Annotated in this window: 50 protein-coding genes, 1 rRNA gene and 1 pseudogene (1 of these 52 running past the window's edge); 19 read left to right on the forward strand and 33 right to left on the reverse strand. The window is 66.7% G+C overall.

Annotated elements, in window-relative coordinates:
* A 5S ribosomal RNA gene (gene rrf, locus C7401_RS46310) occupies window positions 1–88 on the forward strand; the annotation flags it as partial.
* A 158-nt stretch (window positions 89–246) separates the two neighbouring features.
* Here rrf and C7401_RS40830 read toward each other — a convergent pair.
* Window positions 247–1260 carry a LysR family transcriptional regulator gene (locus tag C7401_RS40830; RefSeq protein WP_112177739.1) on the reverse strand — a complete coding sequence of 338 codons (1014 nt, stop codon included), beginning with the start codon at window positions 1258–1260 and terminating at the stop codon, window positions 247–249.
* 279 nt (window positions 1261–1539) lie between these two features.
* Between C7401_RS40830 and C7401_RS40835 the strand changes: the two genes are divergently transcribed.
* The 3 genes from C7401_RS40835 to scpC all read left to right on the forward strand — a co-directional run bounded on the left by C7401_RS40835 (window position 1540) and on the right by scpC (window position 5832).
* On the forward strand, window positions 1540–3753 hold the full coding sequence (locus C7401_RS40835) for an FUSC family protein (RefSeq protein ID WP_112177740.1): 2214 nt from the start codon (window positions 1540–1542) through the stop codon (window positions 3751–3753).
* Window positions 3754–3882: 129 nt separating this feature from the next.
* Entirely contained in the window at window positions 3883–4104 is a 222-nt protein-coding gene (locus C7401_RS40840; protein ID WP_112177741.1) for a hypothetical protein, read from the forward strand.
* A gap of 195 nt (window positions 4105–4299) precedes the next feature.
* Window positions 4300–5832: a succinyl-CoA:acetate CoA-transferase ScpC gene (scpC, locus tag C7401_RS40845; RefSeq protein ID WP_112177742.1), complete on the forward strand. Its 1533-nt coding sequence runs from the start codon at window positions 4300–4302 to the stop codon at window positions 5830–5832.
* A 90-nt stretch (window positions 5833–5922) separates the two neighbouring features.
* Here scpC and C7401_RS40850 read toward each other — a convergent pair whose 3' ends face one another.
* Together C7401_RS40850 and C7401_RS40855 are read right to left on the reverse strand one after the other, a co-directional pair.
* On the reverse strand, window positions 5923–6174 hold the full coding sequence (locus tag C7401_RS40850) for a GlsB/YeaQ/YmgE family stress response membrane protein (protein WP_112177743.1): 252 nt from the start codon (window positions 6172–6174) through the stop codon (window positions 5923–5925).
* Window positions 6175–6360: 186 nt separating this feature from the next.
* Complete coding sequence (locus tag C7401_RS40855; RefSeq protein WP_112177744.1) at window positions 6361–7068, reverse strand: MgtC/SapB family protein; 708 nt, start codon at window positions 7066–7068, stop codon at window positions 6361–6363.
* A gap of 217 nt (window positions 7069–7285) precedes the next feature.
* Here C7401_RS40855 and C7401_RS40860 point away from each other — a divergent pair, with 217 nt between their 5' ends.
* The 6 genes from C7401_RS40860 to C7401_RS40885 all read left to right on the forward strand — a co-directional run bounded on the left by C7401_RS40860 (window position 7286) and on the right by C7401_RS40885 (window position 16878).
* Window positions 7286–8320, forward strand: coding sequence for a LysR family transcriptional regulator (locus tag C7401_RS40860; protein WP_112177745.1), 1035 nt, complete (start codon window positions 7286–7288; stop codon window positions 8318–8320).
* Between the two features lie 252 nt (window positions 8321–8572).
* Window positions 8573–11782: an efflux RND transporter permease subunit gene (locus C7401_RS40865; protein WP_112177746.1), complete on the forward strand. Its 3210-nt coding sequence runs from the start codon at window positions 8573–8575 to the stop codon at window positions 11780–11782.
* 19 nt (window positions 11783–11801) lie between these two features.
* On the forward strand, window positions 11802–13049 hold the full coding sequence (locus tag C7401_RS40870) for an efflux RND transporter periplasmic adaptor subunit (protein WP_112177791.1): 1248 nt from the start codon (window positions 11802–11804) through the stop codon (window positions 13047–13049).
* A 2-nt stretch (window positions 13050–13051) separates the two neighbouring features.
* Window positions 13052–14578 (forward strand): efflux transporter outer membrane subunit, encoded by a 1527-nt coding sequence (locus tag C7401_RS40875; protein ID WP_112177747.1) that lies wholly within the window; start codon window positions 13052–13054, stop codon window positions 14576–14578.
* Between the two features lie 174 nt (window positions 14579–14752).
* Window positions 14753–15442 carry a heavy metal response regulator transcription factor gene (locus C7401_RS40880; RefSeq protein ID WP_112177748.1) on the forward strand — a complete coding sequence of 230 codons (690 nt, stop codon included), beginning with the start codon at window positions 14753–14755 and terminating at the stop codon, window positions 15440–15442.
* Window positions 15439–16878, forward strand: coding sequence for a heavy metal sensor histidine kinase (locus tag C7401_RS40885; RefSeq protein WP_112177749.1), 1440 nt, complete (start codon window positions 15439–15441; stop codon window positions 16876–16878). The genes C7401_RS40880 and C7401_RS40885 overlap by 4 nt, the downstream gene beginning before the upstream one ends.
* A 30-nt stretch (window positions 16879–16908) precedes the next feature.
* Here C7401_RS40885 and C7401_RS40890 read toward each other — a convergent pair whose 3' ends face one another.
* Window positions 16909–18000: an AI-2E family transporter gene (locus C7401_RS40890; protein WP_112177750.1), complete on the reverse strand. Its 1092-nt coding sequence runs from the start codon at window positions 17998–18000 to the stop codon at window positions 16909–16911.
* 117 nt (window positions 18001–18117) lie between these two features.
* The gene (locus C7401_RS40895; RefSeq protein WP_112177751.1) at window positions 18118–19275 is read right to left on the reverse strand and encodes a metallophosphoesterase; all 1158 of its coding nucleotides are present in this window, start codon (window positions 19273–19275) and stop codon (window positions 18118–18120) included.
* 421 nt (window positions 19276–19696) lie between these two features.
* Between C7401_RS40895 and C7401_RS40900 the strand changes: the two genes are divergently transcribed.
* On the forward strand, window positions 19697–20020 hold the full coding sequence (locus C7401_RS40900; RefSeq protein WP_112177752.1) for a hypothetical protein: 324 nt from the start codon (window positions 19697–19699) through the stop codon (window positions 20018–20020).
* Between the two features lie 94 nt (window positions 20021–20114).
* A complete protein-coding gene (locus C7401_RS40905; protein ID WP_112177753.1) occupies window positions 20115–20711 on the forward strand; it encodes an alpha-ketoglutarate-dependent dioxygenase AlkB family protein in 597 nt (198 codons plus the stop codon).
* 129 nt (window positions 20712–20840) lie between these two features.
* Here C7401_RS40905 and mdcH read toward each other — a convergent pair whose 3' ends face one another.
* Genes mdcH through C7401_RS40945 form a run of 8 tightly spaced genes read right to left on the reverse strand, consistent with a single transcriptional unit; the run spans window position 20841 to window position 27855 of the window.
* Complete coding sequence (gene mdcH, locus C7401_RS40910) at window positions 20841–21782, reverse strand: malonate decarboxylase subunit epsilon (protein WP_112177792.1); 942 nt, start codon at window positions 21780–21782, stop codon at window positions 20841–20843.
* Window positions 21779–22456, reverse strand: a complete 678-nt coding sequence (locus C7401_RS40915; protein WP_112177793.1) for a malonate decarboxylase holo-ACP synthase — start codon at window positions 22454–22456, stop codon at window positions 21779–21781. The genes mdcH and C7401_RS40915 overlap by 4 nt, the downstream gene beginning before the upstream one ends.
* On the reverse strand, window positions 22456–23271 hold the full coding sequence (gene mdcE / locus C7401_RS40920; protein ID WP_112177754.1) for a biotin-independent malonate decarboxylase subunit gamma: 816 nt from the start codon (window positions 23269–23271) through the stop codon (window positions 22456–22458). Before mdcE ends, C7401_RS40915 begins: the two co-directional genes overlap by 1 nt.
* A complete protein-coding gene (locus C7401_RS40925) occupies window positions 23268–24149 on the reverse strand; it encodes a biotin-independent malonate decarboxylase subunit beta (RefSeq protein ID WP_373864491.1) in 882 nt (293 codons plus the stop codon). The genes mdcE and C7401_RS40925 overlap by 4 nt, the downstream gene beginning before the upstream one ends.
* Window positions 24146–24448, reverse strand: coding sequence for a malonate decarboxylase subunit delta (locus C7401_RS40930; RefSeq protein WP_112177756.1), 303 nt, complete (start codon window positions 24446–24448; stop codon window positions 24146–24148). Before C7401_RS40930 ends, C7401_RS40925 begins: the two co-directional genes overlap by 4 nt.
* A complete protein-coding gene (locus C7401_RS40935; protein ID WP_112177757.1) occupies window positions 24436–25404 on the reverse strand; it encodes a triphosphoribosyl-dephospho-CoA synthase in 969 nt (322 codons plus the stop codon). The genes C7401_RS40930 and C7401_RS40935 overlap by 13 nt, the downstream gene beginning before the upstream one ends.
* A 5-nt stretch (window positions 25405–25409) precedes the next feature.
* On the reverse strand, window positions 25410–27083 hold the full coding sequence (gene mdcA, locus C7401_RS40940; protein ID WP_112177758.1) for a malonate decarboxylase subunit alpha: 1674 nt from the start codon (window positions 27081–27083) through the stop codon (window positions 25410–25412).
* On the reverse strand, window positions 27067–27855 hold the full coding sequence (locus C7401_RS40945) for a GntR family transcriptional regulator (protein WP_112177759.1): 789 nt from the start codon (window positions 27853–27855) through the stop codon (window positions 27067–27069). The genes mdcA and C7401_RS40945 overlap by 17 nt, the downstream gene beginning before the upstream one ends.
* A gap of 216 nt (window positions 27856–28071) precedes the next feature.
* Here C7401_RS40945 and C7401_RS40950 point away from each other — a divergent pair, with 216 nt between their 5' ends.
* Window positions 28072–29373 (forward strand): MFS transporter, encoded by a 1302-nt coding sequence (locus tag C7401_RS40950; RefSeq protein ID WP_112177760.1) that lies wholly within the window; start codon window positions 28072–28074, stop codon window positions 29371–29373.
* Between the two features lie 68 nt (window positions 29374–29441).
* Here the strand turns inward: C7401_RS40950 and C7401_RS40955 are convergent, their stop codons facing one another.
* On the reverse strand, window positions 29442–30368 hold the full coding sequence (locus C7401_RS40955) for a DMT family transporter (RefSeq protein WP_112177761.1): 927 nt from the start codon (window positions 30366–30368) through the stop codon (window positions 29442–29444).
* Between the two features lie 123 nt (window positions 30369–30491).
* On the opposite strand from C7401_RS40955, the gene C7401_RS40960 reads away from it, so the two are divergent.
* On the forward strand, window positions 30492–31361 hold the full coding sequence (locus C7401_RS40960) for a LysR family transcriptional regulator (protein WP_112177762.1): 870 nt from the start codon (window positions 30492–30494) through the stop codon (window positions 31359–31361).
* On the opposite strand, the gene C7401_RS40965 is transcribed toward C7401_RS40960, so the two are convergent.
* The 6 genes and pseudogenes from C7401_RS40965 to C7401_RS40990 form a co-directional block, all read right to left on the reverse strand.
* Window positions 31349–32398 carry an ABC transporter ATP-binding protein gene (locus C7401_RS40965; RefSeq protein WP_112177763.1) on the reverse strand — a complete coding sequence of 350 codons (1050 nt, stop codon included), beginning with the start codon at window positions 32396–32398 and terminating at the stop codon, window positions 31349–31351. The two genes, C7401_RS40960 and C7401_RS40965, sit on opposite strands and share 13 nt — an antisense overlap.
* Before the next feature lie 18 nt (window positions 32399–32416).
* Window positions 32417–34069, reverse strand: a pseudogene (locus C7401_RS40970) (ABC transporter permease).
* Window positions 34070–34094: 25 nt separating this feature from the next.
* Window positions 34095–35114, reverse strand: coding sequence for an iron ABC transporter substrate-binding protein (locus tag C7401_RS40975; RefSeq protein WP_112177764.1), 1020 nt, complete (start codon window positions 35112–35114; stop codon window positions 34095–34097).
* A gap of 31 nt (window positions 35115–35145) precedes the next feature.
* Window positions 35146–36453: an iron uptake transporter deferrochelatase/peroxidase subunit gene (gene efeB / locus C7401_RS40980; RefSeq protein ID WP_112177765.1), complete on the reverse strand. Its 1308-nt coding sequence runs from the start codon at window positions 36451–36453 to the stop codon at window positions 35146–35148.
* Between the two features lie 2 nt (window positions 36454–36455).
* Window positions 36456–37616: an NHL repeat-containing protein gene (locus C7401_RS40985; RefSeq protein ID WP_258397428.1), complete on the reverse strand. Its 1161-nt coding sequence runs from the start codon at window positions 37614–37616 to the stop codon at window positions 36456–36458.
* A 122-nt stretch (window positions 37617–37738) separates the two neighbouring features.
* Complete coding sequence (locus C7401_RS40990; protein ID WP_112177766.1) at window positions 37739–39253, reverse strand: carbohydrate porin; 1515 nt, start codon at window positions 39251–39253, stop codon at window positions 37739–37741.
* A gap of 308 nt (window positions 39254–39561) precedes the next feature.
* Between C7401_RS40990 and C7401_RS40995 the strand changes: the two genes are divergently transcribed.
* Together C7401_RS40995 and C7401_RS41000 are read left to right on the forward strand one after the other, a co-directional pair.
* Window positions 39562–40422 (forward strand): arylamine N-acetyltransferase family protein, encoded by an 861-nt coding sequence (locus tag C7401_RS40995; protein ID WP_112177795.1) that lies wholly within the window; start codon window positions 39562–39564, stop codon window positions 40420–40422.
* A 45-nt stretch (window positions 40423–40467) separates the two neighbouring features.
* Window positions 40468–41157 carry a methyltransferase family protein gene (locus C7401_RS41000; RefSeq protein WP_112177767.1) on the forward strand — a complete coding sequence of 230 codons (690 nt, stop codon included), beginning with the start codon at window positions 40468–40470 and terminating at the stop codon, window positions 41155–41157.
* A 22-nt stretch (window positions 41158–41179) separates the two neighbouring features.
* Here C7401_RS41000 and C7401_RS41005 read toward each other — a convergent pair whose 3' ends face one another.
* The 7 genes from C7401_RS41005 to C7401_RS41030 form a co-directional block, all read right to left on the reverse strand.
* On the reverse strand, window positions 41180–41959 hold the full coding sequence (locus tag C7401_RS41005; protein WP_112177768.1) for a hypothetical protein: 780 nt from the start codon (window positions 41957–41959) through the stop codon (window positions 41180–41182).
* Between the two features lie 72 nt (window positions 41960–42031).
* Window positions 42032–42181, reverse strand: coding sequence for a hypothetical protein (locus tag C7401_RS45255; RefSeq protein WP_165841867.1), 150 nt, complete (start codon window positions 42179–42181; stop codon window positions 42032–42034).
* Window positions 42156–43160 carry a cytochrome d ubiquinol oxidase subunit II gene (cydB, locus tag C7401_RS41010; protein WP_112177769.1) on the reverse strand — a complete coding sequence of 335 codons (1005 nt, stop codon included), beginning with the start codon at window positions 43158–43160 and terminating at the stop codon, window positions 42156–42158. Before cydB ends, C7401_RS45255 begins: the two co-directional genes overlap by 26 nt.
* A gap of 37 nt (window positions 43161–43197) precedes the next feature.
* Window positions 43198–44664: a cytochrome ubiquinol oxidase subunit I gene (locus tag C7401_RS41015; RefSeq protein ID WP_112177770.1), complete on the reverse strand. Its 1467-nt coding sequence runs from the start codon at window positions 44662–44664 to the stop codon at window positions 43198–43200.
* Between the two features lie 413 nt (window positions 44665–45077).
* On the reverse strand, window positions 45078–45314 hold the full coding sequence (locus C7401_RS41020; RefSeq protein WP_258397429.1) for a 4-oxalocrotonate tautomerase: 237 nt from the start codon (window positions 45312–45314) through the stop codon (window positions 45078–45080).
* The gene (locus C7401_RS41025; protein ID WP_112177772.1) at window positions 45311–46087 is read right to left on the reverse strand and encodes a class II aldolase/adducin family protein; all 777 of its coding nucleotides are present in this window, start codon (window positions 46085–46087) and stop codon (window positions 45311–45313) included. The genes C7401_RS41020 and C7401_RS41025 overlap by 4 nt, the downstream gene beginning before the upstream one ends.
* 40 nt (window positions 46088–46127) lie before the next feature.
* The gene (locus tag C7401_RS41030; protein ID WP_112177773.1) at window positions 46128–47102 is read right to left on the reverse strand and encodes an urea transporter; all 975 of its coding nucleotides are present in this window, start codon (window positions 47100–47102) and stop codon (window positions 46128–46130) included.
* Window positions 47103–47302: 200 nt separating this feature from the next.
* Between C7401_RS41030 and C7401_RS41035 the strand changes: the two genes are divergently transcribed.
* A complete protein-coding gene (locus tag C7401_RS41035; RefSeq protein ID WP_112177774.1) occupies window positions 47303–47872 on the forward strand; it encodes a putative glycolipid-binding domain-containing protein in 570 nt (189 codons plus the stop codon).
* 14 nt (window positions 47873–47886) lie between these two features.
* On the opposite strand, the gene kch is transcribed toward C7401_RS41035, so the two are convergent.
* From kch to tam, 3 genes are all read right to left on the reverse strand, one after another.
* Window positions 47887–49068: a voltage-gated potassium channel protein gene (gene kch, locus C7401_RS41040; protein ID WP_112177775.1), complete on the reverse strand. Its 1182-nt coding sequence runs from the start codon at window positions 49066–49068 to the stop codon at window positions 47887–47889.
* Entirely contained in the window at window positions 49065–49937 is an 873-nt protein-coding gene (locus tag C7401_RS41045) for a mechanosensitive ion channel family protein (protein ID WP_112177776.1), read from the reverse strand. Before C7401_RS41045 ends, kch begins: the two co-directional genes overlap by 4 nt.
* Before the next feature lie 82 nt (window positions 49938–50019).
* Window positions 50020–50832, reverse strand: a complete 813-nt coding sequence (gene tam / locus C7401_RS41050; protein ID WP_112177777.1) for a trans-aconitate 2-methyltransferase — start codon at window positions 50830–50832, stop codon at window positions 50020–50022.
* Window positions 50833–50970: 138 nt separating this feature from the next.
* On the opposite strand from tam, the gene C7401_RS41055 reads away from it, so the two are divergent.
* The gene (locus tag C7401_RS41055) at window positions 50971–51861 is read left to right on the forward strand and encodes a LysR family transcriptional regulator (RefSeq protein ID WP_112177778.1); all 891 of its coding nucleotides are present in this window, start codon (window positions 50971–50973) and stop codon (window positions 51859–51861) included.
* A 52-nt stretch (window positions 51862–51913) separates the two neighbouring features.
* Here C7401_RS41055 and C7401_RS41060 read toward each other — a convergent pair whose 3' ends face one another.
* Together C7401_RS41060 and C7401_RS41065 are read right to left on the reverse strand one after the other, a co-directional pair.
* Window positions 51914–52456: a GNAT family N-acetyltransferase gene (locus tag C7401_RS41060; protein ID WP_112177796.1), complete on the reverse strand. Its 543-nt coding sequence runs from the start codon at window positions 52454–52456 to the stop codon at window positions 51914–51916.
* A gap of 109 nt (window positions 52457–52565) precedes the next feature.
* Entirely contained in the window at window positions 52566–53489 is a 924-nt protein-coding gene (locus C7401_RS41065) for a DMT family transporter (protein WP_112177779.1), read from the reverse strand.
* Window positions 53490–53620: 131 nt separating this feature from the next.
* On the opposite strand from C7401_RS41065, the gene C7401_RS41070 reads away from it, so the two are divergent.
* Window positions 53621–55039 (forward strand): aminotransferase-like domain-containing protein, encoded by a 1419-nt coding sequence (locus tag C7401_RS41070; protein ID WP_112177780.1) that lies wholly within the window; start codon window positions 53621–53623, stop codon window positions 55037–55039.
* A 24-nt stretch (window positions 55040–55063) separates the two neighbouring features.
* Here the strand turns inward: C7401_RS41070 and C7401_RS41075 are convergent, their stop codons facing one another.
* Window positions 55064–56291, reverse strand: partial view of an MFS family transporter gene (locus C7401_RS41075; RefSeq protein WP_112177781.1) — the 3' portion only. The gene runs 77 nt beyond the window's last position; the window shows 1228 of its 1305 coding nt (coding positions 78–1305); its start codon lies off the right edge, out of view; the stop codon is at window positions 55064–55066.

The following is a 56291-nucleotide window of genomic DNA, read 5'->3' on the forward strand; positions in this document are numbered from 1 at the left end:
ACCCCTTCCCATCCCGAACAGGACCGTGAAACAACTCCACGCCGATGATAGTGCGGATTGCCCGTGTGAAAGTAGGTAATCGTCAGGCTCCTTATGCAGCAAGTCCAGAACCCCGGTGTCTCCGAAAGAGAGCCGGGGTTCTGGCGTTTACGGGTCTGAAATGCGTGTGCGAGCAAGGCACCGCGCGATATAAAAAAGCCGTCCTATGGACGGCTTTCTTGCTTTATCAGCATCGGGATTCGCGCATCAAAGCGCCGTTTTCTGAGCCGGGGCGGCAACTGAAGCGTCCTTTCCCAAAGCCCCATTCTCGGTCTCTTCCGCGAGTTGTTCCTGCGTCAGTTCTTCGAGCAGCGCCAGGTCGCGTTCGATCACTTGCGGAAGATGCGCCCGCATAAACTCCACCCACGTCTTGGTCTTGGCATCGACGAACTTGCGCGATGGATAAAGCGCGTACACGTTCGTCTTCTGGAGTTTGTGCTGGGGCAACACGCGTACGAGCGTGCCGTTGCGCAGGCCTTCGATCGCCGAGTAGACCGGCAGCATGCCGATCCCCATGCCTTCACGAATCGCCACCGCGAGCGATTCCGCGATATTCACCTGCACCGGTCCGTCCACGTGCATCTCGACGCTGCCCTCGGGCCCCTCGAGCGTCCATTCGTGTGCCGGAACCGCGGGCGACTTGAGGATCAGGCAGTCGTGATGCGAGAGATCGGAGGGCGTGCGCGGCGCGCCGTGCGTATGCACATAACCCGGCGACGCGCACAGGATGCTGTAAGTCGAGCCAAGCTGGTGCGAAACGAGGTCCGAGTTCGGCAGCGAAGACGCCGTGACGACGGAAACATCGCTGCTGCCTTCGAAGAGATCCGGCATGCGCTGTGAGAGCGTCAGCTCGACAGTCACTTCGGGATGCAGCGCGCGATAGCGCGAAATCGCCGGCAGCACATACTGCTGACCAATGCTCGCGAAGCTGTGCATACGCAGCGCGCCCGCCGGGCGTTCGTGTGCGCAGCTCGCTTCTTCTTCCGCGCTGTCGACGTCCGCAAGAATCTGCGAGCAGCGCTTCAGATACCGCTCGCCCGCGGGCGTGAGCGCGAGCCGGCGCGTCGAGCGGTTGAGCAGGCGGGTGCGCAAATGCGCTTCGAGTTCCGACACCGCGCGCGACATCGCCCCCGTAGTCGAGTCCAGCGACTGAGCCGCGGCCGTGAAACTGCCCGCTTCCACGACGCGAACGAACACCCGCATGTTTTGTAACGTATCCATCAGACCTTCTTCTTAGGCACAGAAACGATATTGTCCGCCTCGGCGGGCGCGTCATTGTTGAGTGATCTGGAACGGAGGTTCCCCGCCCGTCCCGTTAATTCGCTCCAGTGACGCTCCTACAATCGGCAGCAGTCGACCTCAGTTGGTGTGTCGATCCGGCTCAGCGCTTGACGCCGAATCGGGTCCACGGCACCGGCTTTGGCCCCATGCAACAGAGTTGCGCAATCCCTGCGAAAGCAGGCGACATTCTTCGTAACAGCCCGAGCGTAGTCGTTTTCCATGAGCCGCCAGCCAGCCATACATCGAGCGATCGACTCGCGTCGACGCGCCGAAGTCATCTGGCGCGCCGCAAGGCGGGCGTTGCACGACTGGCAGGGCAGCGACGGTGCGATCTGGCTGCATCTGCTGAAAACGGTCACGGCCGGCTTGCTTGCAATGGGCATTGCGATGCTGCTGGACCTGCCGCAGCCGCGCATTGCGATGACGACTGTGTTCGTGCTGATGCAGCCGCTCTCCGGCATGGTGTTCGCAAAGAGCTTCTATCGCATCGTTGGCACCGCCGTCGGCATGATCGCGGCGGTGGTGCTGGGAGCCGTGTTCATCCAGCAACCCGAACTCTACATACTCGGAATGACGGTATGGGTGGCCGCATGTACGGCCGCTGCCATGAGGAATCGGCATTTTCGCTGGTACGGTTACGTGTTGGCCGGCTACACGGCAGCGCTGATCGGTATTCCGCTCGTCATGCAGCCCAACGGCCTCTTTCTCGCTGCGCTGGGGCGCGGCGCCGAAGTGGCGGTGGGCATCCTCTGCTCGGGCATGGTCAGCGCGGTGATCGTGCCCCGGCAGTCGGGCTCGGTGCTGGACCGCACCTTGCGCACACGTTATCTTAATTTTACTTCGTTCGCGTCTGCTGTGTTGGCCGGAAGGCTTGAAAGAGGCGCATTCGAAGGCCGATTTGCGGGCCTCGTCGACGACGTGGTCGGTTTCGAGGCAACCCGCGCTTTCTCGTTTTTCGAAGATCCGACCATGCGCTCGCGCAGCGGCGTGCTTTCGCGTCTGAACTCCGAGTTCATGGACGCGTGTGCCCGTCTGCACGCGCTGCGCCAACTGCTCAAACGACTGCACTGGAGCGACGCGGCGATCGCCCCGCTCGCGCCATATTTCAGCGAGCTTGCAACGCTGCTTGCGCAGCAGCCGCGCCAGAACGAAAGCGATCGAACCTACGCGTTGCGGCTTGCCGGCGGCCTCGAAGCGTTCCAGCACACCTTGCCGCGCCACGTGCGCGAGACGCGTCGGCCGCTCGAAAGCGCGCTGCCGGAGGCGCTGCCGGACTTCGATACGTCCGCCGAACTCATCTACCGCTTCACGACCGAGATCGTGCGCTACAGCCGCACCTGGGCTTCGTTGACGGAGCCGAGGCTCACGCAGGAGCCGCGCGTCGCGCGCTACGTGCCGCGTACGAGCTGGTATGTGGTGGCGTTCACCTTCCTGCGCACGGCCGTGGTGATCGCCGCGATCGGCTGGTTCTGGGTCGAGACCGACTGGCCGAGCGGCGGCCTCGCCATGATCGCCGCGGCGCTCACGTGCGCGCTCACGTCGTCGGCGCCGAGCGCGTCGCGCATGGCCGTGCAGATGGCCGTCGGCGCGGCGTTTGCCGCCGTCACGGGCTACCTCTTCACCTGCTACGTCTATCCGAACGTCGATGGCTTCCCGCTGCTTTGCGCGGCGCTCGCTCCGGTGCTCGCCATGGGTGCCTTTCTCGCCACGCGCCCGCGCATAGGGGGCTACGGGGTCGGATTCTCGGTGTTCTTCTGTCTGCTGGCCGGCCCTGACAACGTGATCGCCTACACGCCGGACCTGCTGATCAACAACGGCATCGCCGTCGTCACCGCGATGGTGGTCGCCTCGCTGGCCTTCGCGGTCGTGTTTCCGCCGCATATGAACTGGCTCGTCGAGCGCATGTGCGTTTCGCTGCGCGGGCAGGTCGTGCTGGCCTGCCATGGCGAACTCGAGGGCCTCGGGCAGCGCTTCCAGTCCGGCACGCACGACCTGATGCACCAGTTGCGGCTGTTGCTCAACGGCCGCCGCCATGCGCACCGCCGGGCGCTGCGCTGGATGCTCGTCACGCTCGAAGTGGGGCACGCCGTCGTCGACCTGCGCAACGAGGCGCAAGCGGCGGCCTGGCTGGGCGCTCGCGACGCGCGCTGGCCGTCGGCCCTCGAACGCGTGCAAGAGGACATTGCAGGCCTTTTCGAGCACCCGGATGGGGCATTGCTCGATCGTGCGCTGGTGTCCGTGCGCGCCGCGACCTGGATCGCCCAGGAAGCGCTCGCAGCGGTGCATCACGAGCGCGAAAGGCGCCACGACGTGCAACGGCTCCTGAGCCATCTGCACTTTATTCGCAGCGCGCTGCTCGATCGCGACGCCCCGCTCGGCCCGCTGGCTCGCCGCGGCCGCCGCGCGACCGAAAGATCGTTGAAAACTCAATGAAAAAGCGGGGCTGCGCGATCTTGCCGCAGTCTGGAAATATGCCTTCCACCCCGCCTTCTTAATCATTTCGACCCCGAGTCATATAGTCACATCACTGCTTCGCAGTACCCGTTAGCACTGGAGAGTAAAATGAAGTCCGTGAAGATCGCTGTTGTTGCCTGTTCGCTGTTTGCCGCCGCCGCTGCTTATGCACAGAACGAAGCACCGGCAGCGAGCGTTCCTCAGCAGGTCGCGCAATCGGCTGCCACGCAAGCCGCACAAGCGCCCGCCCATCGCGAAATCGTCAAGCCGGCAAAGAAGGATGAATGCGTCGGCCCGGCCAGCTTCTGCAATATTTATTTCGGTAGCTGAGATCCAGAGCAGCCAGCCATGTGCAGGCCCTCGCTGAAATCATGTGCCGCGACGCCTTCACCAGGGCGCCGCGGTTTTGCGCATTGTGGCTTCTAAAAACGTTGCAACAGTGTTTTGTGAAACTCGCAGTGCACGGCCGCCGATGCAAGACCTGAAAATGGGCACCAGGCGATCAGAGAGTTTGTGGAGACTTTGATGTACGAAGACCGTATCCGTTGTGCCGCCTTGCGCGGGAAAATTACTTCGGCTGCCGAGGCGGCCCAACTCGTGCGCAATGGCATGCGTGTCGGCGCGAGCGGTTTCACCCGCGCCGGCGACACGAAGGCTGTGCCGATCGAACTCGCACGCCGTGCGCGTGAAGAGAAGGAGCCGCTGCGTATCACGCTGATGACGGGCGCTTCGCTCGGTCACGACGTCGACCGCGTGCTGACCGAAGCGGGCGTGCTCGAACGCCGTCTGCCGTTCCAGGTGGACTCGACGCTGCGCAAGGCCATTAACCGTGGCGAAGTGATGTTCGTCGACCAGCACCTCTCCGAGACCGTGGAGATGCTGCGCGCGAACCTGCTCGGCAAGCTCGACCTCGCGATCATCGAGGCCGCGGCGATTACCGAAACCGGCGCGATCGTGCCCACGACTTCGGTCGGCAATTCGGCAAGCTTCGCGATTCTCGCGGAAAAGGTGATCGTCGAGATCAACCTCGCGCAGCCGCTCGCGCTCGAAGGCCTGCACGACGTGTGGATTCCGGGCCGCCGCCCGCATCGCGATCCGCTGCCGATCGTGCGCCCGCAAGACCGCGTGGGCACGACCGCGATCGAAATCCCGCCCGAGAAGATTGCCGCGATCGTCATCACGAACGAAGCGGACAGCCCCTCGACCGTACTGCCCGCCGACGAGGAAACCGCGCGCATTGCCGGCCACCTCATCGACTTCCTGCGCCATGAAGTGAAGCACGGCCGCATGAGCGCGCAACTGCCGCCGCTTCAGGCCGGCATCGGCACGATCGCGAACGCGGTGCTTTCGGGCTTCGTAGATTCGCCGTTCGAAGCGCTTACGATGTACTCCGAAGTGTTGCAGGACTCGACCTTCGACCTCATCGATTCGGGCAAGATGGTGTTCGCCTCGGGCGCGTCGATGACGCTCTCCGCGCCGCGCCAGGCCCAGGTGCTCGCCGAACTCGACCGCTATCGCGACAAGCTCGTGCTGCGTCCGCAGGAAGTGAGCAACCATCCGGAAGTGATCCGCCGTCTCGGTCTGATCGCGCTGAACACGGCGCTCGAAGTCGACATCTACGGCAACGTGAACTCCACGCACGTGGGCGGCACGCACATGATGAACGGCATTGGCGGCTCGGGCGACTTCGCGCGCAATGCATCGTGCGCGATCTTCGCGACCAAGGCCATCGCCAAGGACGGCCGTATTTCGAGCATCGTGCCGATGGTGCCGCACGTCGATCACAACGAGCACGACGTGGACGTGATCGTGACCGAGCAGGGTCTTGCCGACCTGCGCGGCCTGGCGCCGCGCGAGCGCGCCACGCTGATCGTCGAGAACTGCGCGCATCCGCTCTATCGCGACCTGCTGCGCGACTATTACCGCGACGCGCTGAAGATCGGCGGCCAGACGCCGCACAATCTCGCTCGCGCGTACGAAATGCATCTGCGCTACAACGAAACGGGCTCGATGCTGCTCGACGCAACCGGCGAAGGCGGCCTTGCCGTCAACGCATAAGACGTGAAGCCCAGGCAACTGGGCCGTGTCCAAAAGAAAACGGGAGCACCCGCAAAGGTGCTCCCGTTTTTTATTACCGCTGCGAATTCGCTAAGCTCTTTTGAACAGCCGGATGATAAAGAGCAGAATGACCGCGCCGATGATCGCGGTAATGATCGAACTGATCATGCCCGCGCCAATATGAATGCCGAGCAGACCGGCCAGCCAGCCGCCGATGAACGCGCCGACAATGCCGACGATGATATCGACGAACAAACCGAAGCCGCCGCCCTTGACGAGGACGCCGGCGAGCCAGCCTGCGATTGCGCCGATGATGAGCCAGGCAATGATGCCGTGTTCCATATGAATAGACTCCCCTTGTTGGCGTGAACGAATCACGGTGAATGGAGCTTAGTCCAAGGGCGAAAGGGCGTCCACGAAACGCGGCCAGAATTGACAGTTCTTCAAAACTGGCGGGAATAGTTTTAAAAAACGCAATACATTAGAAATGCATTCGTAAGGAATGCGGGCCGATGCAAGACCGAAGTCTTATTCAGGCGCGATTTCGGGTTCGGCGGCCGTCCAGCTCACGCTGGAAACGCCTTTTTCCATGCTCAGGCGGCTCGCCATGAGTTCGAGCTTCGACTGGTATTTCGGATGCAGCCGCATCGTCGCCGTCACGCGCAGGCGCTGTGCATCGCCGGGCATGTCCTCGCTCGTCAGGCTCTGAAATGAAAGCGGCGTGGAGTACATTGAATTCGAAAGCACGGTGCGGATATGCACTTCGTCTTCTTCGCGGCAGACGACCGTGAGGACATAGGCACGCACGAGATCCGCATTCGAAACGGGCGTCGCGTTGATGATGCGGCTCACCTCGCGCAACACCGTGTTCGTGAGCAGCACGACGACGGTGCCGGCCAGCGCCGGGCCGTAATGGCCTGCGCCGCACAGCACGCCCACGGCTGCGGAGCACCAAAGCGTCGCGGCGGTATTGATGCCCTGAATCGAGCCCTTGTCGCGCATGATGACGCCGCCGCCCAGAAAGCCCACGCCGGAAACCACATAAGCCGCGATTTGCGTGACGCCGCTCGACCCGTTGCCGGTCAATGCGCCGAGCGTGACGAACAGGCACGCGCCGCTCGCCACGAGCGTGATGGTGCGCAGACCCGCCGTGCGCTGGCGCATCTGGCGTTCGAGTCCAATGGCGACGCCGCAGGCGAACGCCGCGAGAAGGCGCAGGGCGAATTCGAGAGTCATCGTTTTGTCATGAAAGCACGTGCCGGCGGGGCTACGTGCTCGCGCGCAAGGCGTAGCGGATGCGCCGGGGGCGCCGTGGATCATACGCGGGACGCGGCGGCTCGCCAAGCTGTCGGCGCTGCCATGTTCAGGTCAGCATCAGGCCACGGCTCGTGCGCGAAACTGGTTCCATTCGTGTGGAGATGGGAAAGGCAGGGCGAATGAACAGGAGTTTCTGATGGATACGCTGCGCAATATGCGGGTCTTCGTGCGGGTGGTGGAGTCCGGCAGCTTCACGCGCGCCGCGACGAGCGAAACGATGACGACCGCGCAGGTCTCGCGCGCGGTCACCGACCTGGAGTCGCGGCTGCGCACGCGGCTCCTGAACCGGACCACGCGGCGCATGTCGCTGACCGAGGCCGGCGAGCGTTACTTTCAAAGCTGCAAGCGTATCCTCGCCGACATCGAGCAGGCGGAGGCCGAAGCCGCCGCCGCGCACGCCAACCCGTCGGGCAAGCTGCGCGTGTATGGCGGCACGAGCTTCGGACAGCACTATGTGATGCCGCTGATCGCGCGTTATCAGCAGCATTTGCCGGAGGTCTCGGTCGACCTCACCATCGCCCAGCAGATGCCGGACATCATCGAGGAGGGCTTCGACGTGGCGGTGGTGGTGGCCGCCGATCTTGAGGACTCCGCGCTAATTTCTCAGCACCTGGGCAGCACCGCCGCCATTCTTTGCGCGTCGCCCGATTACCTGCGCGCGCGTGGCGTGCCGCAGGCCTTCGACGATCTGGAGTCGCATACCTGCCTGCACCTGACCGACGCGAGCCTGCCCGCCGGCCAGTGGGTTTCCGAAGGCCCGCTCGGCGAGACCTTCCGGCATACGGGCGTGACGCCCTTCCAGGTGAACAACCCCGAAGCGCTCGCGCTCGCCATACGCGAAGGCATGGGCATCGGCCCGCTGCCGGTGCCGGTGGCGCTGCCCGGCCTCGCCGACGGCACCCTCGTGCGCGTGCTGCCCACGCATCGCTTGCAGAAGCTCAATATCTACGCGCTATACGCTTCGCGCCGCTATCTGGACGCGAAGATTCGCACCTTCGTCGAGTTCCTGCGCGAGAAAGTGCCGCTCGTGCTCGCCGAGCAGGAAACCGCGCTCGCCACGTGCGATGCGCCGCTACACCCGCATGCGGACGCACACGGGGCACGCGTTTATGAGGGACGCGGCAACGGCCGCGACTTGCGCGATCAGGAGCGTTTGCGGCTTGTGAATTGAAGCAGTTAAAGAGGTAACTGCGAGGCACACGCACGGCAAGCGGCAGGCGCAATCGCATATCCGCCACTTCCCGGGCGCCGCTTCGCGCCGCTGCAACAGCGATCCCTCCGCGCTTTTGCGCGCCTCGCACGTTGCCTGTCAATTTCGCCATATTGGCGCCAGCGACCTGCCACCGCCATTGCCTATGATGCGGCACTCGCTGGATGAAAGCGCCCCGTTCCAACCCTCGCCTGAGCTGCCCGAAACGCTGACATGTGGATTGTCAATCTCGCGCTGAAACGGCCATACACGTTCATCGTGATGGCCATCATGATCGTGCTGGCCACGCCCTTCGTGCTCATGTCGATGGCCACCGACGTGCTGCCGAACATCAATATTCCGGTCATCAGCATCATCTGGTCGTACACGGGCTTTTCCGCGAAAGACATGGCCGACCGCATCACCTCGGTCAACGAGCGCAGCCTCACCACCACGGTCAGCAATATCGAGCACATCGAGTCGCAGTCACTGCCCGGCATCGCCATCATCAAGCTGTTCCTGCAACCGGGTGCGAGCCTGCAAACGGCCATTGCCCAGGCGGTTGCATCGGAACAGGCGCAACTCAAGCAGATGCCGCCCGGCGCTACGCCGCCGCTCGTGATCAGCTATTCGGCGTCGAGCATTCCGGTGATCCAGCTCGGCCTCTCCAGCAAGTCGATGAGCGAGCAGGCGCTCGCCGACGTCGCGATGAACTTCCTGCGCCCGCAGCTCATCACGATTCCTGGCGCCCAGGTGCCTTACCCATACGGCGGCAAGACGCGCGTGATCTCCGTGGATCTCGACACGCGCGCGCTCATTTCCAGGGGCCTCACGCCCGCCGACATCGTCAGCGCTGTCAACGCGCAAAACCTCATCCTGCCCACGGGCACGGCCAAGCTCGGCCAGACCGAATACCGCGTGGACACCAACGCGTCGCCCGACACGCTCGCGGGCCTGAACCGCATTCCCGTGCAAACGGTGAACGGCGCGACCACTTATCTCGGCGACGTCGCGCACGTGCGTGACGGCTTCACGCCGCAAACCAATGTGGTGCGCCAGGACGGGCAGCGCGGCGTGCTGATGTCGATTCTCAAGAGCGGCGACGCCTCCACGCTGCAAGTGGTGGGCGCGCTCAAGTCGCTGTTGCCGAAGGCGCGCGACACGCTGCCCGCCGACCTCGTCATCAAGCCGCTGTTCGACCAGTCGGTGTTCGTCTCGGCCGCGGTGCAGGGCGTGGTGCGCGAAGCGCTCATTGCCGCCGCGCTCACGGCGGCGATGATCCTGCTCTTTCTCGGCAACTGGCGCAGCACGCTCATCATCGCCGTGTCGATTCCGCTGTCGATTCTCGCCTCGATCATCGCGCTCTACGCGCTCGGGGAGACCATCAACATCATGACGCTCGGCGGCCTCGCGCTCGCGGTCGGCATACTCGTTGACGACGCAACGGTCACGATCGAGAACATCGAGCGGCACCTCCACCTGGGCGCGGGGTTGCACGAGGGCATCCTCGAAGGCGCGGGCGAGATCGCGGTGCCCGCGCTCGTCTCGACGCTGTGCATCTGCATTGTGTTCGTGCCGATGTTCTTCCTCACGGGCGTGGCGCGCTTCCTGTTCGTGCCGCTTGCGGAAGCGGTGGTCTTCGCGATGATCGCGTCGTACATCCTCTCGCGCACGCTGGTGCCCACGCTCGCGATGCTGCTGTTCGAGGGCCACGATCCTTCGGCGCATGCGCAGCGCAGCGAGGGCTCGCTGTTCGCGCGCATCCATTGGCGCTTCAATCATGCATTCGAGCGCGTGCGCGCCAACTACATCGCACTGCTGAGCCTGCTGCTCTCGCGCCGCAGGTTGTTCGGCGGTTCGTTTCTCGCCTTCTGCCTGCTTTCGCTCGGCCTCGTGTTCTTCCTTGGCCGCGACTTTTTCCCGTCCGTCGACGCGGGCAATATCCGGCTGCATATGCGAGGCCCAACGGGCTTTCGCATCGAGGAAACCGCGCGCCTCGCCGACCAGGTCGAACAGGTGATTCGCGAGGTCGTGCCGCCCGACCAGCTCGAAACGATCGTCGATAACCTTGGGTTGCCGTATAGCGGCATTAATCTCTCGTACAGCAACGCGGGCACGATAGGCACGCTGGACGGCGAGATCCAGATTGCACTGAAGCCCGACCATGACCCCTCGCGCGTCTATATAGAGAAGTTGCGCGCGCTGCTGCCGCAGCGCTTTCCGGGTGTGGAGTTCTTCTTCCAGCCCGCCGACATCATCACGCAGATCCTCAACTTCGGTCAGCCCGCGGCGATCGACGTGCAGGTGGTGGGCGCCAACCTTGGCCAGGACATGGCGCTCGCGAGCACGCTGCTCAAGCAGGTGCGGCAACTGCCGGGCGCCGTCGACGCCCATATCGAGCAGCGCAACGACGAACCCGCGCTGATGCTCGCCATGGACCGCACGCGCATGCAGCAGTTGAACCTGAGCCCGCAGAACGTCGCGCAGGACGTGCTGATCGCGCTTTCGGGCAGCACGCAGACTTCGCCCGCGTTCTGGGTGAGCCCGCAAAACGGCGTGGAGTATCCGCTCGCCGTGCAAACGCCGCAGTACCGCGAAGCCTCCATGAACGAGCTGATGGGCACGCCCGTTTCGGCGCGCAGCGCGAACCCGAACGCGCCGCTGCAACTCGTGAGCAACCTCGTGCAGCTCAAGCCGCACGGCGGCCCGGCCATCGTCACGCACTACAACATCCGCCCCGTGATCGATCTGCTCGTGAGCGTGGAAGGCAGCGATCTCGGCTCCGTGGGCGTGAACATCAACGACATCATCCGGCACGTGCAGGCGCACGCGCCGCGCGGCACGACCATTACCATGCGCGGGCAGATCGGCACGATGCGCTCGTCGTATGTGGGTCTCGGCGTGGGCATTGCGATGGCGGTGGTGCTCGTGTATTTGCTGATCGTCGTGAACTTCCAGTCGTGGGCCGATCCGCTCATCATCATCAGCGCGTTGCCGGCGGCGCTCGCGGGCATTGCGTGGATGCTGTTCATCACCGGCACGCACCTGAGCGTGCCCGCGCTCACGGGCGCGATCATGACCGTGGGTGTCGCGACCGCGAACAGTATTCTGGTGGTGTCGTTCGCACGCCAGCGGCTCTCCGATGGCGCGACGCCGCTCGCCGCCGCGCTCGAAGCGGGCGCCACGCGCATCCGTCCCGTGCTGATGACGGCGTTCGCCATGATGATCGGCATGGTGCCGATGGCGCTGGGCCTCGGCGAAGGGGCCGAGCAGAACGCGCCGCTTGGGCGCGCGGTGATCGGCGGGCTGCTGTTTGCGACCGTCTCCACGCTATTGTTCGTACCCCTGATGTTCGCGACCGTGCATACGCGGCTCGCCCACCGCGCCGCCGCGAAGCGAGAACGTGCGGCGCGGCGGCGCGGCGCCTCGCGCGACACCCGTTAAGTCAAAAATGGCCGAAGACATGAACGAACCTCACCACCATTCGTCGCTCGACATCGCCGTGGGCGGCGAGCAGGGCATGGACCTGCCGGCGCGCGGCCAGGCGGGCAAGCGCGCGCGCCTCGCCGTGATCGTGGTTGCGCTGCTGCTGGCGGCCGGCGCCACGCGCACGATCGTGTCGAACCTCATGAACGCCCACCATCTCGCCGACGTCACGAAGCAGAACGCGCAGCAGTACGTGAGCGTCGTGCAACCGGTGGCGGCGGGCGCGGACGGCCGCATCGTCCTGCCGGGCACGCTGCGCGGCTATGTCCAGGCGCCGATCTACTCGCGCGCGAACGGCTACGTGCGGCGCTGGTACGCCGATATCGGCGCGCACGTGCAGCAGGGCCAACTGCTCGCGGAGATTGATACGCCCGAGATCGACCAGGAACTCGCGCAGGCGCAGGCGCAGCGCGATCAGGCCGCTTCGACGCTCTCGCTCGCGAAGACCTCGTTCGATCGCGCGCAGCAGTTGCGCCAGCGCGACGCGGTCTCGCAGCAGGAACTCGACGACCGCCAGGGCGCGTTCAATACGGACCAGGCGAACCTCGCGGCGGCCGAGGCGAACGTGCGCCGTCTCACGGAGACGAAGTCGTTCCAGCGCATCGTCGCGCCGATCACGGGCATCATCACGCAGCGCAACGTCGATATCGGCGACCTCGTGAACGCGGGCAACGGTGGCGCGGGCCGGGCGCTCTTTTCGATCGCACAGTCGGACCCGCTGCGCCTTTATATCGACGTGCCGCAAACCTACGCGCAACAGGTGGCGGTGGGCCAGCACGTGAGCGTGACCGAGCAGGAGTTGCCTGGCGTGACCTTCGACGGCACCGTCACGCGCACGGCGCAGGCCATCGACGTGGCCACGCGCACGCTACAAGTTGAAATCTCGCTGCCCAATCATGACGGCAAGCTGCTGCCGGGCGCCTACGTGCAAGCGGCGTTGCAGACCGATTCGAAGGGCCTCTTGACGGTGCCGGGCAACACCTTGCTGTTTCGCGCGGAAGGCCCGCGCCTCGCCGTCGTGGACGCGGACGGCAAGATCCAGCTCAAGCCTGTTGAGATCGCGCAGGACCTCGGGCAGACGCTCGAAATCAGCCGCGGGCTGGAGCCGGGCGATCGCGTCGTGCTGAACCCGAGCGATTCGATCGCCGATGGCGACAGCGTCGTGGTGGTCGCGCCGAACAAGACCGAAGCGGCGCGCGAGGCCGCGAAGCGGAGCGCGACGTGAGCATGCGAAGAACCCGGCAAGGGCGGCCGCTCGCGTATTTCACGGCGCTCGGTGCGCTTGGCCTGGCCGCGTGCACGGTCGGCCCCGATTACCGGGCGCCGCAAACCGAAAGCCCGGCCGCGTGGCGCGTCGATCCCGCCGATTCATACTGGCATGCGGCGCAGCCCTCGCATGCGCCGCTCGATCCGCAATGGTGGCAGGCGTTCGACGACGCGCAACTCAGCAGCCTGGAGAGCGCGGCGCTCGCCGGCAACCAGACATTGCGCGTGGCAGCGGCGCATTACGCGCAGGCGCGCGCGACGCTGGCTTCGGTGTCCTCGCAGCAGAGCCCGCAGGTCGGGCTCGACGCAGGCGTCGCGCGCGAGCGCATTTCCGCGAACCGTCCGCTCACGAACTACGCGACGCCCAACGTCTCGACCGTGCAGAACGAGGTCAATGTCGGCGCAACCATCAGCTACGAGCTGGACCTGTTCGGGCGCATCCGGCGCATGGTGGAATCGGCGCAGGCCTCAACGGAACAGGCGGGTGACGACCTCGCCAACGCGCGCCTCGTGCTCACGGCCGAACTCGCGACCGACTACTTCGCCTTGCGCGAACTCGACGACGAGATCGACGTGGTGAACCGCTCGGCGGGCTTGCAGCAAAAGGCGCTCGATTTCGTGAGCGCACAGCACGATCTCGGCGCGGTCTCCGGGCTCGAACTGCTTCAGCAAAAGGCGCAACTCGCCGCGACGAAAACGCAGGTGCATCTGCTGGAGAATCAGCGCCAGCAGGAGCAGAACGCCATTGCCGTGCTGATCGGCAAGCCCGCGCCCGAGTTCGCGATCGAGCCGAAAGTCACGTCGCTGCCGGTGCCCGCGCTGCCGGCGGGTCTGCCTAGCGAGTTGCTACAGCGGCGGCCCGATGTGGCTTCAGCCGAGCGCGCCATGGCCGCCGCCAACGCGCAGATCGGCGTGGCGCGCTCCGCGTACTTCCCGGACATCACGCTTTCGCCCACGCTCGGCTGGGAATCGACGCGCTTCGGCGGCCTTTTTTCAGTGCCGAGCCTGATGTGGTCGGTGGGCGCGACGGCCGGCGAAGTGCTGTTCGACGGCGGCAAGCGCGCGGCGGGGGTGGACTTTGCGCAGGCCGGCTACGAGTCGGCCCAGGCCTCGTATCGTCAAACCGTGCTCACGGCGTTCCAGGAGGTGCAAAATGCGGTAACGGGCCTGTCGGTGCTGGACCGTGCATCGACCGAGGGGCAGTCCGCCGTGGACGACGCACGCAAGTCCTTCGATCTCGCCAACGACCGCTATCAGGGCGGCCTCGTGGCGTTCATCGATGTGCTCAACGCGGAACAGCAACTGCTTGCCAGCGAGCGCCAGGAAGTGCAGATTCACGGGCAGCAGGTCGCCACCGTGGTGTATCTCGCGAAGGCGCTGGGCGGCGGCTGGAGCACGCAAGAGCGCGAGCTTGCCTGTAGCGCGGGCACGTGCCGCGAAGTGCCGAACGCGGGTGCGGACACAAGCGTGGCGGCAGGCCGGAGCTAGCCGGCAGGGCGGGGAATGGAGCAGGGACACATAAAAGGGCTTGAGCGAGCCCGTTACCAGGGCGTATAAAAGCGCGCACATGCGGTCACGAGCCGCGGCGGGCGGCCGGTGCAAGGTGCGGGGTTCAACGCGCCGGGCGGACCCGCAAGGCATCGCGCGAAGAGGAGGGCGGGTATGAAAGTATTGGTTATCGAAGACGAACGCAAAGTCGTGGACTACCTGCGCAGCGGGCTCACGGAACAAGGGTGGATCGTGGATGTCGCCATGGATGGCGAGGAAGGCGCGTGGATGGCCACCGAGTACGATTTCGACGTGATCGTGCTCGACGTGATGCTGCCCAAGCTCGACGGCTTCGGCGTATTGCGCGCATTGCGCGCGAAGAAGGAAACGCCGGTCATCATGCTCACGGCGCGCGACCGCGTGGACGACCGCGTGCATGGCTTGCGCGACGGCGCGGACGACTATCTGACCAAACCGTTCTCGTTTCTCGAACTCGTCGAGCGCTTGCGCGCGCTCACGCGCCGCGCCCGCACGCAGGAATCCACCTTGATCTCGGTGGGCGATTTGCAGGTGGATCTCATCAGCCGCCGCGCGACGCGCGACGGCGTGCGCCTCGACCTCACGGCGAAGGAGTTTCAACTGCTCTCCGTGCTCGCGCGGCGGCGCGGCGAGATTCTCTCGAAGACGCTCATCACCGAGCTCGTGTGGGACGTGAATTTCGAAAGCAACGCGAACGTGGTGGAAACGGCCATCAAACGGCTACGCGCGAAGCTTGACGGTCCGCACGCGGCGAAGCTGCTGCACACCATTCGCGGCATGGGCTACGTGCTCGAAGTGCGCGAGGAAGGGGGCCAGCTGTCATGAAGCGCTCGATCTCGCTGCGGCTTTCGGCGATGTTCGCAGCGGTGTCGCTCGTCGTGTTCACGCTCACGGGCGCGGGCCTTTTCTTCCTGATGCAGCGCCAGCTTTTCAACGAGTTGCGCGAAACGCTCGACACGCGTGCGCGCATTGCGAGCCTGATCGTTGCGCACGCACCCGATGTGCAGAAGTGGGCCTTCGTGCAGGAAAAGCTGCGCGACCTCTCGCCTGCGGACAGCCGCATGCACTATTACGTCGAAGGTCCGGACCCGCGCTTTCGCTTCGGCACGCCCATCGTCGGCAAAGTGACCGGCAATGTGGGCCCGAACCATCTGCTCGTGCGCCCGCCCGACTGTAGCTACGACATCATCACCACGACGTTCATCGTTCCCGCGAGCGGCGACCGGCCCCAGGTGAAGCTGGTGGTCGGCAGCGACTGCGTGCGCACCGAAGGCATGCTAAGGCGCTTCGGCATCGCGCTCGGCGTGCTGATTGCGCTTTCCACCGTTGCGGTCGCACTGCTGAGCCGCGCGGTCACGCGCTTCGGCCTGGCGCCGCTCACGCGCCTGTCGCGCGAGGCCGCGCAACTGAGCCCGTCGAACCGGCGGCAGCGTCTGCATACCGACGAACTGCCCGAGGAACTGCACGAGCTTGCGACGTCGTTCAACGGCGCGCTGGAGCGCCTCGACAAGGCCTACGAGCGCCTCGAATCGTTCAATGCCGACGTGGCCCACGAGTTGCGCACGCCGGTGAGCATCCTGATCGGCCAGACCCAGGTGGCGCTCACGCGCGACCGCGCGGTGGAGCAGTTGCAGCAAACCCTGCAATCGAATCTTGAGGAATTCGAACGATTGCGCGTGATCGTGAACGACATGCTGTTCCTCTCGCGCAGCGATCGCGGCGAGCGCGCTTCGGAGCTCACGGAAGTCTCGTTGCGCGCCGAGATCGAGCGCATGCTCGATTTCCTCGAAATGCCGCTGGAAGAAGCGCAGTTGCATGTGCAGGTGCAGGGCGATGCGCGCGCGTGGGTGAACACCTCGCTGATCGGCCGCGCCGTGAGCAACCTGTTCGTCAACGCGATCCAGCATTCGCCGCCGGGCGCGACGCTTTGCGCCACTGTCGCGCCGCAGGACGGTCACGTGGAGATCGCCGTGTCGAACCCCGGCGAACCGCTCGACCCGGTGGTGCGCGAGCATATCTTCGACCGCTTCTACCGCATTCAGGAGGCGCGCTCGAACAGCCACGAGAATCACGGGCTCGGGCTTTCGATCGTCAAGGCCGTGGCGGAGATGCACGGCGGCACGGTGTTCGTGCGCAGCGCGAACGGCGTCAACACGTTTGGGTTTTCGGTGGCCGTGGACGGCGGCGAAACGCAGGCGGCCCCTGTTCCCGGCATCGTGCGGCAGGGCCGCGCCGGCTTGCCGCTGCATGTCTCGCCTTGATTGAGGGCCGCGCTTGCGCGGCCTCTTCTATTAGACGGGCTCGTCCTCGGCGGGCGTGCTCTCGTTCTCGACCATGTGCTGGTCGCGCCGCAGCAGGTCCCAGCAGCTGATGAAGAGCGCCGCGACGAGCGGCCCGATCACGAAGCCGTTGATGCCGAGGAGCGAGATGCCGCCGAGCGTGGAGATGAGCACGACCCAGTCGGGCAGGCGCGTGTCCTTGCCCACGAGCACGGGGCGCAGCACGTTGTCCACCGTGCCGATCACCACCGAGCCGAAAATCGCGAGACCGATGCCCTTGGCGAGCGCGCCCGTCGAGAGGAAATACACGGCGATCGGCGCCCACACGAGCGCCGCGCCCACGGCGGGCAGCAGCGAAAGCAGCATCATCACGAAGCCCCACAGCAGCGCGCCCTGAATGCCGAGCACCCACAGCGCGATACCGCCCAGCCCGCCCTGTACGACCGCCACGGCCACATTGCCCTTCACGGTGGCCCGAATGACCGTCGTGAACTTGCGCATGAGGAGCAGCTTGTGCTGCTCGTCGAGCGGAATGGCGTCGCGCACGAGCCGCGAAATCTCCCGGCCGTCGCGCACGAGAAAGAAGAACAGATAGAGCATCACGCCAAAGCTCACGAAGAACTGCAACGTGTTCTGCCCGAGGCTCAGCGCTCGCGTGGCGACGAACTGGCTGATCTGCGCGGCACCGGCCGAAAGACGCTGCTGGAGGCCGCCGAGATCCATGAGGTCGTAGCGCGCGAGCAGGTTTTGAATCGACTGCGGCAGGGCATGCACGATCTGGCTGAAGTACGTGCCGATGTCGAGACTGCCGCCGCGCACCTGCTGGTAGGCCGAGGCGACCTGCTGGACCAGCGTGCCCGCCACGAGCGTGAGCGGGAAGATCACGATCACCACGCAGATCGTGAGCGTGATGAGCGCGGCGAGATTGCGCCGCCGCCCGAGGCGGGCGACGAGCCGGCGCTGCACGGGCTGAAAGATCAAGGCGAGAATCGCGCCCCAGAGCACCGTGCTGAAAAACGGCGCGAGGATGAAGCAGAGCGCGACCGACACCCCGAGCAGCAGCAGATAGAACGCAGTCTGATGAAGGTGCTTGTTGCCTTCCATGAGCGATGGATTCCTGGTGACGCCGGCTGGCGGATCGTTGCAGGCCGAACGCGCGACGACAAACGGCGGCCTTGCCGCATCATACCGGCAAGGCCGCGCGGTCCGTCGCACAACGCTTCAGTGTGCGCGTACGAGCCGCAGGCGCGTGATTTCCGAGGGCGCGCCAAGGCGCTTGGGCGGGCCCCAGTAACCCGTGCCGCGGCTCGTATAGACCCACAGGCTGCCGAGCTTTTCGAGGCCGGCCGTGAACGGCTGCTGTAGCCGCACGAGGAAATTCCACGGAAAGATCTGGCCGCCGTGCGTGTGGCCCGAAAGCTGAAGCGTGAAGCCCGCGTCGGCCGCCGCGTGGGCCGTGCGCGGCTGGTGCGCGAGCAGCACGCGCGTACCGACGTCGTCGGGCGCGCCGCGCAGCGCCTGAACCGGGTCGCTGCGGTGCGCGGGATCGAAGTGGCCGCCGGTGTAGTCGGTCACGCCGGCCAGCACGAGCCGCCCGTCGCCATGCTCGATCACGACGTGCTGGTTCATCAGCACCGTCAGGCCGATGCGGCGGAACTCGGCGACCCAGGCGTCCGCGCCCGAGTAGTACTCGTGGTTGCCGGTCACGAGGTATACACCGTGATGCGCGGCGAGCCTGCCGAGCGGCGCGGTATGGTCGGCGAGATGCGCGACGCTGCCGTCCACGACGTCGCCCGTAATGGCGACCACGTCGGCGTCGAGCTGGTTCACGGCGCGCACGATCGCGTCCACGTAGCCGTGCTTGATCGTCGGCCCCACGTGGATATCGCTCAACTGCACGATGGTGAAGCCTTCGAGCGCGGCGGGCAGCCCGCGTACCGGCACTTCGACATTGAGTACGCGCGCGCGCCGCCGCGCGTTGAAGAAGCCGAATGCGGAGGAGAGGAACGCGAGCGCGATCACCACGGCGGCGCTAACGGTGCGCCAGCGCGCGAGATCGACGGCGCCATGCCATAGCGCCTCGACGGTCATGGCCGAGGCGAGCACGATGTCGCGCGCGATCGTCAGCATGAGCAGCGACGAGAAGAAGCCCATGGCGAGCATGCCGATCCAGGCGAGGCGGTCGCCGAGCGAGTGGCGCTCGAAGCGGCGCGCGAGCATGCCGGGCGGAATGAACAGCACGGAGAGCACGAGCCACAGCACGGCGAGCCACTTGCCGGCCGCAGGCACCGGCAGGTCGGGAATCAGGCGGAAACCGACATAGGCATGCAGCAGCACGCCGATGGCGATGAAGCGAACCAGAAACGAGAGTCGGGGCATGGCGGCGCAAACGGATGGGAGTGGGCTCTCACGCGGGCACGATGCGCTGCGGTGAAGCCCGATGTCGCAACGCAGCAGGCAGGACAGCGAGGACAGGCTGCGATGCATTCTACCGGCAGCGCAGACTTCGTGCCGGATCGAAGCAGCGGGGCTGACGAGCGCATGGTGCGCCGCCGCATGTCATGCCTTTTGCAAGTCGCGTCAACATACATGCATGCGTGTATGCATGGGCTTCAGTGAAGCGCGGCGCGAAGTTGTGGCACTGCGGCATTTCCCTGGATTGCCAGTGCGACATGACCCGTCGCACTATGTCCACACAGGCCGCGAATACTCTATTAAACGTCCATTGAATCGGCCTTGGTGATGGACTATGCTGAAAAGGACGCCCGTGCGGTTTCGGGTGCACTGGGGGAGACAAATCATGAAAATTATCCGGCCGGTCTCGCAAGGTTTGCATGGTCGTCACGTCGGGCACGAGGGCAGCCACGTCATGCTGCCGATGGTCGGACTTTCGGTCATGGCCGTGGCGCTGTACTTCGCGGTCAAGCACATCGATATTCTCGACATCGGCCGCAGCGCGTTATTCGACGTCGTGATGGTGTTCGTCGCGCTCGGTATTGCGGGCATGTTCGGCGCAGTGGGCGCGTGGTTGCGCTCGCGCACCACCGACGAACCCGCCGAGGGCTTTTGCTTTGTCGGCGCGCTGATCGGCGCGGTGGTGTTCTATATCGCGCTGCTAACCTGATTCCTCCAATCTTGCGCTGATATCGGCAAGGCGCGGCGGCCCGGTCCGCGCCATGCGAAGATGGTTGCTTTCCCGCTCGATTGAAGCATTCGCGATGTTCGATCTCTTCGACGACACGCCGCAACCCGACGTGGCGTGGCATCCGTCATGGCTTGGGCCCGCGGCGGCGGACGAGGCGCTCGCGCGCATCGTCGCCGAGACCGGCTGGCGGCAGGAGCGTATCCGCACGCCCGGCGGCTGGGTGGACCAGCCGCGCCTCACGGCCTGGCAGGGCGATCCCGGCGCGGTCTATATCTACTCGGGCATCCGCAACGTGCCGCAACCGTGGACGCCCGCCGTGGCCGAACTGCGCGACGCCGTCTCGACGCTATGCGGCGTGCGCTTCAACAGCGTGCTGCTCAACCGCTACCGCAGCGGCACGGACAGCATGGGCTGGCATGCGGACCATGAACCCGAACTGGGCCCCGAACCGGTGATCGCCTCGCTGAGCCTCGGCGCGACGCGGCGCTTCGACCTGCGCCATAACGCGACGGGCGTGGTGCGCTCGTTCCGGCTGACGAGCGGCAGTCTGCTCGTGATGCAAGGCAAGACCCAGGCGCAATGGCGGCACCGCGTGCCTAAAGAGGCTGCCGTGGGTGGCGAGCGCGTGAATCTCACGTTTCGCGTGGTGATGCCGGAATTGCGGAAATAGAGTGAATTTTCGCCGGAGATGGGCGGGTGATCGTCGATTTTCCGCGGATTGATGGCGCTGCGGGATTGGCTTTGAGCGTAAAAATCAAATATCACTTTATGCGCATAAACGCCGAAGTCAGGCGCGAAGTCAGGTGCTCTCTTCCCCAAGCCGCCGCCGCACGATCGCGGCGAGTCGTTCCAGCGGCAAGTTCGACGCCGCGAGCGCCGCTGTGTCGGGATACTGCTCGCGCGCGATGTCGGTGAGCACCTGGCCGGGTGGCGCTTCGACCAGGACGCTCGCGCCCGATTCGATCATGACCGTGAGCGCGTCGTACCAACGCACCGTGTAGCGCATGTTGGTGGCGAGATCGGCGCGGATCGCTTCGGCGCTGTGCAGCGGGCGGCCGCCACGGTTGTCGACGTACACGCCGCGTGGCGTGCGAAACGGGATGTCACGCGCCCATGCGCTGAGCCGGTCGGCGGCGTCGGTCAATAGTTCGCAATGCGAAGGAACGGAAACGGCCAGGCGTTGCGCCTTGCGTGCACCGGCGGCTAGCGCACGCGCCGCGAAGGCTTCGAGCGCCGTGTCCGCGCCTGCCACGACGATCTGGCGCGGCGCGTTGACGTTTGCCACGTAGACGCGCTCGCCGCCGTCGCGCGCGTGCGCATCCGCGAGTGTTTCCACCTGCGTTTCGCTCAACCCCGCAATCGCCGAGAGGCCGTAGCCCGAAGGCCATGCGCTCTCCATCAGCTCGGCGCGCTTGCGCACCATATGCAGCGCGTCGGCGAAGGAAAGCGCTTCGCAACTCACGGCCGCCGCGTAGGCGCCCACCGAGAGTCCGGCGCTGAACTGCGGCACGAGACCGTCATGTGCGAGCGCGCGAGAGAGGGCCACGCCCGCGACCGTGAGCCCGATCTGCACGGCGACCGTGGAGCACAACGCCTCGGCGTCGTCGAGCGAGAGGACGTCGAGCCCGAGCGCGGCCGACGCTTCGTTGAGCGTCGCCTGCACTGCATCGTGCTGGGGCAGCTTGTGAAGAAAGCCGGGGCTTTGCGCGCCCTGGCCGGGAAAGAGCAGGGCGAGCGTCATGGCGGGCACCACGGGTCGGCGACGCGTTGCGCGCCACTGCTCGCTCGCGCCAGCACGCGCGGCTTGTGTGCCGCGAGTTCGGCAAGCGCGACGCCGCCTGCGGGGGTTTCGAGTTGCGCGTCGATGCGCGTGCCGGCGCGGCCGGCGGCTTCGGCGAGCACGTGTGCGAGCGTGTCGATGGCGGCGCGCTCGATGCGTTGCGGCAAGCGGATCAGAATGTCGAGATCGCTCGATGCCGTGAGCGTGGCCGCGCCTGAGGCCAGTTCGAAACCGGCGCTGCCGGTTGGGCCCCAGACGTAGTCGTGCAGCGGCGAGGCGGCTTCGCGCAGGGCCGCGAGCGCGACGAAGGCGGGCAGCGCGCGGCGGGTATCGGGCGTCGCAACGTCAAGGAGCGCTTCCGGACTCATTGATATTTCGATATCCTCAATATTGAGCCACGTTGCGTGCCGCTCGGCGCGCGTGCCGCCCCGCACGCCCACGGCGACAAAGGCCGCCGCCGCGCGCGCACGCCGCACGACGACCCAGGGCGCACGCGCGAGCGCGTTGCGCACCCATGCCGGTTCGTCAGCCGATGGCGCGAGACGCGCCACGCGCAGCAGGTCGTGCGCGCGCCAGCGCGCATCGTCCACGCGCGGCGCGTCCTGGGCGAACGGCGGCGCGGCGCAGGCGTGCATCAGTTGGCGTCCCACTGAAGCGCAAGGCGCTTGCGCACTTCGATCGAGGCCGCGCGCGTGCGCTGCGCCGACTCGCCTTGCAAGCGATGCGCGAGCCCGCTCTTGTCGTCACGCGCTTCGCGCACCTTCCGTGCGAGCACGTCGCGCACTCGCGCGATCTGCGCTTCGCTCGGCGCATCTGCATCGACGTCGCCGATCAATTCGTCGAGCAGCCCGAGCTTGGCGAACGAGGCCATCGAATACGACATCGGCACGATCTTTTCGCCGAGCGCGTCGAGGTCTTCCACGCTGCGCCGCGTGACGCGCGCCGCCGCTTCCTTGCCCATGGCGTGCACCATCGTGCCGGGCGCATCGAGCGCGACGATGCGGTTGGCCTGGTAGCCGTGCGCGAGGAACGCGCCCGACATGGCGGGCCCGACGATCAGCGCCACCACGGGATGCCCCGCGAGCCGCGCGCTTGCATACGCATCCACGGCCGAGGCGCAGGCAAGGTGAATGCCGAGCATCTCTTCGCGATAGCCATAGGCCTGGCTCTTCACGTCGACGATCGCGACGATCGGGCGGCGCGTGCGGTTCGCGGCATCTTCGGCGATGGCTTCGCGCACGGCCTGTGCCAGACGCCAGCCTTGTTCCAGGCCCACCACATTGTCGCGGGCGCGAGGAAAGCGATTCACGGGATCGGGCGCGACCGTGATGAAGCGTGCGGTCTCGCCGTCGAGCGGTGCATCGGCGTACTGAACGCAACTGCCCTGCGTTTTATCACCCGCGAGGGCGCGTAGCCAGCGTGCGCCGCGGCTCGTCGTCGTATCGTTCATGCCTTTTCTCCGCGCAGGTTCAGGGGCGACGCGGCGAATACCGCGCGCATCGATTCGGGGGTGACGGTGGCGGGATCGATCTGCGCGAGCTTCGCGAGCGTGGCATCCACGGCTTCGGAGCGATGCACGGGCGGCACACCTTGCGCGAACGCCGCACGCACGGCGGCGTGCACATCGTCCACGGTGTCTTCCACGAGCGCATCGGCGAATCCGGTGCGCGCGCGCTGTTCGCCGCCGATCAGTCGCCACACCTGGCGGCGGTCGCTCGAATCGAGCTCTTCAATGCCGGCTTCCTGTTCGATCACCTCGGGGCCGTTCATGCCCAGGCGCCCTTGCTTCGTCATCACGAGCGTCGTGCAAAGTGCCGCCGCGAGCGACATGCCGCCGAAACAACCCACCATGCCCGCGATCACGCCGACCACGGGCACATGACGCCGCAGCGCGACGATGGCCGACTGGATTTCCGCGATCACGGCGAGACCGAGATTCGCTTCCTGGAGGCGTACGCCGCCGGTTTCGAACAGGATGACGGGCCGCACGATCTTGCCGCGTTCGCAGTCGGCGAGCGCGAGTTCGAGCGCGGCGGCGATCTTGCTGCCCGACACCTCGCCGATGCTGCCGCCCTGGAACGCCGATTCGATCGCGGCCACGACGGCGGGCTGGCCGTCGATCGTGCCGCGCGCGATCACCGCGCCGTCGTCGGCCTGGCAGACGATGCCCTGCAACGGCAGCCAGGGCGACTCGATGCGATCGAACGGACCGAGCAACTCGCGGAACGTGCCCGCGTCGAGCACGGCGGCCGCGCGTTCACGCGCGCTCAGCTCGATGAAGCTTTCGCGCAGCAGCGCGCCCGGAGTCATTTGATTAGCCATGCTCATGACTGTGCTCCCTGCGCCGCTTCCACGGCTTCGGCGAGCCGCAGCGCCACGACGCCCGGCGTCGCACCGAAGTCGTTGATCTCGATGAGCGCCGCGCCGTCGTAACGCGTGAAGAAGCGATCGAGCACGCTCTTCCAGATGTGGCCATAGCCGTCCACGCTGGTGTGCACGACCACGCGCGCCTGCATGGCGTCGGCGGGCTGTAGCAGCACTTCGAGGTCGCCCGAGCCCACCACGCCCACGTGGGCGCGCGTCGTCACGGCGCGTTGCGCCGGATAGTCGAATGTCAGTTGTTCCATGAAACCGTCCTCCCGCCAGTGCGGTGCTGAAGCAGTCTGTCGATGAAGAGCGTCGCGGCGAGCAGATCGGCCGCGCCGCCAGGCGATGCGTTGAGCGCGAGCAGCGCGAGTTCGAGCGCGTCGAAGGCGGCGCGGCCCGCCTGCGTGGCGATGCCGCCCGCTTCGCGCACGCGCTGCGCGCCGGCTTGCGCGGCCTCGCGTCCCGCCAGTCCCGCGCGATGCAGCAGGCAGGTGTCGTCGAGCGAGGCCATGATCGCGAGCAGCGCGTCCACGCGCGCGTGCGCTTCGTCGATCCCGTGCGCGCGCGCCGCGTGCAGCGCGGGCAGGCCCACGCGCACGACGTGCGGAAAACCGTCCTGCGCCTCGCTGCGCGCGCCGCCCACGTTGTAGCGCTGGCGCACGCGCTCGCCATTGCTGTGCGAGGGTTGTGCGAGCAGATCGTCGAAGCGCGCGATTTGCGCGGCCGTCTCGCCGATGCGCGCCGCGTATGCGTACGCGCTTTCGCTGCTCTGCGGCGTATGCGCGATCGTCGCGCCCGCCACGAGCAGGCCCACGATCCAGATCGCGCCGCGATGGGCGTTGCTGCCTTGCGTCGCGCGCATCATCGCGGCCTCGCCGGCGCGGCCGATGCGTGCGAGATCGGTGCGCAACGCCGTGCCCGGCGTCGCGCCGAGCGAGGCGCGCGCGAGCGCTTCGAACGTGGGTTCGAGCGCGTGCGCCGAACGCAGCATCGTCGCGAGATCGAGATCGTTGTGCGCGCCACTACCGCGCGTATCCACGAGCGCGGGCTTGGGCGTGAGGCGTGCTTCTTCGATCAGCGCTTCGCGGGCGAAGCGTGAGAGAAGCGCGGCGAGCCGGGCATCGGAGCAGGGCGGCTGCGCGTCGCGCTCGTACGGCACGCGCCGCGCGATGCCCGCCGAGCCTTCGGCGAGCGGCGTAAGGGGTAGCGTGCGCATGCCGCTTACCAGCTACGGAAGCGCGCGGGCGGCGTGTAGAGGCCGCCCGACCAGGTCACCAGATCGTCGATGCTGCGCGCGGCGAGCAGCGAGCGCTTGGCCTCGCCGCGCAGAATGCCGAGATCCTCGGGGAACTGCACGATGCCGCGGCGACGCAATTCGTCGGTTTTCTGCTGCTGCGCGCGCAAGCCGATGGGCGTGACGCCCGCCACGGCGGCGAGCGCCGCGCGGCGCTCGTCGATGCCTTCGGCGCGATGCAAATGCGCGATGCCTTCCTCGGTCACGACATGGCTCACGTCGTCGCCGTAGATCATCACGGGCGCGACGGGCATGCCGCTCTTCTGGCCCACGGCAATCGCGTCGAGTTCGTCCACGAAGGTCGGCTCGCCGCCTTTCTTCCACGTTTCGGCGAGTTGCACCACGAGCTTGTGGCCGCGCGAAACGGGGCCCGTATCCTTGAGCAGCTTGAGCCACGCCTCGCTCGCGTGACGCCGGCCGCGCGGGTCGTGGCCCATGTTCGGCGCGCCGCCGAAGCCCGCGAGTCGCCCGCGCGTGACGGTGGACGAATTCGCGTCGGCGTCGATTTGCAGCGTCGAGCCGATGAAGAGATCGACGGCATATTGCCCCGCAAGCTGGCACAGCACGCGGTTCGAGCGCAGGCTGCCGTCGCTGCCGGTGAAGAACACGTCGGGGCGCGCGGCGATATACGCCTCCATGCCCACTTCGCTGCCGAAGCAGTGCACGCTTTCCACCCAGCCCGATTCGATGGCGGGAATCAGCGTGGGGTGCGGATTGAGCGTCCAGTTGCGGCAAATCTTGCCCTTGAGGCCCAGCGATTCGCCGTAGGTGGGTAGCAGCAATTCGATCGCGGCCGTGTCGAAGCCGATGCCGTGATTGAGCGAGGCGATGCCATAGGGCGCATAGATGCCCTTGATGACCATCATCGCGGTGAGCACCTGCAAGTCGCCGATATGGCGCGGGTCGCGCGTGAAAAGCGGTTCGACGGCGAACGGCCGGTCCGCCTGCACGACCACATCGACCCACGAGCCGGGGATGTCCACGCGCGGGAGTTCGTCAACAATTTCGTTCACCTGAACGATGACGATGCCCTGGCTGAACGCGGCCGCTTCGGCGATGGTGGGCGTGTCTTCGGTGTTCGGCCCGGTGTAGAGATTGCCGTGGCGGTCCGCCTTCTCGGCGCACAGCAGCGCGACCTGCGGAATCAGGTCCACGAACATGCGCGCGTACAGCTCGACATAAGTGTGGATCGCGCCCACTTCGAGCTGGCCGTCTTCGAGCAGTTGCGCGACGCGCAGGCTTTGCGGACCCGCGAACGCGAAATCCACGCGGTGCGCGATGCCGCGCTCGAACAGCGTGAGGTGCTCGGGGCGGCTGATGCTCGAAATCAGCAGGTGAACGTTGTTGACCTTGGCGGGATCGGCTTTTGCCAGCGAACGCGAGAGGAAGTCGGCCTGCTTCTGGTTGTCGCCTTCCAGCGCGACGCGGTCGCCCGGGCGAATCAGCAGTTCGAGTGCGTCGGTCATGCGCGAGGTGGGCAGCACGCCGTCTTCGAGCCAGTGCGAAATGGCGGCGAGGCGGCGGGCCTTTTCGTCGCGGCGCGTGGTCCATGAGCGCGGCGCGAGGTCAGGCGAGGTGGACGTATCAGCTTGAGGCTTCATCGGCGGTTCGGCTCCGTGAGCGGGAAGAGGCGGCGCGCGGCTTTGCCGTGGCAGCGGCCGCAGGCGGCGCTGAGGTGGGCGCTGAGGGCAGCGCGGCGCGCTCGGTCAGAAAACGGTAGATCAGTTCGCCCGTGCCGAGCAGGTGCGCGGCCACGAGCTTTTGCGCGGTGGGCACGTCGCCGCGCTTCACGGCGGCGAGGATTTCGGCATGTTCGCTATCGGATTCGCCCTTGTACTCGGGAAAGCCGAATTTCAGGCGCAGATAGCGCTCGCCGCGGCGATGGAGCGCGGCGAGCATCTCCAGCAACTGCGGGCGGCCGGCGGGTGCGTAGAGGCTCATATGGAAGGCCTCGTTGCGCGCGACGTAAAGCGACGGATCGCGCTCGCGCTTCGCGGCGGCGGCAAGCGTGCTCACTTCGCGCAGCGTGGCGCTCGTGTGGTTGGGAATGGCGAGGCCGAGCGCGAGGCTTTCGAGCGCCGAGCGGATCTCGTAGATCTCGCGCGCTTCGTCGGCCGAGAGCGAGGCCACGCTCGCGCCCTTGTTCACCTCGATCTTCGCCCAGCCTTCGCTCGCGAGCTGGCGCAGCGCCTCGCGCACGGGAATGGCGCTCACCGAAAAATGCCGCGCGATCGCGTCCTGGCGCAGCGGCGCGTTGGGCGCGAGCTTGCCCTCGACGATCGCGCTGCGCAGGGCGTCGGCGATCATCCGCGAGGTGCTGGTGCGGGGCGCGGCGGCGCCTTCCAGGGGAAAACCATTCGTTGCGTCGGTCATAAGATCAAATATTATATATAAAACGACGAAGGCGAAAGCCTCGAAAACCCGCAACACAGAAACACAAAACCACTATAGGCGGGCAAGCAGAACGGGGGCTTACAGGGAGCTTCTGAAAGAAGGGCCGGCGCTCGACCGGCCTGCATCTGCGCGTGTCGCGGAACGTGTTCGCACGGGTACGCGCGCAGGCGAGACACCAAAGGAGAGAGAGGCATCATGAATTCGATCACCGAGACCGCGCGGCGGGCTCAAGGCAAGACACCGCTCAACCGGTCGCAGATCGCCGGTTTCTGGGGCGCCTGGGCAGGCTGGACGCTCGATGGCATGGACTCGTTCATCTACGCGCTCGTGCTCACACCCGCACTCACCGAGTTGCTGCCGCGCTCGGGTTACGAGGCGAGCGCGGCGAACGTCGGGCTTGCCGGCTCGATCCTGTTCGCGCTCTTCCTGGTGGGCTGGGGCCTTTCATTCATCTGGGGGCCGCTTGCCGACCGCTTCGGACGCACGCGTGTGCTGGCGGGCACCATCTTCATGTTTGCGATCTTCACGGGCCTTTCGGCTACGGCGCAAAGCGTCTGGTCGCTCGGCTTCTACCGTTTTCTGGCCGGTGTGGGCATAGGCGGGGAGTGGGCGCTCGCGGGCACCTACGTGGCCGAGTCGTGGCCCGAGGATCGCCGCAAGATGGGCGCGGGCTATCTGCAAACGGGCTATTACGCGGGCTTTTTCATCGCGGCGGCGTTGAACTACACGATTGGCGTGCACTTCGGCTGGCGCGCCATGTTCCTCACGGGCGCGCTGCCGGTGGTGGTCGCCATTCTCGTGCTCACGCGCGTGGAAGAACCGGACAAGTGGCAGAAGTCGGAGGCGAGCCACGTGCATCGCGGCCACCCGTTGCGCGAGATTTTCGGCAGCGTGTACCGCGTGCGCACTGCCGTGGCCTGCGCGTTGCTCACCATCGCGATCATCGGGCTGTGGGCGGGCGCCGTGTACGAGCCCTCCGCCGTGATCCAACTCGCGACGAAGGCGGGCGCGAACAAGGCCGAGGCGATCCGCACGGCATCGATTGCCACCGGCATTCTCTCCATCGGCACGATACTCGGCTGCCTCGCGCTGCCGCCCATGGCCGAGCGCATTGGCCGCAAGTGGACGCTCGCCGTCTATTTCGCGGGCATGGCCGTGACGATCGCGGCGAGCTTCGGCTGGGCCTTCTATCTGGAGAACGGGCTCGTGCCGTTTATCGCGCTGCTGTTCGTGCTGGGCTTCTTCGGCGGCAACTTCGCGCTGTTCAGTCTCTGGCTGCCCGAACAGTTCGAAACGCGCGTGCGGGCCACGGCGTTTGCGTTTTGCACGTCGTTCGGACGCTTCGTGGGGGCGGGCGTGAACTTCATGCTCGGCGCGGCGGTGCTGCATATGCACACGCTCGGCATGCCCGTGGCGCTCACCGCGATCGCATTTGTTCTCGGACTCCTCATCATTCCGTTCGCACCGGAAACGAAGGGGCAGGTGTTGCCGTCCTGAGGGCCCTTTGCGGCGCGGGCGAGCGCGCCTTTTCTCGCTGGACTCGCTGGATTCTGCGTTCGTAGCGGCTAGCGCCGCGCCTTCACGAGCCTGGGCGGCATCAGGCGCCAGCCCAGATTCACGCCCAGGCTCGCCACCACGATGAGCACCATGCCCGCGAGTTGCGGCACGCTCAGCGCGCGCCCGTAGACGAGTGCGTCGACCGCGATCGCCGTGAGCGGATACACGAACAGCAGCACGGCGATCACAGGCGTGGTCAGCATCGGCAACGCGCCGTAAATGAGCACATACGAAAGCCCCGTGTGGAGCACGCCCATGCCGACGAGCCAGCCCCATTGCACGCCGGAGATGTGCGCCAGTTCGAGCGGCGCGAAGAACGGCGCAACCAGCGGCAAACACACCGTGCCCACCACGCATTGCATGAGCGTGAACAGATGCGGGCGAAAGTTACGCATGCTCTTGGCGATCAGCGTGACGCTCGCATAGAGCACCGAGCCGCCCAGCGACTCGGCGATGCCGATCATATAGCTCGTGTGATCGGCGACATGGCTTTCCGCGAGCACGCCCGAGGCGAGCACGAGCCCCACGAAGGCGATGCCGATCCAGCCCAGCCGGTCCGCGCCGAGGCGCTCGTGAAAGAGCGCCGCACCCATCAGCACGACCCAGAACGGCTGCACATGGAACACCACGGTCGACACGGCAATGCTCGTGCGATGGATCGCATCGAAGAAGGCCACCCACTGCGTGACCATCAGCACACCTGAGATGAGCGAGAGCGCGAGCGTGCGGCGCGTGAACTGGCGCGGCGAAAGCCAGCCCTTGTAGGCGCAGTACGCGGCGAGCGCGAGCATGCCGAAGAGGCAGCGGAAGAACACGAGCGTGAGCGCGCCAAGGCGCGCCTCCTCGACGAACACGCCGATCGTGCCCATCAGGAGGCCACCGCTGGCGAGCATGAGCACGCCTTGCTGGCGGCTGCCGGGGAGGTCGGTTTGCATGGCCGGAGCGGGAAAGTCGAAAGCAGGTTGAAAACCCAGTCAGTATTCGCCAGTTGCAGGGTGTCGGCAAACGAATTAAATTGAAGAATTCCATCAATCCAGCTTATTAATCCCGAACCCTGCATGAACCCCGAATTCGATATCGACTTGCTGCGCACCTTCGCCGCCGTCGCCGACGCGGGCAGTTTCACGAAGGCGGCGGTCGCGGTGCATCGCTCGCAGGCGGCCGTGAGCATGCAGATCAAGCGGCTCGAGCAAATGCTCGGCACCTCGCTGTTCACGCGCGACACGCGCAATCTCGCGCTCACGCGGCCGGGCAATACGCTGCTCGAATACGCGCGGCGGGCACTGGACTTGCAGGAGGAGGCGTGGGCGGCGATGGTGCGGCCCGAGGTGACGGGGCGCGTGGTGCTCGGCGCGCCCGACGACTATATGGCGTCGCTGCTTTCGCCCGTGTTGCGGCGCTTTTCGACGCTCTACCCGCACGTGGAGATCGAGATCGTGTGCGCGCAGAGCGTGGCGCTCGGCCCGCTGCTCGCGGACAACAAGATCGATATTGCCTTTGTCACGCGCGACCGCAAGTTGCGCGGCGAATTCGTGCGCGCCGAGGAGATGGTCTGGGTGGGCTCGGCCACCGACCCGGCGCCGCTCGCCATGTCGCCGCTGCCGGTCGGGCTTTACGAGCATGGCAGCGTGGCGCGCGCGCATACGGTGGCGGCGCTCGACGCCGCACATATACGTTATCGCGCCGCGTACAGCAGCGCGAGCCTCATGGGCCTGATGGCGACGGTGGAGGCGGGCATTGCGATCGTCGCGCTCACGCGGTGCAGCGTGCCGCCGCGCTTCGCGATACTCGGCGAGGCGCACGGCCTGCCGAAGATCGAGCCGCTGGAAATCGTGGTGGCGCGCAGCGTCAAGTCGAACCGGCCGACCTGCGACTACCTCGCGCAGCAGATGGTGCAGGACCTTTCGGTGCCGCGTCAGCGCGGGTAGACGCTCACTTCGCCGCCCACCGCGAGCCGCACGCGCTCGCCTTCGCGCGGCGTGCGGTAGCCGGGCACGCGCGCGCGGACCGTTGTGTTCGCATCGATCAGTTGCAGCGTGAGCGCGGCGTCCTGCCCCTCGAAGGTGATGTCGCGCACGAAGGCGTCGAGCGCGCCGTCGCGTTGCGTGCTCTCGGGCAACACGTCGATCTGCTCGGGGCGCAGCATCACATCGACGGGGCCGTTGTCCGCTTGCGCGCCTTGCTGGATCGGCAGCGCGCCGAGCACGCAATGAGCGCGCCCGTTTTCCACGGTGCCCGGCAACAGCACCGCCTCGCCGATGAAGGCCGCCAGTTCGCGCGTGGCCGGACGCCGGTAGAGCGTTTGCGGCGGTGCGCTCTGAAGCACATGACCTTGCCATAGCACGGCGACTTCGTGGCCTAGCGAAAGCGCCTCGGCCTGATCGTGCGTGACGAGCACGGCGGTCGCGCCGGCGGCGGCAAGCGCGCGCGCCACGGCTTCGCGCGTTTCAACGCGCAGTGCCGCGTCGAGCGAGGAGAACGGCTCGTCGAGCATCACGAGACCGGGCGAGGGCGCAAGCGCCCGTGCGAGCGCCACGCGCTGCTGCTGGCCACCCGATAGCTGTTGCGGTGCACGCGTTGCATAGGATTCCGGAAGACCGACCAGATCGAGCAATTCGGCCACGCGGTGTTGGGCGCGCCGCTGTGCGCGCGGCAAACCGAACACGATGTTCTCGGCCACGCTCAGATGCGGAAACAGCGCGCCTTCCTGCGGCACGTAACCGATGCGGCGCTGCTCCGTGGGCAGATGCAGGCCGTCGCCCGCAACCCGTCGGCCGTCGATCTCGATCGTGCCCGCGTCGGCGCGTTCGAAGCCGCACAGCACGCGCAGCAGCGTGGTCTTGCCGCTGCCCGAGGGACCGAGCAGCGCGACGAGTGAACCCGATCGCACCGAAAGGTCGATGCCGTGCAGGACCGGATGACCGTCGAAGGCCTTCTTGAGGCCGGATAGGCGAAGTGTGCTCATGGCGGGGCGAAGAAAAGCTTAGTTGGCGTCCGGCGGCGTGCCCGCGGGCGCATGGCCCGCAAGTGCCGAGCGGCCCGCGAACGCGAACAGGAGGCCGGAGGCCGCGAGCGACAGCGCGGTGAGCAGCGCGGCATAGGGCGCGGCGGCCGCGAAGGCGAGCGTGGAGGTGTCGGTCCACACCTGGGTGGCGAGCGTGTGCGTGCCGATGGGCGCGAGCAGCAGCGTGGCGTTCAGTTCGGTCACCACGGAGATGAAGACCATCGAGGCCGCCGCGCCAAGCCCCGGACCCGCGAGCGGCAGCACCACGCGGCGCAGCGTCTCGAACCAGCCCAGTCCGAGCGCGCGCGCCGTTTCTTCCAGGCGCTGCTGCGCCTGCATGAGCGCTGCGCGCACGCTCACGAGCGCGAGCGGCAGAAAGAGCATCGCATAGGCGGCGATCAGCAGCGTGGTGCCCTGATAGAGCGGTTCGAGCATGCGCACCGCGAGCGAAACGATGGCGAGCGCGATCACGAGGCTCGGCACGCCTTGTGCGATAAAGGCCGTGCGTTCGAGGAACGTGGCGGCGCGGCCGGGGTAGCGCGCCAGCAGCCAGCCGAGCGGCAGTGCGAGCAGGGTGGTGAAGAACGCTGCGGTCAGGCCGAGCCGTAGCGAGGCGAACGTGGTGGAGAACAGCAGTTCGGGTGAAACTTCGGCTGGCGTGATCGCGGCAGCGCCCGGCTGAGTGAGCCAGTAGCCGATCATCGCGAGCGGCACGCCGAGCGTGGCGGCGTTGAGCGTGATGAAGCCCGCCACGACGGGCTAGCGCCAGCGCCCGAGCGCATGGCGCACGCTCACGCGCCGCGCGCCGCGATCCACGCGCTCATAGCGCGCGCGCCCGCGCACGCGAAACTCCAGCACGAGGCAGACAAGGCACAGCAGGATCAGCACGCAGGCGAGCAGCGAAGCCCCGCCGCCATCGAAGCTCGTGCGGTATTCCGCGTAGATTTCGGTGGTGAAGGTGCGAAACCGCAGCAGCGTGAATGCGCCGAATTCGGACAGCACGCCGAGCGCGACCAGCAGCATCGAGCCGAGCAGCGCGGGCCGCAATTGCGGCAGCACGACGCGCACGAACACGGCCCAGCGATTGCAGCCAAGCGCGCGCGCCGATTCTTCGAGCGCGGGGTCGAGCCCGCGCAACGCGGCAGCGACCGGCAAATAGACGAGCGGGAAATAGGCGCTCGTGATGACGATGAATGCGCCGAGAAAGTCCTGCAAATCGAGGCTCAGCGAGACCCACGCGTAGCTCGTGACGAACGCGGGCATGGCGAGCGGGGCGGCGGCGAGCAGCGCCCAGGCGCGCCGCCCCGGCAGGTCGGTGCGCTCGACGAGCCACGCGACGGCGGTGCCGAGCACGGCCGATGCGAGCGTGGCCGAAACGGTGATCGAGAGCGTATTGACGAGCAACTCGCCCACGAGCGGACGGAAGATCAGCTCGGCGGCGTCGGCGAAGCCGAACGAGAGCGCGCGCCAGAACGTGAGCGCAAGCGGCAGCAGCACCAGCAACGGGCCGAGCGCGGCGGCGGCAAAGAGCGCACGCGGCGCGCGCCGCCGCGTGAGTTCGGGTGACGCCGCCCGGGCATCTTCGGGATGAGACTCCGGCATGGCCTGCGCCGTGGTGACTGCTTCGCTCACGATCTTGCTTCGGACTCCGTGGTGATTACAGCAGAGCGGCCTGGCGCAGCAGCTTGCCTGCCTGGCTGTCGTCGCCGAGTTGCTGGATGGTCAGCGCAGGCGGCTTCAACTGGTCGAACGGCTTGTTGATGGGGTCGCTCGCCACGCCTGGGCGCAGCGGATACTCGAAGCTGATGTGGTTCTGCGCCATCAGCTTCTGCGCGCGCTCGCTCACGAGGTAGGCGAGGAACTTCTGCGCGCCATCCACGTTGTGCGCCGACTTCATCACCGCCGCGCCCGAAACGTTCACGAGCGCGCCCACGTCGCCGTCGGCGAAATGAGCCACGGCGCTGCGCGTCTGCTTGTCGCCGATCTCGGCGTGCAGGCGGTCCCAGTAGTAGTTGTTGATGATGCCCGTGGCGACCGCGCCGCGATTCACGGCGGCGACCACGCCTTCGTCGTCGTCGAAGATCTGCGCGTTGTTCTTCAGGCCCTTGAGCCACGCGAGCGTCGCGGCTTCGCCCTTCATGGCGAGCACGGCGTCGACGAGCGGCAGAAAGTCGGCGTCGCTCGGCGCGATCCCGACCTTGCCTTTCCATTCGGGCTTCGCAAGGTCGAAGATCGTTTGCGGCAGTTGCGCGGGCTGCACCTTGGCCGTGTTGTAGACGAGCACGTTCTCACGCGCGGTCACGCCTACCCATTGCCCTTGCGGCGAGTTGAAGCGCGCCGGGACGGCGGTGAGCGTGGCCGGCTGCACGGGGGCGAGCAGTCCCTTTTCTTCGAGCAGCATCAGCTCGGGCGAATTCTCGGTGAAGTAGACGTCGGCGGGCGTTTTCTCGCCTTCGGCCACGAGCTGCGCCGCGAGCGCCGGACCTTCGCCGCTGCGGATCTTCACGTCGATGCCGGTTTGCTGCTCGAAGTCCTTCGCGAGCTGGTTCACGACTTGCTCGTGCTGCGCGTTGTAAAGCGTGATCGACGCAGCGTGCGCGCCGAGCGGCAGCAGACCGGCCACGGCGAGCGAGAGGGCGGCGGCGCGCAGTGGTGCGCGCATCAAGGAAATTTTCATATTATTTCGTTGTCCGTGTTATCGATGAATCTCAGGCGTTGAACAGTTCCGCGCCGATGAACGAGCCCGGCTTCGCACCGGGCGGGCACGCGAAAATCGCGCTGCCCACGTGCGTCGTGAACTGGTTCATCATGTCGAACTTCGCGAGGCGTTCATTGATGGGAATGAAGCCCGTGCGCGGGTCGCCCTGGTGGGCGACGAAGATCAGGCCCGCGTCGTACTCGGTTTCCTGACGCCACGGCGGCCAGCGCTCGATATAAAAGTCCGTGCTGTCGTTGTACGAGTACGAGCGGCGCAGGATCTGCGCCCCATTGTTCGACGCGCGGTTCGAAAGGCGCACGTGCGAATTCTCGGGAATCAGCGGATTGCCGTCCTTGTCTTGCGCGTCGAGATCGACGTTGTCGAATTCCTTCTTCTGGCCGATGGGCGCGCCGCTGTATTTGTGGCGGCCGAACACCTGTTCCTGGAAACCCAGTTCCATCTGGTCCCAGTGCTCCAGCGTGATGCGGATACGCCGCACCACCGTATACGTGCCGCCTTGCATCCACGGCGCGTCGGCGGCCGTGGCCCAGACGAACTGGTTCATCGCCTTGGGGTCCGTGGTCGGCGGATTGTTGGTGCCGTCCTTGAAGCCCATGAGGTTGCGCGGCGTTTGCGCGCGCGGGCCCGAGAGAAAACCCGCCTGGCCCCAACGCATCGTGAGGATGCCATAGCCTTGCCGCGCGAGCTGGCGCACGGCGTGAAAGGCCACTTGTGCGTCGTTGGCGCAGGCCTGGACATAGAGGTCGCCGCCGGTCTTTTGCGCGATCAACTGGTCGCCGTTGAAGCGCGGCAGATCGACGAGCGCGGCCGGGCGCTTGCTCGCGAGGCCGTAGCGGTCCTTCTCCTGCGAAGTGAAAAGGCCGGGGCCAAAGCCGAACGTCACAGTGAGCCCGGCCGGGCCGAGGCCGAGCACGTCGCCGGAGTCGGGCGCGGGGTGGTCGTCGCCGGTGTAGTCGAGCGCCGCGGCGGGCTGCGCCTGGGTCATGCGCGCGGCGGACTCGGTCCACTTGCGCAGCAGGTTGATCACGTCGTCGCGCGAGGTCGTCGTGAGGTCGAACGCAGCGACATAGGTGTGCGCCTGCTGGGGCGTCACGATGCCGGCCTGGTGCTCGCCGTAGAACGGCTCGACGGCCAGCATCGGGTCGGCGGCCATGGCATGGTGCTTTGCTTCGGCGGCCTGGGCGAGGCTGCTTGCGCCGAGGCCGGCGCCTACGCTGGCACCCAGGGCGGCACCGGCTTTCAGAAAGCCGCGCCGCGCGGGGCGCGATGGCGTGTTGGGGGTATCGTCGGAGGACATGGTTATTTAGCCAGCACGAGGGTATTCACGTCGTCTTCCACGTAGTAGAAGCCGTCGCCAGCCGGGGTCAGCGCGATGCCGAACAGGTCGCCGTTGCCCGGAGGAGTTTGCGCCTTGTCGGTATCGATCCAGCGCGCGTAAAGCTGTTTGGCCGCAACCGGGTCGATCTCGACGACCTGGCCGTTCAACGCGTTCGTCACGAGCAGGTGGCCCTGCGGCGTGGCGATCATGGCGAGCGGGCGGTGCAGCAGGCCGTCGGCGGTAAGCTGGCGGCCCACGCCCGCGCTGGTGTCGCGCGTGAGCGGATCTTCGATCACGTTGATGCGGTTGCCGATCGCGTCGGACACATAAAGCAGCTTGTTGTCCGCCGAGAGCGCGAGGCCGGTCGGGCCGACGAGGAACACGCCCTTGTCGGCCTGCGCGCCAAAGCCGCTCGCGACCACCGTTTCGCTTTTCACGACCGGCGCCTGGCCGCCCGGAATGTCGAGGTCGAGGCGCAGCACCGTGGCCTGCTTGAACACGGGCGGCGTGCCGTCCGCGCCGCCCACGCCGAAGCCCGCGTTGCTCACGAACAGCGTCGCGTGGTCGCCGTTGTCGACCACGGCCATATTGCCCCACGGATCATTGATGTTCGGACTGCTGATGACCTTGGCAATCTTGCCATTGCTGTCGAGCACGATCATGCAGCCCGCGCCCTTGGTGCCGGTCGTGCCGTCGTTGCTTGGCGTGCTGCCCACGATCACCCAGCCCGACTTGAGCATCGTCATCGCGGTTGACAGGCCCACGCCGCCGGGGCATTCCTTGAGGTCGCGCGGAATCGAGGCAAACAGCGTCATCTGCTTCGTGTCCGGGTGATAGTCGACGATCGTGCTGCCGGTGCCTTGCAGGTTGGACGCGTTGTTGAAGTTGTCCACCAGCACGTCGCCTGCTTTCACGGTGCCGGAGGACACCGGCGCGACGAAGATCGCGTACGGGTTCTGGTCGCCGTTATCGGGCACCGTGTTGATGAGCGTGGTGTGATGCTTGACCGTTTCGAGCAGGCCCGACTGGTCGGCGCGAGCGGCGAGCGGGGCGCTTGCGAGCGTGGCCGCGGCGGCGAGCCCGAGCGCGGCCCGGGTGGCGTGGGCCGTGCATCGCAAGAGCGTGCGCGTAGCGTGTTTCATACTGAATCTCCGTGCCTCGCGAGAGCGCTGCGCTTGCGGCGCGGCGCTCAGGCTGCATGGGTTGCGCGAGGACTTGGGGTTGGACATGGGAGAGGAACCTGGGCGTGGCGCGGCGTACGCGTTCAGAACGTGATGTTGGTCCGCACGCCGAGCACGAACGTGTTGCGCAGCGGCGCTGCCGGGTCTTGCGGGTTCTGGCCCGCGCCCGCGTTGAACGTGTATTGCGCGTCGGCCTGAAGGAGCCACCACGGCGTGACCTGATACTGATACGTGGCTTCCAGCGTGGTTTCCTGCGTGCGAACACCGTAAGGACCGCCGAGGAACATGCGCGAGTCGAGGTCGAGGTTGTGCACGTTGTTGCCGACCTTGATATAGGTGACGGCAAGTCCGACGCTGTCGTTGTCGCGGCCCTTGAACGGCGCTTTCATCACGATGCCGAGGTTCGCGGCGAGACTCACGAGATTGCGGTCGCCAGGCCCGCCCATCACGCGTGCGAACACGCCGATGCTGCGCGGCTCGTCCGGGTCGGGACGCCAGATCATCTGGTCGGCGACGGCATAAATGCTGTAGTTGCCTTGATGCTGTGCCGCAACGCCGGTCGAAGCCGGATTCGCGAGCGAGAGGCCGGTGTTGTCGAAGCGCTGGTCGGCAAACGGATTGTTGTTGTACCAGAAGCCGATCTTGTAGGTGCCCGGCAGGCGGTGGTTGTCTGCGCTGACGAGCTCGCCTTCGGACGGCTGGTTGATGGCGTACTGCAACTCGCCTATCCACAACGTGCCGTTATGCAGATTGAAGTTCGTACCACTAAGGTTGTCCGGATTGTTGCCGAGCGGGTCGCCTGCGAACACGCCGGCAAGTGCCGTGAGCGAAGGCGTGATCTGCCCGCGCACGCGCACGCCAAGACCGGCGAGCGGGTAGGCCGGGCCGCCCGAGGGCATGTCGTACGAGGGCAGCGCGGGCCAGCCGAACATCGTGTTGACGAACAGCGCGCCGTACTGGCTCACGATGAATTCCTGGTCGAGACTCTGCTGACCGATCTTCACGTCAAGGCGCTTGTCGAGAAACGACTGCTGGTACCACAGTTCCCAGAGGCGCGTGGTCGGCGTGGCTTCGATACCGCTGGCGGTATTCAGCGTGCCGAGGTTCGACGTGCTCAGGTTGGTGCCGTGAATCTGCAAGGCGCTCACGTTGAAGAGGCCGCCCTGAATGCCGAGCGCCTTGCTCGTGTCGACCTGCACCGTCGCCGTCGTGAGGCCGTCGTACGCACCGCCGGTCCTGAGGCCGCCGCGCAGGTTGGCCAGGTATTCGCTCGTCTCCGTGAGCTGGAAGGTCACGCCGTATTTGCCGAGCCACGGGCGCAGGCCGCCCATGTCACCGAGCATGTTCTGGCGCGTCCAGAAGCCGGTCCAGAAGTTCGAGGGCTGCGCCTGAATGGCGAGGTCGGCTTCCGGTGCTTCGGGCGCCGCGTCCGCATTCGCTTTGCTTTGGGCGTGAGCCGCACTGCATGCGAATGTCGCGCTGGCGGCAAACGCCGCAATGGCGCGCAACGCCGGTACGCGCCGATGTGCCTGGCGGCCGTGCGCCGTGCTGCGCGAGCAGGCCGGCGCCGCCACCCGGACGGAGCGGGTCGAATTCATCGTATTCCTTACTTATTGAATGATTGCGTGATTGATCGCGTCGGCGTTAGTTATTCGCAAGCCACTGAATACCCGTCATCTCCAGACGGCGCCATCGTACTAATCAGGAATACAAGCGTCAACAAAAACGAGAATGATTCTCAACTGTTTTACGCTGTGTCATCGTTATCCTTACGAATGCCTATCGACTTACGTCGCGAGCATTACAGATAGTCAGTTTTCGATGAAACAGTCAGACGAATGAAGTCGCTTATCATCGTGGGCGTGAACGAACGTTCATCGATCATTCCGTCAAAAAAGTGGGCTTCATGACTGCCATCACCACACGCTACGAACTCGATCTCGACTCATACTTCGCGCGCATCGGTTACGAAGGACCGCGCGCCGCGACGCTCGACGTGCTGCGCGAACTGCACCGTCTTCATCCCCTTTCCATTCCTTTCGAAAATCTCGATCCGCTTGACGGGCGGCGCGTGTCGATCAAGCTGCCGGACATCGTCGGGAAGCTCGTCACTCAGCGGCGCGGCGGCTACTGTTTCGAGCACAACACCTTGTTCGCTCACGTGCTCATGAAACTGGGCTTTGCGGTGACGACGCTCGCCGCGCGCGTGCTGTACGGCCGCGAACCGGGTGCGAGCACGCCGCGCACGCACATGCTGCTGCGCGTGCAGGCCGAAGGCGATGAATGGCTCGTGGATGTCGGCTTCGGCGGCGCGACCTTGTGCACGCCGCTTTCGCTCTCGACCGAAGCCGTGCAGTCAACGCCGCATGAGCCGGCGCGTCTCGTGACGCTGCCGGAGCAACAGCGCAAGCTCGAACTGTTCGACGGCGAGAAGTGGTTCGACGTGTATCGCTTCGAATCCACAGCGGCGGAGTGGGTGGATTACGAAGTGGCGAACTGGTACACATCGACCGCGCCCGATTCGTTCTTCACATTCAGCCTGATCGCCTGCATGGCGCGTGAGGGCGGACGCGCGATCCTGTTCAACGAGTCCTTCACCGAGCGCGACGCGCAAGGCAACGTGACCGAGGAGCGTACGATCAGGAATGGCGAAGAACTCGCGCAATGTCTGCGCGAACGCTTCGGCATCGATCTCGCGCGTGGCGACGCGGCGCAGCGCTTCGACGCCGCGGCGCTATACGCGCGCATCAAGCCGCAAGGCGAGTAGCGCGAGGCGCGCAGCATTGCCGCGAGCGCGCGCAAGGAGGGCATCATGATGCAGCCGCTCATCAGGAAGCTGTTGTTCCAGGTCGTGCTCTGGTTCGGGTTGATGGGCGTGTTGTTGTTCGGCTCGGCGGGCACGCTGGCGTGGACGGCGGCCTGGCTCTGGCTGCTCGAATGGGCCGCGTGCGGTGTGTCGATCGGCATGTGGCTCGCGCGCGAAGATCCGGGTCTGCTTGCCGAGCGCCTCGCGCCGATCGCGCAACGCGAGCAGCAGCCGTGGGACCGCGTGTTCATGCTGTGCGTGGCGGTGGGCTTTTGCGCGTGGCTTTGCCTGATGGGCGTCGACGCGGTGCGCAAGGACTGGTCCGATGTGCCGCTTTGGCTCGGCGTGCTGGGCGCCATCGCCATCTTCGTCGATATCTACGCGACGCGCGCCGTGTTCGCGGCGAACCGCTTTGCGGCGCCGGTGGTGAAGATCCAGAGCGAGCGCGGGCATAGGGTCAGCGACAGCGGCCCGTACGCCTACGTGCGCCATCCGATGTATGGCTTCGCGCTGCTCTTTCTGGTTGGCACGCCGCTCATGCTCGGCTCGTGGTGGGGGCTCGCCTGCGTGCCCTTCATGGTAGGGGCGCTGGCCTATCGCGCCGTGCGCGAGGAGCGTACGCTCGTTGAGAAACTGCCCGGCTACAGCGAATATCTCGCGCGCGTGCGCTATCGCTTCGTGCCGGGCGTGTGGTGAAGCGCGGGATCAGTGCGAGGGGTTAGGGCGCGGCGGGCTTGGTCAACGTGTCCGCATAACGGCGATAAAGCCACGCCAGCGCGGTCGTGGTGACGAGCGCGAACACGACGTTCGCCACGCTCTGGCCGATCGCGAGCGCCGTGAGCCAGCCGGGCTTCTGCACGATCTCGGGCGAGACGCCCGCGAGGCCCATGCCGATCAGAACGACGATGCCGCACACGGCGATCGGCAGCGCCGCCACGAGCGTCACGCCGAACAAGCTCCAGAAGTGCCCGTGGCTGTCGCGCCATGCGGCGCGGAAGTCGATGCGGCTGCCGATGGAGAGCGCCGGGAAGAGCAGCGAGAGGCGCACCGCCACGAAAATCCACACGGCGCTCACGATCAGCATGAGGAAGGTCGCACCGCCCTGGTACTGCGGGCGCAGCACGAACCACAGCGCGAGCGCGATGGCGCCGAGCACGACCACGAGAATGAGGCCGACCGCGAAAATGCGCAGGAAGGGCCTGGCCCCGGCGGGCATGAGCGGCGTGGTGCGCTCGCCCAGCAGCACGAAGCGCGAGACCTTGAGCGTGAACCACAGGTAGATGAGCGAATTCAGGAGCGAGGCGAGATTGCCGAGCGCGACGAGGCCTGCGGAAGGCGCGACGCCTTCGGTCGGCACGGGCCGGCCTGCCAGCCCGAACCAGCCTAGCGCCGCGTAGGCCACGAAGGTGCCGGCCACGAGCAGCGGCATTTGCGTGGCGGCCTGCCAGGCGCTCGCCCACGCGCGCTTGACGCATTCCATGAAGGTCATCGGTTGCATGTCGCTTTCACTCGAATTACAGACAACCGGCAGTCTAACGCGAAGCGGCGGAATCGGGCGCGCGGCCGTCGCTCATTTCACGGCGAAGAGCGTGAGATTCATCAGAATCTTGAACGCGAAGCCGAGCGACATCGCCGCGCCCACGCCCGCACACCAGAGGAGTACGAACCAGAGCCAGCCCGGCAGCGTGCGCCGTTCAGTGGTAGTGGTGGGAGTCGCCATGACGCACCTTGCCTCTAAAGACCCAGTAACCCAGTATCGTGTACGCGACGATGATGGGCAGAATGAACGCGGCGCCCGCGAGCGTGAACACCTGGCTTTCGCGCGGCGCGGCCGCCTCCCACAGCGTGAGGCCCTGCGGAATCGCATACGGCCACAGGCTCACGAGCAGGCCCGCGTAGCCGAGCAGCACGAGGCCGATCGCGGCCATGAACGGCGTCTTGTGATGGCGCGCGCGCACGGCCCAGCGCATCCACACGGCGCAGGCGACCACGAGCAGCGGCACCGGAGCGAGACGCCAGAACAGACCTGAGCGGAACCAGCGGTCGGCGATGGACGGGTCTTGCAGCGGCGTCCACAGGCTCACGAGCGCGATGAAACCGAGCAGCATGACCGTGAGCGGCCACACGAGCTTGTGCAGGCGGCGTTGCAGGTCGCCTTCGGTCTTGGCCACGAGCCAGCAACTGCCGAGCAGCGCATAGGTGGCGACGAGACCGAAGCCCGAGAGCAAGGTGAACGGCGTGAGCCAGCCGAAGGCGTCGCCCGCGAAACGGCCGTCGTCCATCGGAATGCCTTGCAGGAAGGCGCCCAGCGCGACGCCCTGGAAGAACGCCGCGCCCGTCGAGCCGCCGATGAACGCGAGGTCCCAGAGGTGCTTTGTGCGATTGGCCTTGGCGCGGATCTCGAACGACACGCCGCGGAAGATCAGGCACGCGAGCATGAACACGAGCGGCAGATAAAGCGCGGAAAGCACGGTCGAGTAGACCACCGGGAACACGGCGAAGAGTCCCGCGCCGCCGAGCACGAGCCAGGTCTCGTTGCCGTCCCACACGGGGGCGACCGTGTTCATCATGAGGTCGCGCTCCTCCTCGTCGGGAAAGAGCGGAAACACGATGCCGATGCCCAGATCGAAGCCGTCCAGCACCACGTAGAGAAGAACGCCGAGCGCGATGATCGCGGCCCAGATGACGGTGACATCCATTTGCTTGCTAGCCTCGTAACGATGAATGCGGGGAGCGTCAGGCGTCGATCAGCTGATCGGCGGCGGACATGGGGCGGCGCGCGGTCTGGTTCGCGGCGAGCGCCGGGTGCGCGATGCGCGGCTCCTCCGGCCGATGCGGTTCGTGCGGCTCGTGCGGCTCGTGCGGCTTGTGCGATCCGTCGCCCGGCAACGCGGGGCCCTTGTGCAGCAGCTTGAGCAGGTAATAGATGCCCGTGCCGAACACGAGGAAGTACACGGCCACGAACGCCATCAGCGAAATGCCCACTTGTTGCGCCGTGAGCGGCGAAACCGCCTGCGCCGTGCGCATCACGCCATAGACCACCCAGGGCTGGCGGCCGGCCTCGGTCGTGACCCAGCCCGCGAGCAGCGTGATGAAGCCGGTCGGACCCATGACGAGTGCGAAGCGCTGGAAGCCGCGCGATTCGTAGAGCGTGCCGCGACGGCGCAGCACCCAGCCGATCACGCCGAGCGCAATCATCAGGAGACCTAAGCCGACCATGACGCGGAAGCTCCAGAACAGCAGCGTGGAGTTGGGCCGCTCGTCGGCGGGGAACGACTTGAGACCTTTGATCTCGCCGTCCCAGCTATGCGTGAGGATCAGGCTGCCGAGGTGGGGGACCGACACGGCGTAGCGTGTCGTTTCCGCCTGCATGTCGGGAATGCCGAAGAGATTGAGCGCGGTGCCGCCCTGTTCGGTGTCCCAGAGGCCTTCGATCGCGGCGATCTTGGCGGGCTGGTATTCGCGCGTGTTCAGGCCGTGGGCGTCGCCTACGAAAGCCTGCACCGGCGCGAGCACGAGCAGCAGGCCGAGCGCCATCGCGAACATCTTCTTCACGGCGGGGTCGCGCCGGCCCTTGAGCAGATGCCACGCGCCGGTCGCCGCCACCACGAGCGCGGCGACGATGAAGGCAGCGATTGCCATGTGCGCGAGGCGGTACGGGAACGACGGGTTGAAGATGATCTTGAACCAGTCGGTCGGCACCACGTGGCCGTTTACGATCTCGAAGCCTTGCGGCGTTTGCATCCAGCTATTGGAGGCGAGGATCCAGAACGTGGAGATGAGCGTGCCGATGGCGACCATCAGCGTTGCGCCGTAGTGGGCGCGCGGGCTCACGCGGTTCCAGCCGAACAGCATGATGCCGAGGAAGCCCGCTTCGAGGAAGAACGCGGTCATGACCTCGTACATCAGCAGCGGGCCGGTGACGGGACCGGCGAACGACGAGAAGCCCGACCAGTTGGTGCCGAACTGGTAGGCCATGACGACGCCGGAAACGACGCCCATGCCGAAGGCGACGGCAAAGACCTTCGACCAGAACAGGCAAAGATCCTTGTAGAACGGCTTGCGCGTTTTGAGCCAGCAGCCCTCCAGCACCGCGATAAAGCTCGCGAGGCCGATGGAAAGCGCCGGAAAGACGATATGAAACGAGACAGTGAAGGCGAATTGCAGCCGGGCCAGGTCGAAGGCGGATATTGACGTGTGCATGTGCGTGCCTGTTGCGTGCTTACCGGGGAAATACCGGGAAAACGTCGCACGGCTACACAGTGGGGGCGCTGAGCTTGCGTGCGATGGACGTAAGCGTAGGGGAACGGCGGAAGTTTTGCTGCACTGCGACGTGTGCCAGCGTGTCGCATCGGTCAATCGCTATTCGACGAAAACGTGCGCTAAGGCGTTGATAAAAATCAATTTAGATTAAACGCTCGTTGTATGGCGAGGTTGCGCGGGTGGGCGTTCTCTGCGTCAATACACCGCGCTGCCGCATGGGGTGCGGCAATCCGCCTCGGTGCGGGGTGCGAACGAATCGTGTGGGGTGTAGGCGGGCGCGCTTTGCCGCGCGTAGATGGGGCGCGACAAAGCGGAAATCATGGAAAGTAAGGAATCCGATGGAAGTGGGAATATCAGCGCGGGTCGCTCCACAGTTTGCCCGCCGTCGCCCAGTTCTCGGGCTTCACGTCGTGAAAGATGATGTCGACGGATTGGGGTTCGACGCCCAGCACCTTGCAGGTGGTGTCGGTCAATGCGGCGGCGAGCTGGCGCTTCTGTTCGACGCTGCGGCCTTCGAACATCTCGATGTGGAAAGTGGGCATGTGGTCTCCTGTAGAAAAGTTCGGACTGCGATTCAGGGAAGAAGTCATTCGCGGTACGACGCATCGAGGCGGTCGAGCTTGCGCAGCAGCGCGGGCCATTCGAGCTCGCCTTCGATGGCGCCGCCGTCGCGCAATTGTTCGGCGGTGCGCGCGGCCACTTCGGGCGGCGGCAACACGAGCGGCACGCCGCCCGCCTGCGCCTGCAACTGGATCTCGCAGGCCTTGATGAGCGTGGCCATCAACACATAGGCCTCGGCAACCGTGCGGCCGGCCGTGAGCGTGCCGTGATTGCGCAGCAGCATGGCGGAATTGGCGCCGAGGCTGGCGGTGAGGCGCGCGCCTTCGGCGGGCGTGAAGGCTAGGCCTTCGTAGTCGTGCGAGGCCAGTTCGCCATAAAAGCGCAGCGCATGCTGCGAGGCGGGCAGCAGGCCGTCGCGCTGGATCGACACGGCAATGCCCGCCGTATTGTGCAGATGCATCACGCACACGGTGTCGGGCCGCGCGAGATGCACGGCCGCGTGCAGCGCGAAGCCGGTGGCGTTCACGGGATGCTCGCTTTCGCCGACGATGCGGCCCTGCGTGTCGATCTTCACTAGGTTCGAGGCGCGCACTTCGTCGAAGGCGAGGCCGAACGGATTGATGAGAAAGCGGTCCGGTTCGCCGGGCACGGCGGCGGAGACGTGCGTGTAGATGAGGTCGTCCCAGCCGTTGAGCGCGATGAGGCGATAGGCGGCGGCGAGATCGACGCGCAGTAGCTGTTCGGCGGCCGAGCGCGGCGCGGTTTCGGCGCTGGTGCCCGTCGGGCGATGAGTGAATGACATGGCGATTCCTTCAGCGGACTTCGGCGGACCTCAGTGAACCTCATTGAACATTGGGCGCTTTGGACGAAGCGGGCGCCGGGCGCGGGCGTCGCGCCAGGGCGTGCACGATCCAGCTTGCCAGCACGAACGGCGCGGTGAGCGCGGGCAATCCGCAGCTCGCGGCGGCCAGATGCAAGGCCGCCGCGAGCATGGTCGCACAGAACGCGGCGCGTGTGCCGAGCGCGCAGACGGCAAGCGCGGCGAGCGCGCCGTTGAAGCCCGCGAGGCCCGCGACGAAGGCGTCCGGCGTTGCGCCGCACGCGAGTTCGAGCGCGCCGGCGAGCGCCGCGCCGCCCAGCGCGTAGGCCGCCGCGCGGCGCGACGACCAGGCAATGCCCGCGAGCACGCACAGGCCCGCCGCCGCGCCCGACGCGAAGGTGGTTTGCGCGAGGCCGCCCAACAAGCCGGTTGCGGCCTGTGCGGCCAGCGCGAACGGCGCGCCATGCGGATCGAGGGACGCGACGGCGTTGGCGGCATGGGTGGCATTGGCCGCGAGCGGCGCCTGGCCCGGATGCAGCGGCAGCCAGATCCACGTGGCGATGAGGCAGGGCGCGGAATACAGGCCGAGCCGCGCGTGCAAGAGGCGGCGGCTCAACGGCCCGGCGATCCACGCGCTCGCGCCGCCCGCGATCAGCGCGACAGCCGCCGCCGTGGCCGCGTCGCCGATGAAGGTGAACGCGGCAAGCGCGGCGAGTGCGCCGTTGTAGCCCGCGAGGCCGTCGTGGATCGCCGCTTCGGCGTGGCCCGCCACGCTTGCGCAGACGTTGGCCGCCGTGGCGCCGAGCAGCGCGGCACAGGCGAGCCGCAGGTCAGTGAGCGCGAGCGCCGCGAGCAGGCAGGCGCCCGTGCCGGCGTGCGCTTGCAGGACGACCTGACCGAGGCTGCGCAGCAGCGCGCCTAAAGCGGCCGAGTGAGCGGCGGACTGAGCGGCGGAATGAGCGGCGGCGCGGGAATGGGCGGAGGAATGCGCGGGCATGGCGAAAGCGTGGCGGACGGCCGGTTGAAGTGGCGAGCATAGGCGATGCGAGCCGCTTCGCGCATGCTTGGGCGTTGATAGTCGCTATTTGGGCGCGCGCCTGCGCCCGCCGCATGGACGCACCGAATTTTCCCGCCGCGCTACGATAGACGCCCGGCGATTACCGTGGCCACGGCGTCGCATGAAACAGGAGACGAACGATGCGTGAAGTGCGTTGGGCATCCGAAACAGGCGAGGGCATCGAGCATCTGTCGTTCGACGCCCGTCACGGTCCGAATGGCGACGTGATCCGCGTGGAAAGCGTGGTCGTGGGCGAGCGCTATGGCAAGTCCTACGGCCTGTGCTATGCGATCGAATGCGACGCGCGCTGGCGCGTGACCTGGGCGGCGCTGCGCGTGATGGGCGGCCGCACGCTCGTGCTCCACGGCGACGGCGAGGGTCATTGGCGTGACGGCGAAGGCCGCGCGCTCGATGCGCTCGACGGCTGCATCGATATCGACATCGCCGCGACGCCCTTCACGAACACGCTGCCCATCCGGCGGCTGGGCCTCGAACGCGGTGAGCGCAGGCCCATCTGCGTGGTGTACATCGCCGCGCCCGAACTCGAAGCGCGGCCCGTCGAGCAGGCCTACGTCTGCATCGAGCCCGAGCGCGAGTACCGCTACGAGGGCATCTTCCGTGACTTCACGGCGAACCTGCGCGTGGACGAGGACGGCCTCGTGATCGACTACCCCACATTGTTCCGGCGCCTGCCGCCGCAGCCGCGTTAAAGCGCGCGTGGCGCTCAGGCCGCGCCGCCCGTGCTCTTGCCGAACAGCAGTTGTTCGATGAGCGTGTTGTCGATAGTTTCGTTATTGAGCGTGCGCGCGAGCAACTCGCCCGCGAGCAGTTGCGGCGAGAACACCATGTCGGGTTGCAGGAGCCGCAGTCTTTGCAGATTGCGGCTGTCGTTCACAAGCGCCACGGTGCGCACCTTCGGCGCGAGTTCCTTGAGCGCGAGAATCACGAAGGCGTTCTCGGCGTCGTCCGAGCGCAGCGCGAGCGCGGCGAGCGCGGTTTCCGCGCCTGCCTGGTGCAGCGTGGCGGTGTCGCTCGCGTCGCCGATGATGAGGTCCGCCTGCGCCGGGTAGTTGTGCGGCGTATTGGGCGCGAGAACTACGGTCGCGGCATAGCCGCGCTTGATGAGTCCCGCGTACACGCTATGCGCGAGCGGCGAGGCGCCGACGATCAGATAGTGGTTCTTGCGGGTCACGTTGGAGATGCCTCCCTTCACGATGCGTTTGAGATGGCCGCCGATCACGGGGCCGATCACGGCGCTGATCGACGTGGCGAACACGGTGATGCCGAGCACGATGATCGAGGCCGTGAAAAGCCGCGCAGTGTCCGAGTGCGGCACGATATCGCCATAGCCGACCGTGGACATCGACACAATCGAGAAGTAGAACGCCGTGACGAGATTGTGGATCGGCGGCTGGAAGTCGTCGCCCAGATACAGCGCGCCGAACACCGCATAGACGAGCAACGAGCCAATGCTCAGGAATGCGAACAAGGAGCCCACTGCGACGCTTGCGCGATCGAAGCGGCGCCAGTAGTAGATGAGCGCGCAGGCGAGGACGAGCGAGTAGGCCGCGAGCGCGTGGTTGCGATAATCGCCCCACAGGCAGATGCTGGCCGCGCCCGCGAGCAGCACGAGCGAGAGCACCCACGCCACGCGCGCGCGCAGCGCGATGCCGAACGACATCATCGTGAGGCCGGTGGCCACGAGCGCCTGCGGCAACGCGAGCACACCGAACGCGTTGATGAGCGTGATCCAGTCGTCGAACCAGTTGCCGCGCGCGTGCTCCAGCGCTTTCTGCGCGACCGGGCGCACCAGCATCAGGCCGTCGATCACCAGCAGCAAGGCCAGGTAGCCATGCGGCACGATCGCGCGGGCCTGGCCGCGCACGCGGCGGACGAATGTCTTCATTGCTGCGCGTGTTGCGCCGGTTGCGGCTCGCCGGGCGTTGGCGTCTGCACGATATGCAGTTCGCGCGTGCGCAGCGGCAGCGAGCACTGCGCGTCATTGAGCGCCTGGCGCACCAGGCGCGAGAGTTCCCAGCGCATGTCCCAGAACGTGTCGATGTTCGACCACACGCGCACGTTGAGCACGGCCGTGCTGTCGTCGAAGCGGCTCACCATCACCTGCGGCGCGGGCGAGGCGAGCACGCGCGGGTCGGCGGCGGCGAGCGCGCGCAGCGCGTCGATGGCACGGTTCACGTCGTCGCGCACCGACACTTCCACTTCGAGATCGAGGCGGCGCGTGGGGTTGCGGCTGTAGTTGCGGATCGAGTTGCTCCACAGCGCGCTGTTCGGCACGTATTCGCAGATGCCGTCGGGTTTCGTGAGGCGCGTGGTGAAGAGGTTCACTTCCTCCACCGTGCCCGCGACGTTGCCTCCGCCGCCGTCGATATAGTCGCCCACCTTGAACGGGCGCAGCAGCAACAGCATGATGCCGGCCGCGATGTTCTGGAGCGTGCCTTGCAGCGCGAGACCGATGGCGAGACCGGCCGCGCCCAGCACCGCGACGATGCTGGCGGTCTGGATGCCGATCTGCGAGAGCGCGCCGATCACGGCGACGAGGCGCACGCCCCACACGGCCGTGTCGCGCACGATCGGGCGCAGCGTGGGGTCGATGCTGCCGCCGCGCCGTCCGATCCAGTTGGCCACGCGCCGGCTGAACCACCAGCCGAACCAGAGGATCGCCGCGGCCGCGCACAGGCGCAGCGCCAATGCGGAGAGCGCGTCCCACAGGAAGCTCCAGTTGGCAGGATGTAGGTGAACGAGTAGCGATTGCATGGGCGCGAGGTCCTCAAAGTCAGTGGCGCCGGCGCGCGGCCAACGCGCCGGGAGGACCTATTGTAAGGGCGCGGCGGCCCCGCTAGCGCTTCGTCGCCACGATGAAGAGGCGCGGAAACGGCAGCAGCACGGTGCCGTCCGCGAACGCGGGATACGCCTCGCCGATGGCTTCGCGATAGCGCGCCGTGAACGCGCGGCGCTCGGCTTCGCTATCGAGCGCGGCCAGAAAGGGCCGCAGCGCGCTGCCCTTGAACCACTCGACCACGGCGTCGGCGCCGCCCGCGAGCGGGTGATGGTAGGTCGTGCGCCACACGTCCACGCGGGCGCACAGCGGGGCGAGCAAGGCGTAGTAGTGGCGCGCGTCGAAGCGCGCCGAGCGCTCCACGCCCTTGAGCTTTTGCGCCCACGGCCCCGCGGCGGCGATCTCGCGCAGCAGACGATGCGCGGGTTCATCGAGATTGTCGGGCATCTGGACGGCGAGATGCCCGCCCGGTGCGAGACGGCCGACGAGTTGCGGGAACAGGGTGTCGTGATCGGGCAGCCATTGCAGCACGGCGTTCGCAAGCATCAGGTCGTACGCGCGCTCGCCGCCGCCCTCGCTCCACGCGGCGATGTCCGCATGCTCGAAGCGCAGCGCGGGCAGGCGTTCGCGCGCGGCGTCGAGCATGTCCGCGGAGGCGTCGAGTCCGCTGACCTGCGCGCCGCTCGCGTGCGCCACGAGCAGTTCGGTGGAATTGCCCGGCCCGCAGCCAATGTCGATGGCGGTTTCGATGCGCGTGGCGGGCACGGCGGCGAGCAGGTCTCGCACCGGGCGCGTGCGCTCGCGCTCGAACTGCACATATTGCTTCGCGTAGCCGTCGCGGTTCGTGGTCTCTCTGGTTTCGCTGGTCGTCATCGGTTCCTCCTTTCGGGCTTGCTCCGGTTCGCTTCACTTCGCCGGGGCGGGCTTCGTGGTCAATCCATCGCGGGCATTCTGCGCGCCGACCGGAAATCAGTAAAATGAAATAAGTTCGATGATTGATTCAAAATTCTGATGAAAATCGACACACTCGGCGTGCAGGCCTTCGTCGCCATCGCGGAGGGCGGCAGCTTCCGGCAAGCGGCGCAAATGCTCAACGTCACGCAAACCGCTGTCACGCAACGCTTGCGCAAGCTCGAATCGTTTCTTGGCGTCGTGCTGGTCGAGCGCACCACGCGCCACTGTGCCTTGACCGAGATCGGCGAGCGCTTCCTGCCACAGGCGCGGCGACTGCTGGGCGAGCTTGCCGACGCGCTCACGGAAATTCGCGAGACCGGCATGAGCCAGCGCGGCGACGTGTCGATCGCGTGCGTGCCGACCGTGGGCGTGCAGTATCTGCCGCGCGTGCTGCGGCTCTTTTCGCAGCACCGTCCGCACGACCGGGTGCGCATACTCGATCACGCGTCGGCTTCGGTGCTCGCGGCCGTGTTGCGGCGCGAGGCGGAGTTCGGCATCAGCGTGGCCGGCGATCAGCATCCGGAACTCAGCAGCGAGCCGTTGACGACCGATCCCTACGTGCTGGCCTGCCGCGACGATCATCCGCTGGCGAAGCGGCGGCGCGTCAAATGGACGGCGCTCACCGAGCATGCGCTGATTTTCGCGGGTGAGGTGAGTGCGAATCGCGGCTTGCTCGACATCGCACTCGAAACGAACGGCATCAGCCTGCGCTCGTTCTACGAGGTGCAGCGCAGTTCAACGGCGCTCGGGCTGGTTGCGGAGGGGCTGGGCGCGGCGGTCGTGCCGCGTCTTGCCGTTCAGAAGGACGTGTTTCCCATGGTGCGCGTGATCGAGCTGGTCGAGCCGGCGGTGTCGCGCACGCTCGTGCTCGTGAAGCGCAAGTCCGCGCATCTTTCGCCCGCGGCCAAGGCGCTCTACGACATGTTGCTCGCGCAGGCGCCAAGATAATCAGGTATCCGAACGAGGTGGGCGGCGCAGCGGGTGGCCGCGCATGCGTGCGTCAGTCTTGCGGCGAGGTTCCTGCGCCTTCGCCCAGCGTACGCTGCATGAGCGTCGTGTCGCGCCATGCGCCGTGCTTGAAGCCAACGGCGCGCAAGGTGCCGACGAGCTCGAAGCCGAGGCGTTCGTGCAGCTTGAGCGAGCCGCCTTTCGGGTCGGCCACCACGGCGATCATCTGCCGCCAGGGGCCCGCCTCGCAGCGCGCGATCAGCGCGTCGAGCAGCGTGTGCCCGAGGCCCCGGCCGCGAAAGGTCTCGTCGATATAGATCGAGTCTTCAACGGCGTAACGGTAGGCCGGGCGCGGGCGGTAGGGCGTGGCATAGCAATAGCCCGCGACGCGGGAGTCGATCTCGGCGACGAGCCAGGGCAAGCCGTGCTCGCGCACGGCGGCATGGCGGCGCAGCAGCTCGTCGAGCGAGGGCGGCGTTTCCTCGAACGACGCCGAGCCATGCAGCACGTGGTGCGCGTAGATCGCGGCGATGGCGGGAAAGTCGGCGGGGGTGGCGTCGCGCACGAGCGCCGGTGCGGCGGGTTGTGAGGTCATCGTTTTGAGCGAGGCGCGAAGGCGCTCGGGAAGGCGGTGTGCATCCTTCACTATGCCTTGCGTGAGCGCGCTTTTGAAGCGCGCCAAAATTGCCTCGCTTGTACTCCGCTCAAACGCGCTGCGCGCGCGACCGGTTCGCGGCGGCCGAGGCCCCCGCTGAGCGCCCGAAGCGCCGCGCCCCGGCCACGCACGCGATCACCACGGCCGTGACCGCGATCATCGCGGGCGGCACGGACTCGTGCAGCAGCAGCGCGGCGAGCACGAAGCCGAAGAACGGTTGCAGCAGTTGCAGTTGCCCGACGCCCGCAATGCCGCCGAGCGCGAGCCCGCGATACCAGAACACGAAGCCGATCAGCATGCTGAACAGCGACACATAGGCGAGCCCCCACCACGAAGCCGCGCCCACGGCGGCGAACGAGGCGGGCCGCAGCCACCACGCAAGCGGCGCCATGACTGGCAGCGAGATCACGAGCGCCCAGCAGATCACCTGCCAGCCCCCCAGGCGCCGCGAGAGCCGCGCGCCCTCCGCATAGCCGAGCCCGCAGACGACGATCGAGGCGAGCATCAGCGCGTCGCCCAGCGGCGAGGCGTCCAGGCCGTGGCGCAGCGCGAACGCGACCACGGCCGCGCTGCCCGCCGCGGAAAAGATCCAGAACGCGGGCTGCGGATGCTCGCCGCCGCGCAGCACGCCGAAGATGGCGGTGGCGAGCGGCAGGAGGCCGACGAACACGATGGCGTGCGCGGAGCTCACGTGCTGTAGCGCGAGCGCGGTAAGGAGCGGGAAGCCCACCACCACGCCCAGCGCCACGATGACGAGCGGCCCGACTTCGCTGCGCGCGGGCCGCGCGGCGCGCAACCCGAGCAGCAGCAGCGCCCCGAGCACGCCCGCAATGGTCGCGCGCGCGCCGGTGAGGAACACGGGGGCGAGGCCGAGCACGGCGAGGCGCGTGGCGGGCAGCGAGCCGCTGAAGATGAGCACGCCGGCGAGGCCGCAGAGCCAGCCGTCAGTGGTGGGGTCGAGCGTCTTGCGCATGGGGGTTCGGGGCGAGGAAAGGAGGCAGTGAAACATCGGACGGAAATCCGATGATGCGCGCCGCGCCCGCCGACGGTAAGCTACGGATCAGTACAATTCGTTCAAACTGTATTGAACACGGAGCAGTACAGATGAAAGACCGAGTGAGGACGCAAGCCCCGCCCATGACGCGCGTGGAGCAGGTGATGCAGGCGCTGCGCGAGCGCATTGCCGCGCGGGCGCTGGCGGCCGGGGCGCGCGTGCCGTCCATCCGCACGATGAGCGAGCAGTTGGGCGTATCGAAGTCGACGGTGGTGGAGGCGTACGAGCGCCTCGTCGCCGAGGGCGTGCTCGTCGCGCGGCGCGGGGCCGGTTTTTTTGTGGCGGGGCACGCGCCGCCGCTCGCGCTCGCGGCGCTCGGGCCGCAACTGGATCGCGAGATCGACCCGCTCTGGCTCACGCGCCAGTCGCTCCAGACCGAGGCCGGCGCGCTGCGGCCCGGCTGTGGCTGGCTGCCTGCTGCGTGGCTGCCGCAGGACGCCGTGCGGCGCGCGCTGCGCGCCATCGCACGCGACCCGCGCGCGCAACTCACGGACTACGCCTCGCCGCTCGGCCTGCCCGCGCTGCGCCAGCAACTGGCGTGGCGGCTTGGCCAGCACGGCGTGGAGGCCGCGCCCGAGCAGATCGTGCTCACCGACGGCGGCACCCAGGCGCTCGACCTGCTGTGCCGCTTTCTGCTGGAGCCGGGCGACACCGTGCTGGTGGACGACCCGTGCTACTTCAACTTCCAGGCGCTGCTGCGCGCGCACCGCGTGCGCGTGGTCAGTGTGCCGTACACGCCCACGGGCCCGGATCTCGCCGCGTTCGAGCGCACGCTTGCCGAGGCGCGGCCGCGCCTGTACGTCACGAACTCGGCGATTCACAACCCCACCGGCGCGACGCTTGCGCCCGCCGTCGCGCACCGTGTGCTCAAGCTCGCCGAGGCGCACGACCTGCTGATCGTCGAGGACGACATCTTCGCTGACTTCGAGGTCGAGCCCGCGCCCCGGCTCGCGGCCTTCGACGGCCTCGCGCGCGTGGTCACCATCGGCAGTTTTTCGAAGACGATGTCGGCGGCGGCGCGCTGCGGTTTCATCGCGGCGCGCGCGGACTGGATCGAACCGCTCGTCGATCTCAAGCTCGCGGTGTCGTTCGGCAATGGGGAGATGGTGGCCGAACTCGTGCACCGCCTGCTCGTGGACGGCACGTACCGGCGGCACCTGGACGGCCTGCGCGCGAAGCTCGCCGATGCGATGGGCGACACGCAGCGGCGGCTTGCGGCGTTGGGCCTCACGGCGTGGACGCGGCCGCAAGCGGGCCTGTTCGTTTGGGCGCGATTGCCGGAGGGCCTCGACGCCGCCCAGGTCGCGCGCGAGGCGCTGGTGGAGGGCGTGGTGCTCGCGCCCGGCAACGTGTTCAGCGTGGCGCGCAGCGCGGGCGCGTTCATGCGTTTCAATGTTTCGCAGTGCAATCGACCGAAGGTCTACGAAACGTTGCAGCGTGCGATGGAGCGCGTGGCGCAGCCCGCGTGAAAGACGGACTGCGCCACGTGACGATCACGGCTCGTGGCGCAGATACCCTTCCTTGCCCGGATCGCGCATGCGGTACGACACGACCAGCGCGACCGCGCAGATCGCCGTGACGTACCAGTAGAACGTGCTTTCGGTGCCGACCGACTTGAACCACAGCGCGACATATTCGGCCGAGCCGCCGAAAATCGCGTTCGCCACCGCATACGAGAGGCCCACGCCCATGGCGCGCACTTCGGGCGGGAACATCTCGGCCTTGATGAGGCCGCTGATCGACGTGTAGAAGCTGACGATGGCGAGCGCGACGATGATGAGCGCGAACGCGGCCACCGGGCTCGACACGTCCTTGAGCGCGTGCATGATCGGCACCGTGCCGAGCACCGACAGCGAGCCGAACAGGATCATCGACGTGCGGCGGCCGATCTTGTCGGAGAGCGCGCCGAATACCGGCTGCATCAGCATGTAGACGAACAGCGCGCAGGTCATCACGCTGCTGGCGGTTTTCGCATGCATGCCCGCCGTGTTCACCAGGTACTTCTGCATGTAAGTCGTGAACGTGTAGAAGATCAGCGAGCCGCCCGCCGTGAAACCCACCACGGTAAAGAACGCGCCCTTGTGCTGCCACACGCCGCGTATCGTGCCCGCGTCGCGCTTGTGGCGCGATTCGCTCGTCGAGGTTTCATCGAGCGACTTGCGCAGATACAGCGAGACCAGCGCCGCGCACGCGCCGACCACGAACGGAATGCGCCAGCCCCACGCCTTGAGCTCCTCCGTGGAGAGCGCCTGTTGCAGGATCACGAGCACGAGCAGCGCGCAAAGCTGGCCGCCGATCAGCGTCACGTACTGGAACGACGCAAAAAAGCCGCGCCGGCCCTTGAGCGCCACCTCGCTCATATAGGTCGCGCTCGTGCCGTACTCGCCGCCCACCGAAAGGCCCTGGAACAGGCGCGCGATCAAGAGGAGCAGCGGCGCGAACGCGCCGATCTGCGCGTAGGTGGGCAGCGCCGCGATCACGAGCGAGCCGCCGCACATCATCAGCACGGAGATCATCATCGCGTTGCGGCGCCCGTGGCGGTCGGCGATACGGCCGAACAGCCAGCCGCCGATCGGGCGCATGAGAAAGCCCGCGGCGAACACGCCGGCGGTATTGAGCAATTGCGTCGTGGTGTTGCCGCTCGGGAAGAATGCGGGCGCGAAATACAGTGCGCAGAACGAATAAACGTAAAAGTCGAACCACTCGACGAGATTGCCTGAC

It is taken from the genome of Paraburkholderia unamae (assembly GCF_003268775.1).
GTDB lineage: Bacteria > Pseudomonadota > Gammaproteobacteria > Burkholderiales > Burkholderiaceae > Paraburkholderia > Paraburkholderia unamae.

Excerpts from the sequence above, each read along its gene's own strand:
- C7401_RS41005 (WP_112177768.1), bottom strand. The coding sequence starts at position 41,959 with ATGCAACCGATGACCTTCATGGAATGCGTCAAGCGCGCGTGGGCGAGC.
- C7401_RS40915 (WP_112177793.1), bottom strand. The coding sequence starts at position 22,456 with ATGCACGCCTGCGCCGCGCCGCCGTTCGCCCAGGACGCGCCGCGCGTG.
- C7401_RS40950 (WP_112177760.1), top strand. The coding sequence starts at position 28,072 with ATGAATTCGATCACCGAGACCGCGCGGCGGGCTCAAGGCAAGACACCG.
- C7401_RS41055 (WP_112177778.1), top strand. The coding sequence starts at position 50,971 with ATGAAAATCGACACACTCGGCGTGCAGGCCTTCGTCGCCATCGCGGAG.
- C7401_RS40995 (WP_112177795.1), top strand. The coding sequence starts at position 39,562 with ATGACTGCCATCACCACACGCTACGAACTCGATCTCGACTCATACTTC.
- C7401_RS40965 (WP_112177763.1), bottom strand. The coding sequence starts at position 32,398 with ATGAGCACACTTCGCCTATCCGGCCTCAAGAAGGCCTTCGACGGTCAT.
- C7401_RS41070 (WP_112177780.1), top strand. The coding sequence starts at position 53,621 with ATGAAAGACCGAGTGAGGACGCAAGCCCCGCCCATGACGCGCGTGGAG.
- C7401_RS40890 (WP_112177750.1), bottom strand. The coding sequence starts at position 18,000 with ATGGAAGGCAACAAGCACCTTCATCAGACTGCGTTCTATCTGCTGCTG.
- C7401_RS40905 (WP_112177753.1), top strand. The coding sequence starts at position 20,115 with ATGTTCGATCTCTTCGACGACACGCCGCAACCCGACGTGGCGTGGCAT.
- C7401_RS40870 (WP_112177791.1), top strand. The coding sequence starts at position 11,802 with ATGAACGAACCTCACCACCATTCGTCGCTCGACATCGCCGTGGGCGGC.
- C7401_RS40975 (WP_112177764.1), bottom strand. The coding sequence starts at position 35,114 with ATGAAAATTTCCTTGATGCGCGCACCACTGCGCGCCGCCGCCCTCTCG.
- cydB (WP_112177769.1), bottom strand. The coding sequence starts at position 43,160 with ATGGATGTCACCGTCATCTGGGCCGCGATCATCGCGCTCGGCGTTCTT.
- C7401_RS40955 (WP_112177761.1), bottom strand. The coding sequence starts at position 30,368 with ATGCAAACCGACCTCCCCGGCAGCCGCCAGCAAGGCGTGCTCATGCTC.
- C7401_RS41015 (WP_112177770.1), bottom strand. The coding sequence starts at position 44,664 with ATGCACACGTCAATATCCGCCTTCGACCTGGCCCGGCTGCAATTCGCC.
- C7401_RS40990 (WP_112177766.1), bottom strand. The coding sequence starts at position 39,253 with ATGAATTCGACCCGCTCCGTCCGGGTGGCGGCGCCGGCCTGCTCGCGC.
- C7401_RS40925 (WP_373864491.1), bottom strand. The coding sequence starts at position 24,149 with ATGAGCATGGCTAATCAAATGACTCCGGGCGCGCTGCTGCGCGAAAGC.
- mdcE (WP_112177754.1), bottom strand. The coding sequence starts at position 23,271 with ATGAACGATACGACGACGAGCCGCGGCGCACGCTGGCTACGCGCCCTC.
- C7401_RS40835 (WP_112177740.1), top strand. The coding sequence starts at position 1,540 with ATGAGCCGCCAGCCAGCCATACATCGAGCGATCGACTCGCGTCGACGC.
- C7401_RS40830 (WP_112177739.1), bottom strand. The coding sequence starts at position 1,260 with ATGGATACGTTACAAAACATGCGGGTGTTCGTTCGCGTCGTGGAAGCG.
- C7401_RS40945 (WP_112177759.1), bottom strand. The coding sequence starts at position 27,855 with ATGACCGACGCAACGAATGGTTTTCCCCTGGAAGGCGCCGCCGCGCCC.
- C7401_RS40875 (WP_112177747.1), top strand. The coding sequence starts at position 13,052 with ATGCGAAGAACCCGGCAAGGGCGGCCGCTCGCGTATTTCACGGCGCTC.
- mdcH (WP_112177792.1), bottom strand. The coding sequence starts at position 21,782 with ATGACGCTCGCCCTGCTCTTTCCCGGCCAGGGCGCGCAAAGCCCCGGC.
- C7401_RS40850 (WP_112177743.1), bottom strand. The coding sequence starts at position 6,174 with ATGGAACACGGCATCATTGCCTGGCTCATCATCGGCGCAATCGCAGGC.
- C7401_RS41000 (WP_112177767.1), top strand. The coding sequence starts at position 40,468 with ATGATGCAGCCGCTCATCAGGAAGCTGTTGTTCCAGGTCGTGCTCTGG.
- C7401_RS40895 (WP_112177751.1), bottom strand. The coding sequence starts at position 19,275 with ATGCCCCGACTCTCGTTTCTGGTTCGCTTCATCGCCATCGGCGTGCTG.
- C7401_RS41045 (WP_112177776.1), bottom strand. The coding sequence starts at position 49,937 with ATGCAATCGCTACTCGTTCACCTACATCCTGCCAACTGGAGCTTCCTG.
- C7401_RS40840 (WP_112177741.1), top strand. The coding sequence starts at position 3,883 with ATGAAGTCCGTGAAGATCGCTGTTGTTGCCTGTTCGCTGTTTGCCGCC.
- tam (WP_112177777.1), bottom strand. The coding sequence starts at position 50,832 with ATGACGACCAGCGAAACCAGAGAGACCACGAACCGCGACGGCTACGCG.
- C7401_RS40960 (WP_112177762.1), top strand. The coding sequence starts at position 30,492 with ATGAACCCCGAATTCGATATCGACTTGCTGCGCACCTTCGCCGCCGTC.
- scpC (WP_112177742.1), top strand. The coding sequence starts at position 4,300 with ATGTACGAAGACCGTATCCGTTGTGCCGCCTTGCGCGGGAAAATTACT.
- C7401_RS40885 (WP_112177749.1), top strand. The coding sequence starts at position 15,439 with ATGAAGCGCTCGATCTCGCTGCGGCTTTCGGCGATGTTCGCAGCGGTG.
- C7401_RS40865 (WP_112177746.1), top strand. The coding sequence starts at position 8,573 with ATGTGGATTGTCAATCTCGCGCTGAAACGGCCATACACGTTCATCGTG.
- C7401_RS40900 (WP_112177752.1), top strand. The coding sequence starts at position 19,697 with ATGAAAATTATCCGGCCGGTCTCGCAAGGTTTGCATGGTCGTCACGTC.
- C7401_RS41030 (WP_112177773.1), bottom strand. The coding sequence starts at position 47,102 with ATGCCCGCGCATTCCTCCGCCCATTCCCGCGCCGCCGCTCATTCCGCC.
- C7401_RS40880 (WP_112177748.1), top strand. The coding sequence starts at position 14,753 with ATGAAAGTATTGGTTATCGAAGACGAACGCAAAGTCGTGGACTACCTG.
- kch (WP_112177775.1), bottom strand. The coding sequence starts at position 49,068 with ATGAAGACATTCGTCCGCCGCGTGCGCGGCCAGGCCCGCGCGATCGTG.
- C7401_RS41065 (WP_112177779.1), bottom strand. The coding sequence starts at position 53,489 with ATGCGCAAGACGCTCGACCCCACCACTGACGGCTGGCTCTGCGGCCTC.
- C7401_RS41025 (WP_112177772.1), bottom strand. The coding sequence starts at position 46,087 with ATGTCATTCACTCATCGCCCGACGGGCACCAGCGCCGAAACCGCGCCG.
- C7401_RS40930 (WP_112177756.1), bottom strand. The coding sequence starts at position 24,448 with ATGGAACAACTGACATTCGACTATCCGGCGCAACGCGCCGTGACGACG.
- C7401_RS40855 (WP_112177744.1), bottom strand. The coding sequence starts at position 7,068 with ATGACTCTCGAATTCGCCCTGCGCCTTCTCGCGGCGTTCGCCTGCGGC.
- efeB (WP_112177765.1), bottom strand. The coding sequence starts at position 36,453 with ATGTCCTCCGACGATACCCCCAACACGCCATCGCGCCCCGCGCGGCGC.
- C7401_RS41060 (WP_112177796.1), bottom strand. The coding sequence starts at position 52,456 with ATGACCTCACAACCCGCCGCACCGGCGCTCGTGCGCGACGCCACCCCC.
- mdcA (WP_112177758.1), bottom strand. The coding sequence starts at position 27,083 with ATGAAGCCTCAAGCTGATACGTCCACCTCGCCTGACCTCGCGCCGCGC.
- C7401_RS40985 (WP_258397428.1), bottom strand. The coding sequence starts at position 37,616 with ATGAAACACGCTACGCGCACGCTCTTGCGATGCACGGCCCACGCCACC.
- C7401_RS41020 (WP_258397429.1), bottom strand. The coding sequence starts at position 45,314 with ATGACTTCTTCCCTGAATCGCAGTCCGAACTTTTCTACAGGAGACCAC.
- C7401_RS41035 (WP_112177774.1), top strand. The coding sequence starts at position 47,303 with ATGCGTGAAGTGCGTTGGGCATCCGAAACAGGCGAGGGCATCGAGCAT.
- C7401_RS40935 (WP_112177757.1), bottom strand. The coding sequence starts at position 25,404 with ATGCGCACGCTACCCCTTACGCCGCTCGCCGAAGGCTCGGCGGGCATC.
- C7401_RS45255 (WP_165841867.1), bottom strand. The coding sequence starts at position 42,181 with ATGGCGACTCCCACCACTACCACTGAACGGCGCACGCTGCCGGGCTGG.
- C7401_RS40860 (WP_112177745.1), top strand. The coding sequence starts at position 7,286 with ATGGATACGCTGCGCAATATGCGGGTCTTCGTGCGGGTGGTGGAGTCC.